Origin of the sequence: Nocardiopsis prasina DSM 43845 (genome assembly GCF_000341265.1) — a bacterium.
Taxonomy (GTDB): domain Bacteria; phylum Actinomycetota; class Actinomycetes; order Streptosporangiales; family Streptosporangiaceae; genus Nocardiopsis; species Nocardiopsis prasina.
Genome location: NZ_ANAE01000133.1, coordinates 1 through 57,671 on the forward strand (window position 1 = coordinate 1; position 57,671 = coordinate 57,671).

Annotated in this window: 51 protein-coding genes and 1 pseudogene (1 of these 52 running past the window's edge); 32 read left to right on the forward strand and 20 right to left on the reverse strand. The window is 71.4% G+C overall.

Annotated features, from left to right (window positions below; translation table 11 throughout):
* Positions 1-808: alpha-lytic protease prodomain-containing protein (locus tag D452_RS0114205; protein ID WP_017544815.1), on the reverse strand; the 808-nt coding region annotated here is incomplete at its 3' end.
* Positions 809-1,362: 554 nt separating this feature from the next.
* The gene (locus tag D452_RS0114210; protein WP_017544816.1) at positions 1,363-2,514 is read right to left on the reverse strand and encodes a S1 family peptidase; all 1,152 of its coding nucleotides are present in this window, start codon (positions 2,512-2,514) and stop codon (positions 1,363-1,365) included.
* A 687-nt stretch (positions 2,515-3,201) separates the two neighbouring features.
* Between D452_RS0114210 and D452_RS0114215 the strand changes: the two genes are divergently transcribed.
* From D452_RS0114215 to D452_RS28305, 6 genes are all read left to right on the forward strand, one after another.
* Positions 3,202-3,402, forward strand: a complete 201-nt coding sequence (locus tag D452_RS0114215; protein WP_017544817.1) for a ubiquitin-like protein Pup — start codon at positions 3,202-3,204, stop codon at positions 3,400-3,402.
* Between the two features lie 173 nt (positions 3,403-3,575).
* Positions 3,576-4,427, forward strand: coding sequence for a proteasome subunit beta (prcB, locus tag D452_RS0114220; RefSeq protein ID WP_017544818.1), 852 nt, complete (start codon positions 3,576-3,578; stop codon positions 4,425-4,427).
* A gap of 55 nt (positions 4,428-4,482) precedes the next feature.
* Entirely contained in the window at positions 4,483-5,208 is a 726-nt protein-coding gene (gene prcA, locus D452_RS0114225) for a proteasome subunit alpha (RefSeq protein WP_017544819.1), read from the forward strand.
* A gap of 108 nt (positions 5,209-5,316) precedes the next feature.
* Positions 5,317-6,675 carry a Pup--protein ligase gene (pafA, locus tag D452_RS0114230; protein ID WP_017544820.1) on the forward strand — a complete coding sequence of 453 codons (1,359 nt, stop codon included), beginning with the start codon at positions 5,317-5,319 and terminating at the stop codon, positions 6,673-6,675.
* A 213-nt stretch (positions 6,676-6,888) separates the two neighbouring features.
* Positions 6,889-7,992 (forward strand): FKBP-type peptidyl-prolyl cis-trans isomerase, encoded by a 1,104-nt coding sequence (locus D452_RS0114235; protein WP_017544821.1) that lies wholly within the window; start codon positions 6,889-6,891, stop codon positions 7,990-7,992.
* A gap of 212 nt (positions 7,993-8,204) precedes the next feature.
* A complete protein-coding gene (locus D452_RS28305; RefSeq protein ID WP_040693823.1) occupies positions 8,205-9,278 on the forward strand; it encodes a methionyl-tRNA formyltransferase in 1,074 nt (357 codons plus the stop codon).
* Here the strand turns inward: D452_RS28305 and D452_RS0114245 are convergent.
* Positions 9,265-10,359 (reverse strand): DUF3866 family protein, encoded by a 1,095-nt coding sequence (locus D452_RS0114245; protein WP_017544823.1) that lies wholly within the window; start codon positions 10,357-10,359, stop codon positions 9,265-9,267. The genes D452_RS28305 and D452_RS0114245 overlap by 14 nt on opposite strands.
* A gap of 108 nt (positions 10,360-10,467) precedes the next feature.
* On the opposite strand from D452_RS0114245, the pseudogene D452_RS28310 reads away from it, so the two are divergent.
* The 11 genes and pseudogenes from D452_RS28310 to D452_RS0114300 all read left to right on the forward strand — a co-directional run bounded on the left by D452_RS28310 (position 10,468) and on the right by D452_RS0114300 (position 22,222).
* A pseudogene (locus D452_RS28310) lies at positions 10,468-12,497 on the forward strand (helix-turn-helix transcriptional regulator).
* A gap of 60 nt (positions 12,498-12,557) precedes the next feature.
* Positions 12,558-12,743: a hypothetical protein gene (locus tag D452_RS29670; RefSeq protein WP_083927523.1), complete on the forward strand. Its 186-nt coding sequence runs from the start codon at positions 12,558-12,560 to the stop codon at positions 12,741-12,743.
* A gap of 66 nt (positions 12,744-12,809) precedes the next feature.
* Positions 12,810-13,154 carry a Sec-independent protein translocase subunit TatA gene (tatA, locus tag D452_RS0114255; RefSeq protein ID WP_017544826.1) on the forward strand — a complete coding sequence of 115 codons (345 nt, stop codon included), beginning with the start codon at positions 12,810-12,812 and terminating at the stop codon, positions 13,152-13,154.
* Between the two features lie 149 nt (positions 13,155-13,303).
* On the forward strand, positions 13,304-14,155 hold the full coding sequence (gene tatC / locus D452_RS0114260; protein ID WP_017544827.1) for a twin-arginine translocase subunit TatC: 852 nt from the start codon (positions 13,304-13,306) through the stop codon (positions 14,153-14,155).
* Positions 14,156-14,305: 150 nt separating this feature from the next.
* Positions 14,306-14,731 carry a DUF397 domain-containing protein gene (locus tag D452_RS0114265; RefSeq protein WP_026129308.1) on the forward strand — a complete coding sequence of 142 codons (426 nt, stop codon included), beginning with the start codon at positions 14,306-14,308 and terminating at the stop codon, positions 14,729-14,731.
* Between the two features lie 95 nt (positions 14,732-14,826).
* Positions 14,827-15,723 carry a diacylglycerol/lipid kinase family protein gene (locus tag D452_RS0114270; protein ID WP_017544829.1) on the forward strand — a complete coding sequence of 299 codons (897 nt, stop codon included), beginning with the start codon at positions 14,827-14,829 and terminating at the stop codon, positions 15,721-15,723.
* 12 nt (positions 15,724-15,735) lie between these two features.
* The gene (locus tag D452_RS0114275) at positions 15,736-18,576 is read left to right on the forward strand and encodes a DEAD/DEAH box helicase (protein WP_017544830.1); all 2,841 of its coding nucleotides are present in this window, start codon (positions 15,736-15,738) and stop codon (positions 18,574-18,576) included.
* 115 nt (positions 18,577-18,691) lie between these two features.
* On the forward strand, positions 18,692-19,096 hold the full coding sequence (gene panD / locus D452_RS0114280; protein WP_017544831.1) for an aspartate 1-decarboxylase: 405 nt from the start codon (positions 18,692-18,694) through the stop codon (positions 19,094-19,096).
* A 163-nt stretch (positions 19,097-19,259) separates the two neighbouring features.
* Positions 19,260-19,499 carry a hypothetical protein gene (locus D452_RS0114285; protein ID WP_086002862.1) on the forward strand — a complete coding sequence of 80 codons (240 nt, stop codon included), beginning with the start codon at positions 19,260-19,262 and terminating at the stop codon, positions 19,497-19,499.
* A gap of 74 nt (positions 19,500-19,573) precedes the next feature.
* The gene (locus tag D452_RS0114290) at positions 19,574-20,899 is read left to right on the forward strand and encodes an MFS transporter (protein WP_152498593.1); all 1,326 of its coding nucleotides are present in this window, start codon (positions 19,574-19,576) and stop codon (positions 20,897-20,899) included.
* Positions 20,900-21,385: 486 nt separating this feature from the next.
* Positions 21,386-22,222: a DUF4352 domain-containing protein gene (locus D452_RS0114300; RefSeq protein WP_017544835.1), complete on the forward strand. Its 837-nt coding sequence runs from the start codon at positions 21,386-21,388 to the stop codon at positions 22,220-22,222.
* 41 nt (positions 22,223-22,263) lie between these two features.
* Here D452_RS0114300 and D452_RS0114305 read toward each other — a convergent pair whose 3' ends face one another.
* From D452_RS0114305 to D452_RS0114330, 5 genes are all read right to left on the reverse strand, one after another.
* Positions 22,264-23,124 (reverse strand): ferric iron reductase, encoded by an 861-nt coding sequence (locus D452_RS0114305; RefSeq protein WP_017544836.1) that lies wholly within the window; start codon positions 23,122-23,124, stop codon positions 22,264-22,266.
* Between the two features lie 209 nt (positions 23,125-23,333).
* Positions 23,334-24,194 (reverse strand): ABC transporter permease, encoded by an 861-nt coding sequence (locus tag D452_RS0114310; protein WP_017544837.1) that lies wholly within the window; start codon positions 24,192-24,194, stop codon positions 23,334-23,336.
* Complete coding sequence (locus D452_RS0114315; RefSeq protein WP_026129309.1) at positions 24,191-25,138, reverse strand: daunorubicin resistance protein DrrA family ABC transporter ATP-binding protein; 948 nt, start codon at positions 25,136-25,138, stop codon at positions 24,191-24,193. The genes D452_RS0114310 and D452_RS0114315 overlap by 4 nt, the downstream gene beginning before the upstream one ends.
* A gap of 151 nt (positions 25,139-25,289) precedes the next feature.
* Positions 25,290-26,504, reverse strand: a complete 1,215-nt coding sequence (locus D452_RS0114320) for a JmjC domain-containing protein (RefSeq protein WP_017544840.1) — start codon at positions 26,502-26,504, stop codon at positions 25,290-25,292.
* 274 nt (positions 26,505-26,778) lie between these two features.
* Positions 26,779-28,965 (reverse strand): prolyl oligopeptidase family serine peptidase, encoded by a 2,187-nt coding sequence (locus D452_RS0114330; protein ID WP_017544842.1) that lies wholly within the window; start codon positions 28,963-28,965, stop codon positions 26,779-26,781.
* 194 nt (positions 28,966-29,159) lie between these two features.
* Between D452_RS0114330 and D452_RS0114335 the strand changes: the two genes are divergently transcribed.
* Positions 29,160-29,657, forward strand: a complete 498-nt coding sequence (locus D452_RS0114335) for a TspO/MBR family protein (RefSeq protein ID WP_017544843.1) — start codon at positions 29,160-29,162, stop codon at positions 29,655-29,657.
* A 135-nt stretch (positions 29,658-29,792) separates the two neighbouring features.
* Here D452_RS0114335 and D452_RS0114340 read toward each other — a convergent pair whose 3' ends face one another.
* Entirely contained in the window at positions 29,793-31,013 is a 1,221-nt protein-coding gene (locus D452_RS0114340) for an ABC transporter ATP-binding protein (RefSeq protein WP_017544844.1), read from the reverse strand.
* 640 nt (positions 31,014-31,653) lie between these two features.
* On the opposite strand from D452_RS0114340, the gene lnt reads away from it, so the two are divergent.
* Positions 31,654-33,297 carry an apolipoprotein N-acyltransferase gene (lnt, locus tag D452_RS0114345; protein ID WP_026129310.1) on the forward strand — a complete coding sequence of 548 codons (1,644 nt, stop codon included), beginning with the start codon at positions 31,654-31,656 and terminating at the stop codon, positions 33,295-33,297.
* Positions 33,298-33,462: 165 nt separating this feature from the next.
* Positions 33,463-34,059 carry an FxsA family protein gene (locus D452_RS0114350; protein WP_017544846.1) on the forward strand — a complete coding sequence of 199 codons (597 nt, stop codon included), beginning with the start codon at positions 33,463-33,465 and terminating at the stop codon, positions 34,057-34,059.
* 6 nt (positions 34,060-34,065) lie between these two features.
* Here the strand turns inward: D452_RS0114350 and D452_RS0114355 are convergent, their stop codons facing one another.
* Positions 34,066-34,770 (reverse strand): potassium channel family protein, encoded by a 705-nt coding sequence (locus D452_RS0114355; protein ID WP_017544847.1) that lies wholly within the window; start codon positions 34,768-34,770, stop codon positions 34,066-34,068.
* A 207-nt stretch (positions 34,771-34,977) separates the two neighbouring features.
* On the opposite strand from D452_RS0114355, the gene D452_RS0114360 reads away from it, so the two are divergent.
* Positions 34,978-35,304, forward strand: a complete 327-nt coding sequence (locus D452_RS0114360) for a nuclear transport factor 2 family protein (protein WP_017544848.1) — start codon at positions 34,978-34,980, stop codon at positions 35,302-35,304.
* A 162-nt stretch (positions 35,305-35,466) separates the two neighbouring features.
* On the opposite strand, the gene D452_RS0114365 is transcribed toward D452_RS0114360, so the two are convergent.
* Positions 35,467-35,955 carry a nucleoside deaminase gene (locus tag D452_RS0114365; protein WP_017544849.1) on the reverse strand — a complete coding sequence of 163 codons (489 nt, stop codon included), beginning with the start codon at positions 35,953-35,955 and terminating at the stop codon, positions 35,467-35,469.
* Between the two features lie 103 nt (positions 35,956-36,058).
* Here D452_RS0114365 and D452_RS0114370 point away from each other — a divergent pair, with 103 nt between their 5' ends.
* A complete protein-coding gene (locus D452_RS0114370) occupies positions 36,059-36,538 on the forward strand; it encodes a GNAT family N-acetyltransferase (protein WP_017544850.1) in 480 nt (159 codons plus the stop codon).
* 4 nt (positions 36,539-36,542) lie between these two features.
* On the opposite strand, the gene D452_RS0114375 is transcribed toward D452_RS0114370, so the two are convergent.
* The 4 genes from D452_RS0114375 to D452_RS0114390 form a co-directional block, all read right to left on the reverse strand.
* Entirely contained in the window at positions 36,543-38,477 is a 1,935-nt protein-coding gene (locus tag D452_RS0114375; RefSeq protein ID WP_017544851.1) for a heavy metal translocating P-type ATPase, read from the reverse strand.
* Entirely contained in the window at positions 38,474-38,845 is a 372-nt protein-coding gene (locus tag D452_RS0114380) for an ArsR/SmtB family transcription factor (RefSeq protein WP_017544852.1), read from the reverse strand. Before D452_RS0114380 ends, D452_RS0114375 begins: the two co-directional genes overlap by 4 nt.
* 59 nt (positions 38,846-38,904) lie before the next feature.
* Entirely contained in the window at positions 38,905-39,495 is a 591-nt protein-coding gene (locus D452_RS0114385) for an NUDIX domain-containing protein (protein WP_017544853.1), read from the reverse strand.
* Between the two features lie 107 nt (positions 39,496-39,602).
* Positions 39,603-42,074, reverse strand: a complete 2,472-nt coding sequence (locus D452_RS0114390) for an HAD-IC family P-type ATPase (protein ID WP_017544854.1) — start codon at positions 42,072-42,074, stop codon at positions 39,603-39,605.
* A 263-nt stretch (positions 42,075-42,337) separates the two neighbouring features.
* Here D452_RS0114390 and D452_RS0114395 point away from each other — a divergent pair, with 263 nt between their 5' ends.
* Positions 42,338-43,123 (forward strand): NRDE family protein, encoded by a 786-nt coding sequence (locus D452_RS0114395; protein WP_026129311.1) that lies wholly within the window; start codon positions 42,338-42,340, stop codon positions 43,121-43,123.
* A 92-nt stretch (positions 43,124-43,215) separates the two neighbouring features.
* Here D452_RS0114395 and D452_RS31705 read toward each other — a convergent pair whose 3' ends face one another.
* Both D452_RS31705 and D452_RS0114405 read right to left on the reverse strand, forming a co-directional pair.
* Positions 43,216-43,344, reverse strand: coding sequence for a hypothetical protein (locus D452_RS31705; protein WP_017544856.1), 129 nt, complete (start codon positions 43,342-43,344; stop codon positions 43,216-43,218).
* Positions 43,345-43,385: 41 nt separating this feature from the next.
* Complete coding sequence (locus tag D452_RS0114405; protein WP_017544857.1) at positions 43,386-44,198, reverse strand: glycoside hydrolase family 16 protein; 813 nt, start codon at positions 44,196-44,198, stop codon at positions 43,386-43,388.
* Positions 44,199-44,439: 241 nt separating this feature from the next.
* Between D452_RS0114405 and D452_RS0114410 the strand changes: the two genes are divergently transcribed.
* The 3 genes from D452_RS0114410 (at position 44,440) to mshC (ending at position 46,446) form a co-directional block, all read left to right on the forward strand.
* Complete coding sequence (locus D452_RS0114410) at positions 44,440-44,742, forward strand: hypothetical protein (RefSeq protein ID WP_017544858.1); 303 nt, start codon at positions 44,440-44,442, stop codon at positions 44,740-44,742.
* Positions 44,743-44,939: 197 nt separating this feature from the next.
* Positions 44,940-45,128, forward strand: a complete 189-nt coding sequence (locus D452_RS0114415) for a hypothetical protein (RefSeq protein WP_017544859.1) — start codon at positions 44,940-44,942, stop codon at positions 45,126-45,128.
* Between the two features lie 94 nt (positions 45,129-45,222).
* Positions 45,223-46,446: a cysteine--1-D-myo-inosityl 2-amino-2-deoxy-alpha-D-glucopyranoside ligase gene (gene mshC / locus D452_RS0114420; RefSeq protein ID WP_083927524.1), complete on the forward strand. Its 1,224-nt coding sequence runs from the start codon at positions 45,223-45,225 to the stop codon at positions 46,444-46,446.
* Positions 46,447-46,526: 80 nt separating this feature from the next.
* Here the strand turns inward: mshC and D452_RS0114425 are convergent, their stop codons facing one another.
* Positions 46,527-47,072 (reverse strand): nitroreductase family deazaflavin-dependent oxidoreductase, encoded by a 546-nt coding sequence (locus D452_RS0114425; protein WP_017544861.1) that lies wholly within the window; start codon positions 47,070-47,072, stop codon positions 46,527-46,529.
* A gap of 105 nt (positions 47,073-47,177) precedes the next feature.
* Here D452_RS0114425 and D452_RS0114430 point away from each other — a divergent pair, with 105 nt between their 5' ends.
* Both D452_RS0114430 and D452_RS0114435 read left to right on the forward strand, forming a co-directional pair.
* Positions 47,178-48,407: a hypothetical protein gene (locus D452_RS0114430; RefSeq protein WP_017544862.1), complete on the forward strand. Its 1,230-nt coding sequence runs from the start codon at positions 47,178-47,180 to the stop codon at positions 48,405-48,407.
* A 191-nt stretch (positions 48,408-48,598) separates the two neighbouring features.
* The gene (locus D452_RS0114435; protein WP_026129312.1) at positions 48,599-49,024 is read left to right on the forward strand and encodes an ABATE domain-containing protein; all 426 of its coding nucleotides are present in this window, start codon (positions 48,599-48,601) and stop codon (positions 49,022-49,024) included.
* Between the two features lie 43 nt (positions 49,025-49,067).
* Here the strand turns inward: D452_RS0114435 and D452_RS0114440 are convergent, their stop codons facing one another.
* Both D452_RS0114440 and D452_RS0114445 read right to left on the reverse strand, forming a co-directional pair.
* A complete protein-coding gene (locus tag D452_RS0114440) occupies positions 49,068-50,264 on the reverse strand; it encodes a glycosyltransferase family 4 protein (protein WP_017544864.1) in 1,197 nt (398 codons plus the stop codon).
* Between the two features lie 227 nt (positions 50,265-50,491).
* Complete coding sequence (locus tag D452_RS0114445) at positions 50,492-51,331, reverse strand: PAC2 family protein (RefSeq protein ID WP_017544865.1); 840 nt, start codon at positions 51,329-51,331, stop codon at positions 50,492-50,494.
* Positions 51,332-51,631: 300 nt separating this feature from the next.
* On the opposite strand from D452_RS0114445, the gene metH reads away from it, so the two are divergent.
* From metH to D452_RS0114465, 4 genes are all read left to right on the forward strand, one after another.
* Complete coding sequence (gene metH / locus D452_RS0114450) at positions 51,632-55,105, forward strand: methionine synthase (RefSeq protein ID WP_083927527.1); 3,474 nt, start codon at positions 51,632-51,634, stop codon at positions 55,103-55,105.
* Positions 55,106-55,196: 91 nt separating this feature from the next.
* Positions 55,197-55,910 carry an HAD family hydrolase gene (locus D452_RS0114455; RefSeq protein WP_040693832.1) on the forward strand — a complete coding sequence of 238 codons (714 nt, stop codon included), beginning with the start codon at positions 55,197-55,199 and terminating at the stop codon, positions 55,908-55,910.
* Between the two features lie 210 nt (positions 55,911-56,120).
* Positions 56,121-56,621: a cellulose synthase gene (locus D452_RS0114460; protein WP_233515704.1), complete on the forward strand. Its 501-nt coding sequence runs from the start codon at positions 56,121-56,123 to the stop codon at positions 56,619-56,621.
* Positions 56,622-57,243: 622 nt separating this feature from the next.
* Positions 57,244-57,671 carry the 5' portion of an ABC transporter permease gene (locus D452_RS0114465; protein WP_017544869.1) on the forward strand. Its footprint extends 604 nt past the window's final position, so the window shows 428 of its 1,032 coding nt (coding positions 1-428); the start codon lies at positions 57,244-57,246; its stop codon lies beyond the right edge, outside the window.

Here is a 57,671-nt window from a genome sequence, read left to right on the forward strand (position 1 = left end):
GGTTGGTCAGCGTGAAGTTGGACGTGCCGCGGACGAAGGCGGCGTCGTTGCCCGGGAAGATGGACTGCTCGAAGACGCCCTGGCCGTTGCCGATGCTCACCTGGGTGCCCACGCGGCCACAGTGACCGGCGGTGACGAATCCGGGCTGACCGGCGGCGTTGGTGGCCGCGAATCCGACCGAACAGCGGCCGCCCATGGTGTAGGCCAGACCGCCGATGATGTCGGCGTAGAGCTCGGGCTGCGCACTGCTGGTCACCTCGACGGCCGAGGCGTCCACGCCGGCGTCGGCGAGCAGGCCGCTCACGTCGGCTCCGGAACCCTCCAGGACCTCCAGGACGACGGTGTCACCCGCCACGTCCGGGTACCAGCCGACCACGCCGGGGACGGCGTCGGCGGCGTTGAGATCCTGGATGATCTCGTCGAGGCCCTCGATGCCGTAGGAGACGAGTTCGGTACCCGCGCCGGTGGCCTCCACAGCCTCGACCGAGGCGGCGTCGGTGACCAGGACGGTCAGTTCCAGGGTCTCGGTGTCGAAGACGGAGCCGCCGTAGGCGTCCCCGGCGGCCGCGGCCGCGGCCTCGTCGACCTCGAAGGCGGTGTCCTGGGCGGCCAGCAGTTCATCGGCCTCAAGCGGGGTCAGGCCGAGGTCGCGCTGGAGCGCCTCCTGCATGGAGACGGCGTCGGCCTCCGGGGTGGGTGACTGGGGGAGCGGTCCGGTGGCCGCGAAGGCTCCCGGGGTGGCGGACAGCACCAGGCCGAAGGCCAGGGCTCCCGTTCCGATGGCGGAGACAACGGGGGAGGGTCGCATGAGGTCCCTACTCTCCAGGGGGGATTAACGGGGGATCGGGGTCGAAATCTCTTCGGCCCCTGTCGTTCACCGAGACATTCGGTAAACAACGCCTAACCATAGGTGCACGTTTTGGTGAGGGAAAGACCGCCAGAACGGTGGAGCATTCAGAACGCGGTGGGGTCAACCGATGATTGGTCGCCAGATCGTCGCAGAACGTGGCGACGCGAGTGGCCACCTCGCGATTGTCGGAGTCGGTGCGCTACCGACCGAATCCGGCCTCATGCCGCAAGGGGGGCATTCTGGCCACATGCGGACACCGGTACCGGGTGCCAAACGTGTCCACTCGGACACACAGGCGTAACACCAGTGGTCACGGCTTCGCTCGCGAGCTCCTGATCGTGCGCACAGCGCACTCTCGTTCGATGGGCGCCGGTCCCGCGTGCCTCGGGTGGGCGACCGGGCGTGACCGCTCGCGGGAGGGTGTAAAGGTCCGTGAACGGCAAACGCCCCCGCCCGCCGAACGGCGGACGAGGGCGCGGTTCGCGCGGGAACCACACGGTTCCCGAACGGGCCTAGCTCGTGACGAGGCTGAGGTTCCAGGTGCTCAGCGCCGGGCCGACCTCCTGGTAGTACGTGGTACCACCGGAGGAGCAGTTGCCGGAGCCGCCCGAGGTCATGCCCTGGGCCTGGTCGTCGGCGATGAACGAACCGCCGGAGTCGCCGGGCTCGGCGCACACGTCGGTACGGGTCATGTCGGTGACGGTGCCCTCCGGGTAGCTCACCGACTGCCCGCGGGCCTCGATGGACCCGCAGTGCCAGCCCGTGGTGGAGCCGGAACGGCAGACGGCCGCGCCGACCGGAGCCTGGCTGGAGCCGCCGACGGTCTGGGTGCCACCCGAGCTGTACATGTTGACCAGGTTGGTGACGGTCCAGTTGGACGTCGAACTGACGAAGGCCGCGTCGTTGCCCGGGAAGATGGACTCCTCGAACACACCGGAGCCGCTGCCGTCCTCGCTGTCGGCGGAGGTGCCGACCGTGCCGCAGTGGCCGGCCGTCACGAATCCGTCGTTGCCGGAACTGTCGGTGACCGCGAAGCCGACCGAGCAGCGCCCGCCGCCCATGTAGTAGGCGTCACCGCCGACGATGTCGGCGTACAGCTGCGGCGCCTCGTCGGTCTGCTCCACCTGGACGGCGGAGGAGTCCACGCCCGCGGCCTCGACGAAGCTCTGGGCCTCGGAGGTGTCGGTGGCCTCGATGACGACGGTGTCGCCGGCGAGGTCCGGGTACCAGCCGACGACACCCGGCTGGGCGCCGGCGGCGTCGAGCTCGTCCATGATCTCCGCCAGGCCCTCGGTGCCGTGCGAGACCAGTTCGGTCCCGGCGCCGGTGGCCTCGACGTCCGACACCGCTCCGGCGTCCGTGAGCAGGACGGTCAGTTCCAGGGTGTCGGTGTCGAACACGGAGCCCGCGTAGGCGTCACCGGCGGCCTTGGCCGCCGCCGTGTCGATCCCGAGGGCGTCCTTCTGGGCTTCGAGCAGGTCTTCGGCCTCGAACGGGGTGAGGCCGAAGTCCCTCTCAAGCGCTTCCTGCATGGTGGCCGCCTCGCCCTGGGGTGCGGGCTCGGCGGGTGCGGTGGCGGCGGAGGCGCCGGGCGCGACCGAGAGCGCGAGCCCGAAGGCCAGTGCTCCCGTGCCGATCGCGGAGATGACGGGGGAGGGTCGCATTGATCCCTACTCTCCTTGGGGAATTGACGGGGGTCGGGGCTCGGCCACACCTGAGGGCGAGGCCGGTCCCCGGGGTGAGTCCTTCGGGCGAGCCGGAGGACTCATGCGTTTGCCGAGACGTTCGGTAAACGAATCCAAACCATAAGTGAACAGCTTGGGCAGCGAAAGCCCATGAAATGGATAATTCACTCAGCTGACAAGAGGATCATCCGATCATTGGACTCAATAGGGGCATCACTCTGCGTCGCGAGGTGTCTGACCTCCTGTTTTGATGACTGGCTGTATCTGGATCACAAACCCGTCAGTAGAACAAGGGGAGTTGGGTGGCCGGATGCGGACACTGGAACCGGGTGCCATCCGTGATGGTGGCGCTACGTAGACGTACACAGCATGGTCAGGGCGTCGCAGAGGGTGAAGATCATGTTCGACAAGTGAACATGTGTGCGCATGCCGCCATTGCGGTGGAAGCGAGGGGTGCGACGTAGTGTCACGGGCGCGGTCCGGGCCGCGCTGGCGCCTCCCGACGAGGACACGCCCGGGGCGGAGCCGCCCCTCGTGCCCGCGCCGCGCGCGCCCCGGCCGGACGATTCGAGGTAACTAGCGAGTATCGGGCCTGTGGAAGACGGTTGAGGCGGGAACCGTTGGGCCAAGATAAGGGCGAGGGCCCCGAACGGGAGGTAACGACAGATGGCGAATGACAACGGCGGCCAGAAGCACTCCTCGCGGCGTGACGAGGAGGTCGAGGAGACCGAGGCGGCGCCCGAGGCGCAGGAGCGCGACGAACAGCTGGACGAGGACGTCGACGACATCCTCGACGAGATCGACGACGTGCTGGAGAGCAACGCCGAGGACTTCGTGCGCCAGTTCGTACAGAAGGGCGGTCAGTGACCAACCGGTTCGCTGACAGCGCACCCGGCCGTCCCCGGCCCCGGGGCGCACGGGACTAGGGTCGGTCCCACCGGCCGGTACCACCCCCGGCCACCACGGGAACGACAGACAGACGGACGACAGGCGCCCCACCCGCCCCCGTGACGGGGTGGGGCGCGAGCGGAGGGAGTCGCGTGTTCGAAGGCTTCGAGGGCGGACGGATGTCGGCCGCTTTCATGAGTGCGGGGACCTCGTCCTTCACCGAGTTTCTTCGGGAGGTCAAGCCCGAGCTGCTGCCCGCCCACCACATCGGATCGGCCGGCGCCCCCGGCTCGGCCGAGCACCTCACCCCGGACGCGACGACCATCGTCGCGCTCACCTTCCCCGGCGGTGTCCTGCTCGCCGGCGACCGGCGCGCCACCCAGGGCAACGTCATCGCCAACCGCGACATGGACAAGCTGTTCCGGACGGACGAGTTCTCCGCGGTGGCCATCGCCGGTTCGGCCGGGATCGGCATCGAGCTCGCCAAGCTCTACCAGGTGGAGCTCGAACACTACGAGAAGCTGGAGGGGCGCTCCCTCTCGCTCGAGGGCAAGGCGAACAAGCTGGCGCAGATGGTGCGCGGCAACCTCGGCATGGCCATGCAGGGCTTCGTCGTGGTCCCCCTCCTGGTCGGGTTCGACGAGAACACCGAACAGGGGCGGGTGTTCAGCTACGACGCCGTGGGCGGCCGCTACGAGGAACAGCGCTACTACTCGGTCGGCTCCGGGTCGGTCTACGCCAAGGGCTCCATCAAGAAGCTCTACCGTGACGACCTGGACGAGACCACGGCGATCAAGGTCGCGCTGGAGGCGCTCTACGACGCCGCCGACGACGACTCCGCCACCGGAGGCCCCGACCTGCACCGCAGGATCTTCCCGCTGGTCGACGTCATCACCGAGGACGGGCACCGGAGGATCGGCGCGGACGACGTGGCCCGCCTGGCGACGGAGGTCGTCGAAGGACGAGCCGCCGACCCCGACGGTCCGAAGGCCCGCCTGAGCTGAGGCCACCCGGGCCTCCACCCCAGACCTCTCCCGACTAGGTAAGGAACGATCCGCGGTGTCGATGCCGTTCTACGTCGCCCCCGAGCAGCAGATGAAGGACAAGGCGGACTACGCGCGCAAGGGCATCGCGCGCGGCCGCAGCGCCGTCGTCCTTCAGTACGAGGGCGGAATCCTGCTGGTGGCGGACAACATGTCCCGCACACTGCACAAGATCAGTGAGCTCTACGACCGCATCGGCTTCGCCGCGGTCGGCCGCTACCCCGAGTTCGAGAACCTGCGCCTGATGGGCGTGCGCTTCGCCGACGTACGCGGGTACCAGTTCGACCGCCGCGACGTCAGCGGCCGTCAGCTCGCCAACATCTACGCCCAGACCCTGGGCACCGTCTTCAGCGAGAGCCTCAAGCCCTGGGAGGTCGAGATCGTGGTCGCCGAGGTCGGCGACACGGCGGCCGAGGACGAGATCTACCGCATCACCTTCGACGGCTCCATCGTGGACGAACAGGGCTTCGTCGCGGTGGGCGGCTCCTCCGAGCACGTGTCCAGCCAGCTCAAGGACCGGTTCGCCGCGGACGCGCCGCTCAGCGCGGCGCTGAACGCGGCCACCCACGCCCTCGCGCACGAGAACGGCGAGGAGCGCGAACTGGAGGCGGCCAACCTGGAGGTCGCCGTCCTGGAGCGCTCCAGGGAGCACCGCAAGTTCCGCCGCATCCACGGTGACCGCCTGACCGCCCTCATCGAGCAGGGCAAGCGGGGCACCACCGGGGACGAGGCCGACGAGTGATCTGACAGCACAACGGTGCGGCGCCACCCGGGCGCCGCACCGGCCGGGCTGGTGTGGGCGACGCGGCCCCGTCGTCCACGCCACGGTGACGGAAGTTGGTGAGGCCGCGTGGAACGACGGATCTTCGGGCTGGAGAACGAGTACGGGGTCACGTGCACCTTCCGGGGGCAGCGCCGCCTGTCGCCGGACGAGGTCGCCCGGTACCTCTTCCGCAGGGTGGTCTCCTGGGGGCGCAGCAGCAACGTGTTCCTGCGCAACGGGGCCCGCCTGTACCTGGACGTGGGCAGCCACCCCGAGTACGCCACCCCCGAGTGCGACAGCCTCGTGGACCTGGTGGCCCACGACAAGGCCGGTGAGCGCATCCTGGAGGGGTTGCAGGTCGACGCCGAGCAGCGCCTCCACGAGGAGGGCATCGCCGGGGACATCTACCTGTTCAAGAACAACACCGACTCGGCGGGCAACTCCTACGGCTGCCACGAGAACTACCTCGTCGGCCGACACGGGGAGTTCGGCCGCCTGGCCGACGTCCTCATCCCCTTCCTGGTCACCCGACAGATCGTCTGCGGCGCGGGCAAGGTGCTCCAGACGCCCCGAGGGGCGCTGTTCTGCGTCAGCCAGCGAGCCGAGCACATCTGGGAGGGCGTCTCCTCCGCGACCACCCGCTCACGCCCCATCATCAACACCCGCGACGAACCCCACGCGGACGCCGAGCGGTTCCGCCGCCTGCACGTGATCGTGGGCGACTCCAACATGAGCGAGACCACCACCCTGCTCAAGCTCGGCTCCACCGACCTCGTGCTGCGGATGATCGAGGCCGGGGTGGTCATGCGCGACTACACCCTGGAGAACCCGATCCGGGCGATCCGCGAGATCAGCCACGACATGACGGGCCGCCGCAAGGTGCGCCTGGCCAACGGGCGCGAGGCCAGCGCCCTGGAGATCCAGCGCGAGTACCTGGAGAAGGTGCAGGGCTACGTCGACCGGCACGGGACCGACGCCGTCGGCAAGCGCGTCCTGGACCTGTGGCAGCGCACCCTGGAGGCGGTGGAGACCCAGAACCTGGAGACGGTCCAGCGCGAGATCGACTGGGTGGCCAAGTACATGCTGCTGGAGCGCTACCGGGAGAAGCACGACCTCACCCTCTCCTCTCCGCGCGTGGCCCAGCTCGACCTCACCTACCACGACATCCACCGCGAGCGCGGCCTGTTCTACCTGATGCAGAAGCGCGGTCAGATGGACCGCGTGGTGGGGGACCTGAAGATCTTCGAGTCCAAGTCGGTGCCCCCGCAGACCACGCGTGCCCGGCTTCGCGGGGAGTTCATCCGGCGGGCGCAGGAGCAGCGGCGCGACTTCACCGTGGACTGGGTGCACCTCAAGCTCAACGACCAGGCGCAGCGCACGGTGCTGTGCAAGGACCCCTTCAAGTCCGTGGACGAACGGGTGGAGAAGCTGATCGCCGGGATGTGAGCCCGGCCGGTGCCCACGGCCCCGGGGCCGGCCGGAGACGGCCACCCCCGGGGCCTTCGGCTGCCCTCCCACCTGCACGTTCGCTTTCGGTGGCCGTCCGCCCCGGTTTCTCGTGGGCCGAAATCAGGAACGGGTTGCTCCCAGGGGCTGGCCACACTCCGACTGTTCGGTAGTGTGACCCTGTCCTGAGCCGGAAATCAGAGGTTGTGACCCATGCACCGACGTGCTGCCGCCCTCGCGGTGCCACTGACCGCCATCGCCTTGGCGGTCTCCAGCTGCTCATCGCTCCCGGAGGACTGGCGTACCCCCGCCTTCCTCCGCATGAACGACGACACGCTCGACTCCCGGTTGCCCCAGGTCACCGGTGACGTCGGCGAGGAGCCCGAGATCGCCTTCCCCGACATCGAGCCTCCGGACGAGGAGATCTCCGGTGTCGTGAGCAAGGGCGCGGGTGAGGACGCCCTGGTCGGCGCGGACGACCTGGTCATCGCCAACGTCGTCCAGTACCAGTGGACCGCTCCGGGCGAGGGCGAGCCGGTCGAGGGCCAGTCCAGCTACGAGAACGGCGCCCCGGACCTGATCCGCATGGACCAGATGCCGGAGTACATCACCGAGACCCTGGTCAGCCAGCCCATCGGCAGCCGCGCGGTCTACGTCTTCCCGGCGCTGACCGAGGAGGAGAAGGCCCAGGCCGAGTCCATGGGGCAGGCCGCTCCCGAGGGCGCGAGCGTCCTGGTGATCGACATGGTCGACCGGTACAGCAAGGGTGCGGTCGTCCCGGGCGAGCAGACCGAAGACGGCGGCGGCGACCTGCCCACGGTGACGCAGGAAGGACACAGCCAGCCCCGGATCGAGGTCCCCGACGCCGAGGCTCCCGACGAACTTGAGGTCACCCCCCTCATCGAGGGCGAGGGCGCCGAGGTCGAGGAGGGCCAGCAGGTCATCGTCCAGTACACGGGCGTGCGCTGGGAGGCCGACGACAACGGCGAGAACGAGGTCTTCGACTCCTCGTGGAACCAGGGCGGCGTCCCCTTCGACACCACCATCGGCGCCGGCGCGGTCATCCAGGGCTGGGACGAGGGCATCGTCGGCCAGAGGGTCGGCAGCCGCGTCATGCTGGTCGTCCCCGGTGACCTGGCGTACGGGGAGTCCGAGGAGGAGGCCATGGGCGCCCCCGCGGGCACCCTGGTGTTCGTGGTCGACGTGCTGGGCGCCTACGACAACCCGCCGCCGCCCGAGCAGGAGGAGTCCGAGGAGGGCGCGGAGGACGCCGGGGGCGACGAGGTCGCCGAAGACCCGGAGGAGTCCGAGGAGTAGTCACCTCCCCGCCGACGAGACGCACCGCCGCCCCCGCGCCCCGAGCCGCGGGGGCGGCGGTGCGTTCGTGTCCGGGCCCGTCCGGTGCCCCCGCCCCGAAGACCGTTCCGGGCAGCGGAGGAGACACGCAGAGCGGGGCCGGGCTGCGGGGGAGCGGCGGCGGGCATGCGTAGAGTCGGTGGCCCACGGTGAGTATGGGGCGAGGGGGAGCCATGCCAGACCAGCGACGGTACTGCTACGTGTCGGGTCTGCGCCTGGGAGTCCCGGCCCTGGAGGAGCTCTGCGCCCAGGGGCGGCCACCGAGCCTGGTGGTGTCCTACCCGGCCGAACTGGCGCACCGCTGCGGATACACGGACTTCGAGGAGCTCACCCGTCGCCACGGCCTGCCGCACCTGCGGGCGGCCGACATCAACACCGACGAGGTACGCGACGCCCTCCACGCCCACCGGATCGACCTCATGGTGGTCGCGGGCTGGTCGCAGCTGGTCCACGAGGAGGTCCTGGCCTCACTGCCGCTGGGCGGGGTGGGCCTGCACCCCTCCCCGCTCCCGGTCGGTCAGGGCCGCGCACCCATCCCGTGGACGATCCTGCGTGACATGCGCTCCAGCGCCGTCAGCCTCTTCCACCTCACACGCGAGGCCTTCTCGGGCGACATCGTCGACCGGATCTGGTTCGACGTGGCCGAGGACGTCACCGCCACCGGCCTCTACGAGCGGACCGGCCAACTCCAGTCCGAACTGCTCGTGCGCAACCTGGACGCCCTCCTGGAGGGACGCGCGCCCCGGCGCCCCCAGGCGGGCCACGGCTCGGTGTGGCCCCGGCGCCGCCCCAGCGACGGGCACCTCGACCTCTCGGCGGCCGGACGGGACGTGGACCGGATGGTGCGCGCCCTGGCCGATCCCTACCCCGGTGCCTTCGCGATGTTCGGCGGAGCGCGCATCACCCTGTGCGGAGGCCGGCTCTCCGGCGAGGCCGTGGGCGGCGACCCGGGGCAGATCGTCTCCGCTGGCCCGGGCCGTGAGTGGGGTGTGACCTGCGGGGACGGAAGCGTGTACGTGCCCGAGTCACTCCGGGTGGACGAGGGCGTGCGCGCGGAACCGACCTCCCTGGCCATGTTCCGGCCCGGGCGGTACTTCGACGTACCCTCCGAACACCTGATGGCCGACACCCGCCGCACTCCGCTCCCAGGTTCGGAACTGTCCTTCCCGGGCCCCCAGTACCGCGGGGACCACGACTCCGACCACCGGGTCGGTCAGGACGAACCGCGCGGCCTCAAGCACCGATGAGCGTCGCGGCATGGCGCCCGGCGGCCGCCGCGCTGAGGAAGGCCGACCGGTCCTCGTCCAGGCCGCGCCCCATCGTGGACACCTTCACCGGAAGCGCGCGCACCTCGTCCTCCAGGCCGCTCACGGACACCTCCACGAGCGTGTGGCGCTCGCCCAGGTGCCAGGCCTGGTCCCGGACGCGCTCGCCGAAGAAGCCCGGCAGCCGGGGCACCACCACGTCGGCCGGGGCCAGAGCCACCCGCCCGTAGGCGGTCAGGCTGTGGTGGGACACCCCCCGGTGCCGCTCCCGGGGGTCGGCCTCGCTGACCCTCAGGCTGGCCACGGGACGACCGCCGAGGACGGCGGCGGCGTTGACCGCCTCGCCGCAGGACACACCGGAGAACCCCCACGGAGTGCCGGTGCCCAGGTTGCCCGGCCCCTGGCAGACCACCGCGACCTCCGCGTCCAGCACGTGCCTGGCCGCCAGCAGCCCCGAGTGCACCGTGACCGCCTCCAGGTCACCGCCGAAGGCCTGACCGGTGGTCACGCACCCGCTGAGCAGACCGTCCTCCCTCAGCGCGCCCACGATCCGCGAGAACGCGGCGGGCAGCGCGCCGCCGTCGAGCATCACGTTGACCACCCGCGTCCCGGGGCGCTCGACGCGCACCCCGGCCAGGACGGCGGGCAGCGCGGAGTGGAGGTCGGCCACGACCACGGGCATCCCGTCGATCCCCTCGGCCGTGCGCAGCGCCTCGTGGTGGGGCGAGCCCTGCTCGTCCGCGCCCAGGACGGTGGCCTGGAGGGGCGTGTAGCGGGCCTTCACCAGGTGTCCGGGGCCCTCACGGTCGGCGGGCAGGCGGTCCGGGACCGCCACCACCAGGGCGTATCCGCCCGTGCCCAGACCCAGGTCCAGGGCTCCGGTGTTGAGCAGGACCCGGTCCCCCACCTCGGGGGCTCCCACGAGGTCGGTGTAGGCCAGGGCCGTGCAGGTCGCGGTCTCTTCGGCTCCGTCCCCTCTGACCGGAACCGAGACCGCGCACACGCGGACCCCGGGCCAGGAGGGCAGGACCTGTAGGACTTCACCGCGGCGCCACCGGATCATGCTGGGCACGGTACCGTCGGACCTGAACCGAAGGTGGGAGGACGCGCCCTCGCGGCCCCGCCCGGTCCACCACAGCGGGCAACACAGCGGGCAAGGGGAGTGCGGACGATGTCGCGCAGGAAGACCGAACGGCAACTGAACCTGGTCATCTGCCTGTTGTCCACGCGGCGCCACCTGACCGCCCAGGAGATCAGGGCGACGGTCCAGGGGTACGCCGAGGCCGACACCGAGTCGGCGTTCAAGCGCATGTTCGAGCGGGACAAGCGGGAACTGCGCGACAGCGGCATCCCCATCCAGGTCGGTACCGGGGACGCCTTCAGCGGCGAGGAGGGCTACCGGATCTCCCGCTCCGACTACGAGCTGCCCGAGATCGAGCTCCTGCCCGACGAGGCGGTCGTGCTGGGCCTGGCCGCCCGCGCCTGGCGCCACGCCTCCCTGGGTGAGGCCGCCGCCAACGCCCTGTTCAAGCTCCGCTCGGCCGGGGTACCGGTGGACACGGAGGCCGCCCCGGGGCTGACCCCCGCGATGCGCACGGACGAGCCCGCCTTCGGTCCCGTGTGGCAGGCCATCCGGGACCGCCGTGCCATCTCCTTCGACTACCGCAAGCCCGGCGAGAACGGGGCCCAGCGGCGCGAGGTCGAGCCGTGGGGCATCGTCAACCTGCGCGGCCACTGGTACGTGGTCGGCCACGACCGGCTGCGCGACGCACGCCGGGTGTTCCGTCTGGGGCGGATGCGGGGCGGGGTCACCGTGGACCGTACCGGCCCGGACGTGGTCGTTCCCGAGGGCGTGGACCTGCGCTCGGTGGTCTCCCAGCAGAGCGCCGTGCCCGAGCGCACCGCGACCCTGCGGGTGCGTACCGAGGCCGCCCACGACCTGCGCCGCCTCGCGCTGCGCGTGGTCCCGGGTGAGCGGGACAGCACCGGAGACGGCTGGGACACCCTCACCCTGCCCTACACCAGCACCACGGGGCTGGTGCGGAAGGTGGCCTCGCACGGCTCGCGCGCGGTGGTGGTGGAACCCGAGCCGGTCCGCGCGGCGATGGCGGACCACCTGGCCGGGGTGGTCGAGGGCACCATCGCGGCGGAGGAGGCCGACACCGCCGAGGGGCCGGACGCCGCCGACACCCCGGCGCGCGGTCCCCGCTCCGCCGACCAGCTGCGCCGACTCCTGATGCTGGTGCCGTACGCGCTCGGCCGCGACGTGCGCGTGCCCGAGGTGGCCCGGCACTTCGGACTCAGCGAGAAGCAGGTCGTCTCCGACCTGAGCCTGCTGTGGATGTGCGGTCTGCCCGGGTACACCCCCGGCGACCTGATCGACGTGGACCTCGACGCCGCCCGCGAGACCGGCGAGATCATCATCGCCAACGCCGACACCCTGGCCCAGCCGCTGCGGCTGANGTCGTGGGCCTGTCCCTCCTGGAGGCGCTGCCCGAGGCGCAGGGGATCGAGGGCGGTGCGCTCAAGCGGGTGGCGGAGAAGCTGCGCACGGCCGCCGGCTCGGCTGTGAGCGACCTGGCCGACGCCGTGCAGGTGCGGGTCGAGGTGGACGAGCAGGTGGCCCTGACCCAGCGGCGCTGCGCCGACGCCCTCAGCGGCGGCCAGCGCCTCCACCTGCGGTACCTGTCCGGGTACCTGGACCAGGTGACCGAACGTGACGTCGATCCCATGGGCCTGGTGGTCCAGGACGGCCAGACCTTCCTGGAGGGCTATTGCCACCTGCGCGGGGACGTGCGGCTGTTCCGTCTGGACCGGGTCCTGGAACTGACCGTGCTGCCCTTCGCCGCCCAGGTGCCGGAGGGGGTGGTCCGCCGCGACCTGTCCGCCGGGGTGCTCCAGCGCTCCGAGCGCGACGCCCTGGTGACGCTGGCACTGGAGCCCTCCGCACGCTGGGTGACCGAGGACTACGTGTGCGAGTCGGTGACCGAGATGACCGACGGGGAGGCCCGGGCCACCCTGCGCACCCCGGCGCCCGCGTGGGTGGCCCGACTGGCGTTGTCCCTGGGACGGGAGGGGCGAGTGGTGTCACCGGCAGCCCTCGCCAAGGACGTCCGTGCCGAGGCGGAGCGGGCTCTGGAGCACTACCGTACTGTTCGAAACCGAACCGCATTGGTCGAGACCACTTCGTCTCCGGAGTGACGCGTAGCCGTTCACCGGGGGGTGGGGTACAGGTCATGACGGAAGGGATATGGTGAACCCGTGATCGCCTTCGCTGTCCTCTGCGGCGTGTTCTGCGCAGGAGTGCTCGTCGTCGGCGCCCTCGGACTGAGGGTGCGCCGCGCGGCCTCCGCGCTTTCCGAAGGGGTGACACGGGCGACGGGCGGGTACCAGGCGAGCAGCGCTGACCTGCGTGAGCGCGTCCGCCATGGCGGTGCTGGGACATGACGGCCCCGCGGACGAACGCGCGTACCATCAGAGGCGCTTGGTCGCGCCCCACAGAGAGGTAGAACCATGGGACCGTTCAACGGACCTACCATTGCCATCCTGGTGATCCTGGCCATCCTGCTGTTCGGAGCCAAGAAGCTTCCGGACCTGGCCCGTTCCCTGGGGCGCAGCGCTCGCATCCTCAAGGCCGAGAGCAAGGGCCTGGTCGACGAGGAGAACAACGAGTCCGAGGGGCAGCAGGGCGAGCAGGCCCAGCAGAACCAGCAGCAGGCGCAGCAGCAGGCCCAGCAGAACCCGGCTCCGCAGCAGAACCAGCAGCAGCCGCAGCAGCAGGGCTACCCGCAGCTGCCCCCCGGTCAGCGCATCGTCAACGAGTCCGGTGAGCCGACCAACCAGACCTACAACAACTAGACCCTTCCGGTGGACCGGCGTGGTACCGGAGGGTGCCGCGCCGGTCGGCTGTCGTCCGCGGGGAGCGCCCGCCCCCGCGGCGGGCCCAAGGAGAAGAGAGTGACCGAAAGATGAGGTCCCGAAGCCGGTCGGCGAACCCGGACGCCCGGATGCCGCTCATGGACCACCTGCGCGAGCTGCGCAACAGGCTGGCCAAGGCGCTGCTCATCCTGTGCCTGGGTGCTGTGGTCGGCTTCGTCTTCTACGACCAGATCTGGGACTTCCTCACCAGGCCCTACTGTTCGCTTCCCGCCTCGCAGGTGGTCGACGGCGGCGGCTGCTCCCTGATCGTCACCGGCCCCTTCGACGCCTTCTTCGTCGCCTTCAAGGTCTGGATCTTCGTCGGGGCCCTGGTCACGGCCCCGCTCTGGCTCTACCAGCTGTGGGCCTTCGTGGCCCCGGCCCTGCACGGCAGCGAGAAGAAGTACGCCTACATCTTCGCCCCGTTGGCCGGGATCCTCTTCGTCTCCGGCGCGGCCCTGGCGTACTCGATCACCGCGCTCGCGCTCCAGATGCTCTTCGGGTTCCTGCCCGACGACGCCGACCCCTACCTCACGATCGGCGAGTACCTCAGCTACATGCTCATCATGATGAGCATGTTCGGCCTGGGCTTCGTCATGCCGCTGCTGGTGGTCCTGCTCAACATCGTCGGCATCGTCACCCACGAGGCCATCGCCAAGTGGCGCCGGGTCATCATCTTCTGCGCCTTCCTGGTCGCCGCGGTCATCACCCCGGCCGAGCCGATCTCCATGCTCGCCCTGGCCGTCCCCCTCGTGATCCTCTTCGAGATCGCCGAGGTGTTCTGCTACTTCAACGACCGTCGCAAGAAGCGCCGCGACCCCACCAGCGAGCTGGACGACGACGAGATCTCCGAGCTGGACGACCAGCTCTCGGAGCTGGACCACACCCCCGCCCCGCTCGAGGAGACCGACTCCGACGGCGGTTCCGGCAAGCGTTCCTGAGCAGCTCGGTGACGCGCTAGGGTTCGGCCGGGGGCCGTCGGCCGCCTCCCGGGCCGGGCGCGGCCGTCCGCCGGTCCGACACCGACCCGTCTCACCGCTGGGACACCAAGGAGCCTTCCCCCGAACGGGCTCCCGGACTAGGAAGTGCTGATGAGCGAGCAGACTGAGGCCAAGAGGGACCTGCCGCCCGAGGCCATGGGCAACGAGAAGTGGCACGACACCACGCACGCCGTGTGGTTGCGCTCCTCCCTGTCCAAGGAGGAGTCCGAGGCGGTCGTGGAGGTCGCCGAGTTCGACGACGGCTTCCGCGCGGTGCGCGACGGCAAGTCCCCGGAGAAGGGCACCCTGTTCTTCACGCCCGCCGAGTGGGAGGCGTTCGTCCTGGGCGCCCGTGACGGTGAGTTCGACATCCCGGAGGAGTACCTCACCGAGGAGGAGATCGCGATCCAGCGCGGCGAGACCGAGGTCGAGGCGACCTGGGTTCCCTCCCCACTGAACACGCCGGAGGCGATGGAGGAGTACCATCGCCGCCAACGTGAGGAATCCGAGCGGAAGTCCACGACCGAGGACGACTGACCGGAGCACCCACACCCGGGCGCGCGGGTGTACGGGCTCCTCACCTGACCCCGTACACCCTTCGTTCCCAAATGTGGGTAGCTAAGGACCGGCATATGTCCCCTCATATCGCCCTTCTGGTCAACCCGGCCTCCGGCCGACGCCGCGCCGCCGTCATCGCGGTGAGGCTGAAGGAGGCCCTGCGCGCCCAGGGCGCGCGCGTTCACGTCTACACCGGCCGTTCGGCCGCGGACAGCCGCAGGCTGGCCAGGTTGGCCGCCGCGGACCGCCCCGACGCACTGGTCGCGGTGGGCGGTGACGGCCTGGTACACCAGGTTCTTCAGGGCGTCGTCGGCAGCGGCGTCCCCCTCGCGGTCATCCCGGCGGGCAGCGGCAACGACGTGGCCCGCGCCTTCGGAGTCCCCAAGGGTTCGCCCGATCAGATCGCCGAGGCGATCCTGGCCGGACGCACCCGCGCCAGCGACGTCGTCCGCCTGACCACCGCGGACGGCCGACAGCGGTACTACATGAGCGTTCTGGCCTGCGGTTTCGACGCCCGGGTCAACGAACGGGTGAACAACTTCCGGTTCGGGATGGGCCGGTTCGGCTACCTCATCGGGATCGTCGCCGAACTCCGTTCGTTCAGGCCCATCGACTTCGAGGTCGACGTCGACGACGAGCGGATCGCCGAACCCGGCATGCTCGTGGCGGTCGGCAACACCAGTGCCTACGGCGGCGGCATGCACGTGTGCGCCGACGCCGTCCCCGACGACGGGCTGCTCGACGTGGTCTTCGTGAAGCACGGGTCGCTCGGCCGCTTCCTGCGCCTGTTCCCCCGGGTCTTCGCCGGCAGCCACCTGGGACTGGACGAGGTGGTCTTCCGGCGGGGGCGCTCCGTCACCATCCGGGGTGAGGCGGGGACCGCCTACGCCGACGGGGAACCGACGGGCGCACCGACACTCGTGTGCGAGGTGGTGCCGAAGTCGGTCGAGATGTTGGACCTGACCTCATAGGCTGGCAATCCTATGAGTAGTCACTCCGAGCGTTACGCCGCCTTCCGCAGGCGCCAGAGCGCCTCCAGCGCCGCGATCGAGGCCTTCCAGGGGCTGTACGGGTTCGAGTTCGACCCCTTCCAGATCAGGGCCTGCAAGGCCCTGGAGAGCGGACACGGGGTGCTGGTCGCCGCGCCGACCGGTTCCGGCAAGACCGTGGTCGGCGAGTTCGCCGTGCACCAGGCCCTCAACGAGGGCACCAAGTGCTTCTACACCACGCCGATCAAGGCCCTGTCCAACCAGAAGTACAACGACCTGGTCAGGCGCTACGGCGCCGACCAGGTCGGTCTGCTCACCGGTGACAACAGCGTCAACGGCGAGGCGCCCGTGGTCGTCATGACCACCGAGGTGCTGCGCAACATGCTGTACGAGGGTTCGTCCACCCTGGGCGGGCTGGCCTACGTGGTCATGGACGAGGTGCACTACCTCGCCGACCGCTTCCGGGGCGCGGTCTGGGAGGAGGTGATCATCCACCTCCCCGAGTCGGTGCGGATGGTCGCGCTGTCCGCGACCGTCAGCAACGCCGAGGAGTTCGGCGAGTGGCTCCAGCAGGTGCGCGGCGACACCACGGTGATCGTCGACGAGAAGCGGCCCGTCCCGCTGTGGCAGCACGTGATGGTGGGCAGGCGCATCCACGACCTGTTCGTCGACGAGCAGCCGGAGGAGACCGGCGTGGACGAGGAGGAGGGCGGAGGCAGGAGCAGGCGAAGGCGCGAACGCCGCAGGGCCCAGCACCAGCGTCCACGCGAGATCCAGGTGGGCGGGCGCAAGCTGCTCATCAACCCGTACCTGACCCGCACCGCCGAGGACGACGCCCGCACCACCCAGCTGGCCAACCGGCGCAGGCACCCGCAGACCCGTGCCCGGGGCAACGTGCGTCCGCGCACCCGCTTCGCCCCGCCGTCACGGCCGATGATCATCGAGGAGCTGGACGCGGAGGGCCTGCTCCCCGCGATCACCTTCATCTTCAGCCGGGCCGGATGCGACGACGCCGTGCGCCAGTGCGTGGCCTCCGGGCTGGTGCTCACCACCCCGGACGAGGCGGCGTACATCCGCGAGTACGCGGAGTCGCGGTGCGCGGACATCCCGCGCGCGGACCTGACCGTGCTCGGATTCGACTCCTGGCTGCGCGCCCTGGAGGCGGGCATCTCCGCGCACCACGCGGGGATGCTGCCCACCTTCAAGGAGATCGTCGAGCACCTGTTCTCGCGCGGGCTGATCCGGGCGGTCTTCGCCACCGAGACCCTGGCCCTGGGCATCAACATGCCCGCGCGCACGGTCGTGATCGAGAAGCTCGACAAGTGGAACGGCGAGACGCACGCCTCGCTCACCCCCGGCGAGTACACCCAGCTCACCGGGCGTGCCGGTCGACGGGGTATCGACGTCGAGGGGCACGCGGTCGTCGTGTGGCAGGCGGGGACCGACCCCGAGTCGGTGGCCAGCCTCGCGGGCACCCGCACCTACCCGCTCAACTCCAGCTTCCAGCCCTCCTACAACATGGCGGTGAACCTGGTCGGCCAGGTCGGCCGCCAGCGCAGCCGGAACATGCTGGAGGCCTCCTTCGCCCAGTTCCAGGCCGACCGCGCCGTGGTGGGCCTGGTCAAGCAACTGCGCAAGCACGAGGAGGCCCTGGAGGGCTACGCCGAGGCGGCGGAGTGCCACCTGGGTGACTTCATGGAGTACGCGGCCCTGCGGCGGGCCCTGAGCGACCGCGAGACCATGCTGGCCAGGAACCGTTCGGCCGAGCGCCGCGACGAGGCCCTGGAGAGCCTGGAGCGACTGCGCCCGGGCGACATCATCCGCATCCCGGCCGGACGCTACTCCGGACACGCCGTCGTCCTGGACCCGGGCCTGCGCCACGATCTGCCCGCGCCCCTGGTGCTCACCGTCGACAAGCAGGTCAAGCGGGTCAACTCCAGCGACTTCCCGGTTCCGGTGCACCCCTCGGGGCGCATGCGCATCCCCAAGTCGTTCTCCGCGCGCTCGCCGCGTTCACGCACGGACCTGGCCTCCACCCTGCGCAACAAGCTCAAGGAGCGGGGGACCGACCCGTCCTTCGAGCGGGGCGGGCGCCGGGGCGCCCAGGAGGACCCGGAGATCCAGCGGCTGCGCGCGGACCTCAAGGAACACCCGTGCCACGGCTGCTCCGACCGCGAGGACCACGCCCGCTGGGCGGAGCGGTACTTCCGCCTCCAGAAGGAGACCGACGCGCTGCGCCGCCGCGTGGAGGGCCGTTCGCACGTCATCTCCCGCACCTTCGACCGGGTGTGCGGTGTGCTGGAGGACCTGGAGTACCTCTCCGGCGACGACGTCTCCGCGGACGGCGGCAAGCTCGCCAAGATCTACTCCGAGCTCGACCTGCTGGTCGCCGAGTGCCTGCGCCGGGGTGTGTGGGACGAACTGAACCCGGTGGAACTGGCGTCCTGCGCGGCCGCACTGGTCTACGAGGCCCGGCGGGGTGACGACGCCTACCCGAGGCTGCCCGAGGGGAAGGTCGAGGAGGCCCTGACCGAGATGACGCGGCTGTGGGGCCAGCTCAACGAGGTCGAGTCCCGGCACCGGGTGTCGTTCCTGCGCCAGCCCGACCTCGGATTCGTGTGGACCGCGCACCGCTGGGCGCGCGGCGACCGGCTCGACGCGATCCTGCGCCAGTCCGACATGACCGCGGGCGACTTCGTGCGCACCGCGAAGATGCTCGTGGACATGCTCAGCCAGATCGCGGGGGCCGCCGCCGACCCGCATGTGCGCGGCAACGCCCGCAGGGCCGCCGACCTCGTCCGGCGCGGAGTGGTGGCCTACTCCTCCTTCAACTAGGCGTCGGGGCGCCCCGGTGGTCAAACCGGGTCATACGGGGCGCCATCATGGGATACGCACGGGACCCCTCCGGGGGCCTGTAGTCCGCGACACATCCTGAAACGAGGCTTCGTCCATGCTGCGCACCCTCATGAACGGCAAGATCCACCGCGCGACGGTCACCCAGGCCGACCTGCACTACGTGGGGTCGGTCACCATCGACGCCGACCTGATGGACGCCGCCGACATCGTCGACGGCGAGCAGGTCCACATCGTCGACATCGACAACGGTGCCCGCCTGGTCACCTACGCCCTGGTCGGTGAGCGGGGGAGTGGAGTCATCGGGATCAACGGCGCCGCCGCGCGCCTGGTGAGCCCCGGCGACCTGGTCATCATCATCGGCTACGCCCAGGTGGACGAGCGGGAGAGGGCCGACCACGTCCAGCACGTCGTGCACGTGGACGGTGAGAACCGGATCGTCGCGCTGGGCAACGACCCCGCCGAGCCGGTCCCGGGCAGCGACACCATCGCTGGTCGCTGACCGACACGCACCACACGACGCCCGTGTCAGCGCACGGGCGTCGTTTGTGCGTCGGGGTGCGGATCGGGCCGTCGGAACGGTGGTGAAACGCGCGGAAAGACCCTCAGAATGGCCGGTTCCGGCCTGATCGGACATGCGGGTCCCGGGTATGTCCAGGGGCGCCATGGACGAACGGGACGAGGAGCGGCGCCGGGTCGCCGAACACATCGAGTGGCAGAAGCAGGGTGCTTGGGTCGTCCTCTGGGGTCCCTACACCCGGCGTTTCTGGGCGTTCGCCTGCTGGCCGGTCATCCCCGCGGGCGGGGTGGTGGTACACGCCGACGGCCCCGACCTGCTCTACGCGGAGATGCGCTACGTCGAACGCGAGCACGACTTCCTGCGGTGGCGCTACGGGCGGGGCTGAGTCAACGCTGGCCGAATGTGACCGGCGATCTGGCCCGAACCGGAGCCGAGGACTACGATTCATCCGTTGGCCGGATGAATCGGAGAATCCACCTCGTGTCCACACAAACCAGCCGGAACGGGGAGCCCCTCACCGAGTCGGCACGGTCCCGCCTGCAACAACGCACCGTCCTGGTGCTCATGCTCGCCCAGGTCGTCGGCAGCATCGGGATGGGCGCCATGCTGGCCGTGGGCGCGCTCATCGCCCTCGACCTCAGCGGTTCGGACGCGTGGTCGGGGATGGCCACCACCATGATCACCCTGGGCGCGGCCGCGTTCGCCCTGCCCCTGGCCTCACTGGCCGCCCGGAGCGGTCGCCGTCCCGGCCTGGCCCTGGGCTGGTTCTTCGGAGCGCTGGGCGGGACCGTGGTCATCGCCGCCACGCTCCTGGACCTCTTCGCCCTCTTCCTGCTCGGCATGCTCCTGATCGGTGCCGGGACCGCCACCAACCTCCAGGCCCGGCACGCCGCCGCCGACCTGGCCACCGAACGTACCCGGGGCCGCGACCTGTCCGTGGTGGTGTGGGCGACCACCGTGGGTTCGGTGGTGGGCCCCAACCTCATCGGCCCGACCGGAGGCCTGGCCGTCCTCCTGGGCCTGCCGGACCTTCTGGGGCCGGTGCTGCTCACCACGGCCGGGTTCCTCGGCGGGGCAGTGGTCATCGTGATCCTGCTGCGCCCCGACCCGCTGCTGACCGCGGCCGCCGAGGCGGCCCGGGACGACGCCGACCAGGGGAGGGCGCGCAGGGGCGGGGTCGGGCTGGCCGACGCGCTGCGGGCCATCGGCCGTACCCCCTCGGCGCTCCTCGCGGTGGTGGGGGTCGTGGCCAGTCACACGGTGATGGTCTCGGTGATGACCATGACACCGGTGCACCTGACGCACCACGGCGCGGAACTCACCGTGATCGGACTGACCATCTCCCTGCACATCGCCGGGATGTACGGCCTCTCCCCGTTGGTGGGCTGGCTCGCGGACCGCTTCGGCCGCACGCCCACGCTCCTGGCCGGACAGGTGATCCTGCTGGTGGCCGCCGCCGTCGCCGGAACGGCCGGACACAGTGAGGCCCTGGTGACCACCGGACTCGTCCTGCTCGGGGTGGGCTGGTCCTTCGGGCTGGTCTCGGCCAGCGCGCTGTTGGCCGAGTCACTGCCCGCCGAGGTCCGCCCCCGCGCGCAGGGATTCAGCGACCTGGCGATGAACCTGGGGGCCGCCTCGGCCGCCGCCGTGTCCGGCGTGGTCCTGGCGACGGTGGGGTTCGGGGGACTGAACCTGTTCGCCGCCCTGTTCACCGTCCCGGTGTTCCTGCTCGCGCTCCGGGCTCGGGGCAAACACTTCCGGACCTTTACCGGAAACGCCCGGTGAGCTCCGCTCCGGCCCTCCTTCGCACGGTTACGGTGCGGTTCTGAAGTGCCCGCTGGTTCGTTCGGCGGGACCGTGCCGCTGGACGAAGGGGTGTTCTGGGTGAGTGATCGGGAGCCCGAGGAGGGTGCCGGTGAGCGGCCGGACCAGGATCCGGTCAACCACCACCCACCGGAGGAGTGGCGCCCGGGGGACCCCGGCGATCCGATCGAGGGCGGGCCGCAGCCGCCCGGGGAACCCCGGCACGGACCCGCTCCCGGCGGAGCGCACCGGCAGGGTACCCCGTGGTGGGGACAGCCGTCCCACACGCCCCCTCCCGTGGGGCCGTATCCGGGTGGGGCGCTGCACGGCGGACCACCTCCGTCCGGGGGCCCACCTCCGTCCGAGGGCGCGACTCCGCTCGGGGGACCGCTTCCGCCCGGGGGACCGCTTCCGGGCGATCACCCACCCGGTGCCCCTCGCTTCGATGCGCCCTCGGGAGGACAGCCCGTGTGGTGGCAACCTCCGGGCGGCCAGTCCCCCAACGGCCACGCCTCGGAGGCCCAGTGGGGTGAGGGTCCCCCCTACGGTCCGCCACCGGGCGAGCCGCGACCGTCCGGGGGCGAACCGGACCCGGCGAGCCCCGGTGAGTACTCCCAGGGGCCCAGCGGCCCGGGAAGCGCGGGGTACGAGCGCGAGGGGTTCGCGCCCGGCTACGGCGGCTACCCGAACGAACCGGTCAACTACGGTGCCCAGGGCGGCTACGGGCCGCCCGGGGGCTATCCCCCCGGCGGTTACGGACCTCCGGGCCAGGGCGGTTACGGGCCGCCGCCATCGAAACCGACTCCCTGGGGCAAGATCATCGGGATCGGCTGCGGTGTCCTGCTCCTCCTGCTCCTCGCACTGGGCGGCTGTGCGGCGGTGGCGCTGGTGCTGGCGGACCGCGGCGCGCCCAGCGGCGGCGGTGATCCGGGGGTCGAACGAACGGAGGACGGAGAGCCCGGCGGGGAGGTGCCCTCGGAGGCGGATCTGACCGCCACCGCCACCGAGTTCGAGCCCAGCTCGCTCTACGTGGAGGGCGAGTTCACCAGCGTCGAGGTGACCGTCGCCAACACCGGCTCGGACGCCCTGGACGTCAATCCGCTCTACTTCGTGGTGGTGGACACCGAGGGGACGGAGCACAGTCCGGGCGACGCGATCGCGATGGACGCCAACGAACTCGGCGTGCAGACCCTGGACCCCGGTCAGACCGCCAACGGCTCGATCACCGTCGTCGGTGACATCGAGCCGGAACGGGTCCTCTTCGAGCCCTACTTCACCGGTCCGGTGGAAGTTCCGGTGACCTGAGCGGCGGCGCGCCACGGGTACGCGGTGAAGGAGAAGTCCTGTCAGGGGGCGAGCGCGGGGTCGCGCAGCCACTCGGACAGGGCCTCCTTGCGTTCGCTGTCGCACTTGAGCGGGCAGGTGGTGCAGAAGCCGTGCTCGGGGTCGCCCTTGTAGTCGAAGCAGCAGGTGCCGCGGACCGCCCAGGTGCCCCGGGGGTGGTCGGGAGCGAACGGGAACAGGCGCGGACGCTTGCGGGTGACGGCCCCCGCCTCGACCACCGCGTCGCCGAGCCGGGTAGCCAGATCCCAGGCCTGTTCGGCGTCCTGGCCGAGGTAGCGGGCCGGGTTGAGCATGTAGAAGTGCATGGTGTCCAGGACCCAGCCCCACAGGGTGCGCTTGCCCGCGCGTGAGTGCGCGTGCAGGGCCTCGACCAGGGGTTCGACGGTGGCGAAGAGGGCCTCGGCGACCAGGCGCAGCTGTTCGTCCTCGTCGCGGGCGATCACGGTGTCGGGGTGGTCGGCCGCGGGGTCGTCCGGCAGGACCACGGTGCGCGGGTCCACCACGGTGGGCGTGCCGAACCTGCTCCGGGCGGTGTCCCAGGGCAGGTGGAGGGTGTCGGGGGTGAGCAGCGGGCCGCGTCCGGTGAGGTAGAGGCAGGCGGCCACCAGGAAGACGGGTTCGCGCAGGGTGACCCGCAGGAAGTTGGTGGCGGCGGGGAGCCGGTGACCGGGACCGTGCTCGGTCCGGAGCTTGTCGAACAGGACGGGCAGCCAGCCGTACCCGGTCATCGAGGCGACACTGTGGAACTGGACGCCGTCCACCGGTCGGCCGTGGAGCTGCTCGGAGTCCGTGAACTCGGGCAGCGGCGCGAACTTCAGCCGCGCGCGGACGCCGAGGAGGGCGTCGAGCGGATCTGGAGTCACCTGGAAACCCTTCGTCGCGGAGCGGAACCGACAGGTCCGGGGCGTGCGGCCGCAGCGGCCGCCGGACGGGGTCGGGTTCACTTGCGCCTGTGAAGTGAGGCTATCCTAACCAGCCCGGCGGTGGCAATGCGTCAGCCTGGACGTTTGCCGAATCCTGGACACCGAGTGCCCCGGGCCATGACCGCACCACGGGTGCGGGGCCCGCGCTTTCACAGACTCAGGGCACGGAAGCGGCGCAGTGACAGCGGGACGCACACGGCCACCAGCAGCGCGGGCACGGCCAGGGCCAGGAAGAGCGCGTTCTGCGCCGCCCAGGTGTCCGAGGGCAGCACCTGGTTGCCGAACAGTTCCCGGGTGGCGGTGACCACGGCGGACAACGGGTTCCACTCCGCGATCGGGGCCAGCCACGACGGCATCGCGGTCGACGGCAGGAAGCTCGTGGAGAGCATGCTCAGCGGGAACGCCAGCGGGTAGACGAGCATGCTCGCCGTGTCCGGGTTGGCCGCGTACAGGCCGACCAGGACCCCGACCCACACCAGGGCGAACCGGAAGAACAGGAGCAGGACCAGGGCGGCCAGCGCACCACCGGGGCCGTCCTCGAAGCGCCAGCCGATCAGGGCGCCGCAGCCCAGGAGCAGCACGATCTCCAGCACGGCGCGCAGCATGTCGGTGAGTGTGCGGGCCCCGAGGATCGCCATCGGTGCCATGGGCATGGAACGGAAGCGGCTCATGACGTCGCGCGCGGTGTCGCGGGCGATCCCGGCCGAGGTCCCGGCGATCCCGTAGAGCATGACCATCGCCAGCATGGCGGGCACCAGGAACGTGCGGTAGTCCTCGGCTCCGGTATCCGACATGACGTCGCCGAACACGTACCCGAACAGCAGGACCATCAGCAGCGGCATGCTGATCGCGATGGCGAGCTCGAAGGGGTCGCGGACCATGTGCCGCAGGTTGCGCTGGCTCAGGACCAGGACGTCGCTCCAGACCTTGCCGCGTGGGCCGGTGGCCTGGTGGGGTCGACGCGTCGCGCTCCGCGTGGTCCGGGTCGGAGAGGTGGTGCTCGCGGTCATCGGGAGGCCTCCTTGGCGGTGGTCACGGTCTCGGTCCCGGTCAGGCCCAGGAAGACCTCGTCGAGGCTGGGCCGGCGCACCCCGAGGTCGGTGATCCGCAGGTCGGAGCCGTCCAGAGTGCGCACGGCCCCGGTCAGTGCGGCCATCCGGTCCTCGACGGGCACGCTGACCCGCCGCTCGCCGGAATGGACCCGGGCGGGCGCGGACAGCGCCGCACCGAGCAGGTCGGCGACGGAGGACAGGTCGGCCGGGTCGTGCACGTGGACGTCCAGGCGGTCCCCGCCCACCTGGGACTTCAGGGAGTCCGGGGTGCCCTCGGCGATCACCCGGCCGTGGTCGATGACGGCGACGCGGTCGGCGAGCTGGTCGGCCTCCTCCAGATACTGCGTGGTGAGCAGCACGGTGGCTCCCCCGGCGACGAGCTCGCGCACCGCCTCCCACACCTGGATGCGGCTGCGCGGGTCCAGTCCGGTGGTGGGTTCGTCCAGGAACAGGATGCGGGGCTCCTGGATCAGGCTGACCGCCAGGTCGAGGCGGCGGCGCATCCCGCCGGAGTAGCCGCTGGCGGGGCGGTCGGCGGCGTCGACGAGGGCGAACCGCTCCAGGAGTTCCCGAGCGCGTTCACGGGCGCCGGTCCGGTCGAACCCGTACAGGCGGGAGAACATCACGAGGTTCTCGCGGGCCGTGAGGATCTCGTCGACGGACGCGTACTGGCCGGTCAGGCCGATGACGGACCGGACCAGCTCCGGTTTCTCGAGCACGTCGTGGCCGCCGACGGTGGCGGTGCCCGCGTCCGGCCGCAGGAGTGTGGACAGGGCGCGCACGGCGGTGGTCTTGCCCGCTCCGTTGGGCCCGAGCAGGCCGAGGACGGTGCCGGGGGCGACGGTGAGGTCGAGCCCGTCCAGGGCCCGCGTGTGGATCCGCCCGGCTACTCCGAGGACCAGGGGCCGCTGGGCGGCCTCGACTTCGCCATCCAGCGCATCCTCGACGGGGTCGAGGCCTACGTGGGGTCCGGCCGAAAGGACGCAACGGAGGACCGGGACCCCGGTCGGTCCTGACGGGCCGAGGGGCGGGACGCACCCGCCCCTCCCGTGCTCAGCGCACCAGCACCAGGTGGTGACGGGCCAGCGCGGCCACGACCTGGGCGCACACCGGCGCCTCCACACCCGCGCGCTCGGCCAGCCCCGCCACGGACAGCTCCCGGTGTTCGGCGAGCGCCTCCAGGACCGGCTCCGCCACCACGGGGAGCCGGTACCGCTTCCCGGCGACGGTGACCACGACCCGGGCGTCCCCGCCCTCACCCTCCCGCTCCACCGGGGGCGGCAGGATCGGGACGAACTCCACCCGCGCGTGCTCCGGTGGCACACCGTCCTCCACCGGCCAGGGCAGGGAGAACGACGTGCGCCGGGGGAACCGGGCGTCCCGCTCGGCGAGGAAGGTGTCCAGGTCCAGGCTCTCGGCCAGCTCCGTGATCCGGGCGACCAGCTCGTGCCGGTGCTTACGGCGCGAGTCCGGGTCGGCGAAGCGGGGCAGGTCCCGGCGGAACGCCTCCTCCGCGAACAGCCCGCGCACCAGCGCGTCGGCCCAGTCGATCCCGGTCGCCCGGGTGAAACCGAAGGTGAGGTGCATGCTCACCTCACCGGTACCGGTCACCGTGTGCCACCAACCGCGCGGCACGTGGATCACCTGACCCGGCCGCAGCACCCCCTCCCACACCAGGTGCAGCTCGCCGTCGGCGTCGCGGGGCGGGGTGTGCGCGTGGTCGGTGTCGTTCTTCATCGGGTACGGGCGCGAACCGGGACCGTGCACCTGCCAGTGCTTCGTCCCCTCCACCTGCACGATCACCGTGTCGTGGTCGTCCCAGTGGGTGTCGAATCCCCGGGACTCACCCCAGATCAGGTACAGGTTGGTCTGCGCGCGCTCCCGGGTCAGACGCATGAGGTCGTCGGCGGCGGCGCCGACCGGCGGGTGCATCCGGTCGATGCCGTCCAGCACCAGGCTCGCCCCGGCGCGCAGCTCCCGGTACAGCGACTCCGGGCGCACGATCCGGCGTTCGGTCCGCGAGACCCTGGCGCGATCGGTGTAGCGGTCCAGCGGTACCGGCGATCCGTCCTTGTGCAGCCGTAGCCGGGGCGGTTCCGGGGCGCTCTCGGCCAACAGGCCGTTGAGGTCGTCGAAGGTCAGGAGCGAACGCACGGCGTCCGCGCCCAGGTCGGCGAAGACGAACTCCTCCGACAAGCGGGTGGTGAGTGCGTCGCGGCCCACGACGTCGCACAGGGTTCGGGTGAACAGGCTGCCGGGATCGGTCACGGCTGTCCCCTTTCCGGGGGTCGGACGTTGCGGTTCGTGCGGGCGCGCGGAGGGTGGAGGGGCCCGCCCGGACCACGCCGTGGCGGCGCGGCCCGGGCGGGCACGGATCAGATGAAGTCCGAGCTGGAGTCGGTGCCGTCGTTGTCGCCGCCCGCGGTGGTGTCGCGGGAGGTCACCTCCGCCAGATCCTCGACCTCAACCTCGATGGGGTCCATACCGCACCTCGCTTTCTGTGTGCCGTCGATCCTCTTGGCCAGGGCCGGTCCGGACGCCGTCAGCGTCCGGTGAGCCCCGTCTTGTGGGCCGCGAACGCGTGTGCGTCCGCGGCCAGTCCCACGGCCCGGCTCACCGCGCGCGGGCCGTGCCCGACGTCGCGTTCGTAGCGCAGCAGGGCGGCCGGGCGGTCCCCCTCCTCACCCGCTGCCGCCAGCAGCGCCGCGCACATCTTGCGCGGGTGGGCGGCGTCGGTCCGGGTGTCGCCGTCGAACCCGGTGAGCAGGACGCTGGGATGCCGCAGCCCCGGTGTGCGCAGGGCGGAGTCCAACGCGCGGTGGTAGGGGGAGTAGGACACCAGGGCGGCGAAGTCGTCGGGGTCGGCCGCGGTGCCGAACTCACGGGTCCACATGCGGCCCAGCCCGAGGCTCTCGAACCGCACCATGTCCGCGAGCGGGGCCGAGGCGATCACGGCCGCGCACAGGTCGGGGCGGGCCGTGGCGGCGGCCAGCACGAGCAGACCCCCGGCCGAACCGCCCGAGAGGCACAGTTCGGAGCGCGAGCACCAGCCGGCGGTCACCAGGGCGTCGGCGGCGGCGACCAGGTCCCGCACCGCGCGCGGCTTGTGGCGGCCCGACCCCTCCAGGTGCCACCGGCGCCCGGCGTCACCCCCGCCCCGGACGTGTGCCACGGCGTAGCGGCCGCCGGACAGCAGCCAGGCCAGCACGGTCGCGCTGAACCCGAACTGCCGAGGGCGTCCGAAGCCCCCGTACGCGTGCAGGAGGGTCGGCCCGGCCCCGTCGCCGCCGGAAGCGTCGAAGACGGTGACCGGAACGCGGGTGCCGTCGGAGGACCGGCACCACACGACGGTGCGGACCACGGAGGGTGAGCCCTTGGAACCGGTACGCGTACCGCTGCGTGCCTGGGGTTCGGGACTGGCGGAGAGGGGCCAGGGCCCGGGCGCGGCCTCGCCCGGAGCGAGTCGCAGGACCCTCTGCTGGGTGGCCACGTCCGCGTAGCCGAGGAACACGGTGCCGTCCGGGGCCGCGACGGGCCCCGAGACCATGCCCTCACCCGGCAGTTCCACGGTGTGCGAGCGGGCACCGGTGACGGCGTCGTACTCGGAGGCCTCGCTGATGCCCAGCCGTGTGCGGACCACCAGAAGCGCGGTCGTCCCACCGGGCGCTCGGTGCGGGCAGAAGGCGTCCAGGGTCGCCCCCGGGTCCTCGGGAACGACCTCCCGCCAGTGCTCGGGCGAGAGCCGTTCGGCGGGGGCACCGGGCTCCACCGCGCACACGCGGCGTCGGGGAGCGTCCAGGGTGGTGCGCAGGTACAGCAGGCCGTCGGGGCCCGGGCGCACCTCGGTCTCGGCGTCGTGGTCCACCTGGAGGGGCCGGAACCGGGGCCGCTCGGCCGGGCCCGCGGCCAGGTCGGCCAGCCACAGGTCGGTGCGGTGCCCGGTGCCGTGGCTCTCGGTGACCAGCAGCCAGCGGTCGTCCAGCACACGCACGCCCGGCACGGTGCCCGGGCCGGTGCAGGGGTACACGAGGGTCTCGGCGCCGTCCACGACCCGGCGCAGCCACACGCCGCGCACGCCTCGGGCGCCGTCGCGGCGCACGTAGTAGAAGGCCCGTCGCCCGCCTGGCAGCCAGGCGACGTGCGAGTAACGCACACCGGACACGGTGGGGCCCACGGCGGAGCCCGTGTCGGTCCGGACCACGCGCAGACCTCCGCGCTCCACCCCTCCCGAGGAGGTCTGGAGGGCCACCAGGCGGCCGTCCGGGCTCGGCTCCCAGGAGTCCAGGGTGGTCCTCCCGGTGGGGTCGTCCACGCAGGGGTCGTAGACGGTCAGCGGACCGGTGTCCGAGGTGACGGGGGAGGACCCTCCCGTGTCGGTGTCCGCGCTGGCGGAGCCGCTCGGGTCCCGGGGCCACACCACGAGGCGGGGGTGTTCGCTCCCCGCGTGGCGAACCGTGCAGAACAGTGCTCCGGAGCGGAGAACCGGCGGAGACCACAGGTCGGTGGCCAGCAGGGCCCGGATGCGCTCGGCCAGCGGTTCGCGCAGGGGCCAGGTGGCCGCCTCGCGCTCGTACTCCCGCCCGCGTTCGGACAGCCAGCGCAGGGTCGCGGGGGAGTCGGACGCCTCCAGCCAGCGGTAGGGGTCGGGGACGGGGTGGCCGTGCAGGGTGTCGACGACCGACACGGGGTCGGTGACCGGGGCGGTTCCGGGGGCTCGGTTGCGCACCATCACATGGTTCAAGCGGCCCGACGCGACGGTCAAGGAAGAGATACCTGGCTCTGGGGGACGCGACTGTGTCCCTGAGGGAAGGTTTGTGGGGTGGGCCAGCCAGGACCGCCGGGGTGGTCGAGCGCGGGACCGGGTACGTCTCCGTCAAGGGGCGGTCCCCGTCCCTCGGAGACCGCTGGAGTGGGGAGTGAACCGTGGAGAACACCGACCGCAGGACCCCCGGGCCGCGCCGTTCGCTGGGAGCGGCGGTGTGCTTCGCTGCGGCGGTCCTGGCGACGGCACTGGTCGGCGGTTCTGCGGCCGCTGGCTCCGGTGCCGTCTACGCGAGCCTCGACCTGCCGGTGTGGGCCCCGCCCGCCTCGTTGTTCGGTCCGGTCTGGACCGTCCTGTACGTGCTCATCGCGGTCGCGGGCTGGCTGGTGTGGCGCTCGGCGGGGATCCAGGGGGCCGCGGTCTTCCTGGGTGTCTACGTCCTCCAACTGCTGCTGAACGCCGCCTGGACACCGCTGTTCTTCGGCGCCGGGCTCTACGGTCTCGCGCTGGTGGACATCCTGCTCCTGGTCGTGGCGGTGGCGGGCACGCTGTTCCTGGCCCGTCCGCACAGCAGGCTGGCGGCCCTGCTCCTCGTCCCCTACCTGCTGTGGGTCGCCTTCGCGGCCGCGCTCAACGCCGCGATCTGGCTGGCCAACTGACGGTCCCGCACGACGCCCGAACCGCGGCCGGGGGCGCACCGGGCCGGAACAACGGGGGCGGGCGGCGCCCCGGGGGATGGGGCGCCGCCCGCCCGTCCGGTCCGGGGAGGTGTGGACCGGACCTGGGAGGGTCAGTCAGACGTTGTCGGGGTGGCCGATCGCCAGGCCGCTCTCCTGGTCGAAGAAGTGCAGCTGGCTGACGTCCACCGCCAGGCTGATGGTGCTGCCCGGGCGCACGCTGCTGCGGGGGCTCACGCGGGCGGTGAACTGCGAGCGGTTGTCGCCCAGCGGCAGGGCTGCCTCCGCGCTCTCCTCGTCGTCGCCGGCGGCGTCCTTGGCCAGGGCGGCCGCGTCCTCGTGGCGCACGGGCGGGGCGTCGACGCCGAAGATCACGTTGATCTCGGTGCCCAGCTCCTCGGTCACGTCGGCGGTGACCTCGATGCGGGTGTCACCGCTGCCGTCGAGCTCGGCGTCGCTGAAGTCCGAGGGGCGGATGCCCAGGATCACCGAGCGGCCCACGTACTCGCCCAGGCCCGTGCGCTCCTTGAGGATCGCGGCCGGGACCGGGAGCTCGTGCCCGGCGAACCTCAGCACGGCGCCGTCACCGGAGCGGGAGAGGTCGGCGTCGACGAAGTTCATCGCCGGGGAACCGATGAACCCGGCCACGAACAGGTTGACGGGGGAGTCGAACAGTCGCTTGGGGGTGTCGACCTGCTGGAGGCGGCCGTCGCGCAGGACCGCGACCCGGTCGCCGAGGGTCATGGCCTCGATCTGGTCGTGGGTGACGTAGACGGTGGTGACGCCCAGGCGCTCGTGGAGCTGGTTCAGGGAGGCGCGCATCTGCACGCGGAGCTTGGCGTCCAGGTTGGACAGCGGCTCGTCCATGAGGAAGGCCTGCGGCTCGCGCACGATGGCGCGGCCCATCGCCACACGCTGGCGCTGACCGCCGGAGAGCGCGCCCGGCTTGCGCTTGAGGTAGGGCTCCAGACCGAGCATGTCGGCGGCCTCGCCGACGCGGCGGGCGATCTCGGCCTTGGGGACCTTGCGCAGCTTCAGGCCGAAGGCGAGGTTCTGCTCGACGGTCATGTGGGGGTAGAGCGCGTAGTTCTGGAAGACCATCGCGATGTCGCGGTCCTTCGGCGGACGGTCGTTGACGATCTCGTCGCCGATCAGCAGCGTGCCCGCGGAGATCTCCTCCAGGCCGGCGATCATGCGCAGCGCGGTGGACTTGCCACAACCGGACGGGCCGACGAGCACCATGAACTCGCCGTCGTTGATCCGGAGGTTGAGGTCGTCGACGGCCTTGACGTCGCCGCCGTAGATCTTGTCGACGCCCTCAAGGACGATCTCCGCCATGGCTGTCAGCTCCCGCGTTGGCTCGGTGGTGTGGCGTATCCGATGGTGGGCGGAGGTTTCCGGAGCACGTGGACCCCCTCGAGAACCCCTCCACCCGAACCCGATGTTCGAAGTTGATCGAAACGGGCTGAATTCTTGATCACATCAGACATGATCGCGATCAAAATGTCCAGAGCGCATTTGGTTTCGATCCGATTGCGGTCATGCGCAAACCGCCCCCGGTCAGCTGGCGTGCGCGGCTCAGGTGCGTTAGCCTGTCGCACGGTTCATCACGTTCTCCCCTCCCACCACTTGGGCCGGTGGCCACGACACGGCGGCCGGGTTGAGACAAGGGGTCGGGGAGTCTGGGTAACCTAACGACCAGTCCAGCACTGGACGGACCGGTTGTGCGGCCCCCACTCGTCCGATTGGACGCTGCATCACGCGCCAGGTGCAGCTGGGATCGGGTGAGGAGCGGAGTACCGCGACCGGGCGGGGGGTTGGACCCGGAAAAGGCCCGAACATCCAGTAGACAACGGTCTTCCGAGCTCGCCGCCGACGGGACGGAGCCGGTCCGAAGGGTGGCTCGGGCCTTTTCCGCGTCCCCCCAATATGCTGACCGCGAGGACCCTCAGTACCCAGCGGAAAGCGAGCATCCCACGTGGTTGCCGAGCAGAAGGGGTCGGAGCCAGCTCCGAGCCCCGAAAGACCCTCGCCGAACACCACGGCGCCGGAGTCCGAGGCGCGGGCCACGATGTGGTCCCCCCTGGCCCCGGGGCACCGCTGGGGACGCCTCGACCTCCTCTGGCGCACCCTGGCCGCCGCCGGAGCCGGCCTGGCCCAGCTCTTCGCGCTCCCGCCGTACGGCCTGTGGTGGCTCGGCCCTCTCAGTGCGGCCCTGCTCCTCCTGGCCGTGAGCGGGACGCGCATGCGGCGCGCCGCGTGGCTGGGCGCCCTGTCCGGCGCCACGCTCATGGTTCCGCTGGTCCACTGGCAGGACATCTTCGGCGTCGACGTGTGGCTGGCCGTCGCCGCCCTCGAGACCGCCTACTTCCTTCCGATGGCCATGGGGCTGTCCCTGGTCGCGCGGTTGCCCTACTGGCCGGTGTGGACCGCGGCCCTGTGGGTGGCCCAGGAGGCCGTGCGCGCCCGCTGGCCGCTCGGGGGGTTCTCCTGGGGCAAACTCGCCTTCGCCCAGCCGGACACCCCCTTCGTGGGCTACGCGGCCCTGGGGTCCTCCGCGTTGGTGTCCTTCGTCGTGGCCCTGACCGGGGCCATGCTGGTGTGGACGGTCCTGCGCGCCGTGACGGCCCGGGGGCGCGCCCGGGTGCTCCTTCCGGCCGTGGGCCTGGCCACCGGCGCGGCGATCGTCCTGGGCGGCCTCGTGGTCCCCGCGATCGGCCGCCCCGCCCCGCAGGAGACCGTCACCGTGGGCATGGTCCAGGGCAACGTGCCCAACGTCGGGGAGATCTCCATCCTCGGCGAACGCGCCCAGGTCCTCCACAACCACGCCGACGGCGTATCGGAACTGGCCGGGGCGGTCCGGGAGGGTGAGTACCCCCAGCCCGACCTCGTGCTCCTGCCCGAGAACGCCAGCGACATCGACCCCTTCCGCGACCCCGAGGCCGCGCGGATCATCGACGGCGCCGCCCAGGACGTGGGAGCGCCCCTGCTGTGGGGGCTGAGCCGGTTCAACGACGACGGCACACGCCACGTGCAGAGCCTCGTGTGGGACCCCGAGACCGGTCCGGGTGACGCCTACGACAAACGCCACCTCGTCCCGTTCGGCGAATACGTCCCCCACCGTGAGTTCTTCACCCGGTTCGTCTCCCGCCTGGGCCAGGTCAGCTCGGACGCCATTCCCGGAACCGACCCCGGCGCCCTGGAGATCGGCGGCACCACACTGGCCGTGGGCATCTGCTTCGACGTGGCCTTCGACTCGCCCGTGCGCGAGTCCGTGGCCGCGGGCGGCCAGATCATCGTGATCCCCACCAACAACGCCAACTACAACTTCACCGGGCAGACCCAGCAGCAGCTGGCCATCACCCAGCTGCGCGCCGTCGAGCACGGCCGGCCGGCCGTGGTGGTCTCCACCAGCGGTGTCAGCGCCGTCGTCGAGCCGAACGGCAGGGTGGCCTACGAGTCACCGGAGGCCGAGCGCGACATCAACGTCGCCGAGCTCACGGCCATGGAGGGCCCCACGGTCGCCACGCGGCTGGGCCCGGTCCCCGAGGCCCTGCTGGCGGCGCTCGGTCTGGGCGCGGTGGCCGCCTCGGTCATCGCCGCGCGCAGGGCCCGGGCCTGAACCCACGGCCCCGCCCGCCCGCCGGCCCGCTCCCCGTCGCGGGCCGGACCGGTGGCGTCCGACGCGGGTGGGAGCGCCCGGACCGGGAACCATTCACACAACAGGTACGTTCCTTCCAACAAGAGGAGACCCGACTCCGGCCCACGACACTGAGGATGATTCGCGATGCCGCTGCTGATGGTGCTGGCGCTGATGGCACTGCCCTTCCTTGAGGTGGGCCTGATGATCTGGGTCGGCGGACAGATCGGCGTGCCGTGGACGCTGGCCGCGCTGGTCTCGCTGATGGTCCTGGGCGTGGCCGTCCTGCGCCACACCGGCCGGGCCTTCCGCGAGGTCGTCCAGGAGGCCGACGAGGCCATGCGCACCGGTGAACAGCCGCGCAAGGGCCTGCTCGACCCCCTGATGCTCATGGCGGGCGGCATCCTGCTCGTCATCCCCGGCTTCCTCACCGCCGCGGTCGGTCTGCTGCTGGCCACCCCGGTCACCCGGCCGGCCCTGCGGTGGGTGTTCGCCGGTTGGGCGGCCCGCCGGATGAAGAAGATGCAGGAGCGCGTGAACGAGGAGTTCGCCGCCCGTGGCGCCACCATCCCGAACCAGGCCCCCTTCGGCCCCGGCGGCCCCGCGGGTTCCGGCACGCCCGGAAACCCGTTCGGCACCGCCCCCGGAAGCACCCCCGGCGCGGACGGCGGCGACCGCTCCGCCCCCAACCGCGGCCGCGTCATCCAGGGCCAGTTCGAGCCCGAGGACGACGACCGCCACTGACGCCCGTCAGGGACGCCCGGTGCCCGGTTCGGTCCCGGGCCCTTGGGTGACGGTCACGTAGGCGCCGACGATGCGGGCGATCACCGTGGTGAGGAACAGGGTCCCCGCCACCGCCTCGGCGGTGGCCAGCGACCGTGCCCACGGGGTGACCGGAACCAGGTCGCCGTAGCCCAGCGTGACCAGGGTGACGAAGCTCAGGTAGGTCAGGTCCTGCCAGTCCACCGCCGTTCCCGAGGACAGGGAGTCCTCGAAGGAGCCCGGCCACAGCGCCTCCACGATGCCGAACAGCGCCGCGAACACCCCGCCCAGCAGCAGGTAGGCGCAGACCGCCGCCATGATCAGCTGCGGGCCCGTCTCGCCCCTGTGCCGCCGCCGGTACGTGAACACGAACACGAGCAGCTTCAGGATCAGGTAGCCCTGGAACAGCACCACGGCGCAGAACAGCCCGAGACGTGCGGTGGGGACCGCGGGGTGCAGGGCCGCCCAGAACCCGGCGGCCAGGAACACCACGGACAGCACGGCCACGGGGACCAGGCGATGGCCCTCGTCCCGCACCACGCGCACGCCCAGGAAGACCACCGCCGGGTACAGCAGGACGTACAGCATCTCCCAGAGCTGTCCGCGCAACGTCAGCGGATACGCGAAGTGCAGCAGCGCCGAGGCGGCCAGGAACGCCGCCAGGGGGTGTGAGAGCCCCGGCCGACCACGCATGCACGCCCCTCCCCGTCCGCACCGACAGCGCCCCGGACGACGCCACCGGTCGCCGGGAGGCTAGCCCGGGCACCCGCGGGACAGTGTGAGGCGCGGGAGGTGTTTGCCCGACCTTTGAGCGCCGTCGGTACTCGGCAGACCCCTCGGCTGCGAGCATCCTCAGGGAGCGGGACCACCAGGGCCCGCAACCGAACACGGAGGAGCACCATGAGCACGAGCATCCCCGAGCCGGTCGCGTCGTTCATCGACAGGGTCAACGGCCACGACGAGCAGGGGTTCCTGGACGCCTTCACCCCGGACGGGGTGGTGGACGACTGGGGACGCGAGTTCCGGGGGCGCGAGGCCATCAAGCGGTGGAGCGACGTGGAGTTCATCGGTGCCCGGGGTGTGCTGGACGTGCGCTCGGCCGAAGCCACCGGGGACGGCGTCACCGTGGTCGGTGACTGGCGGTCCCAGCACGCCAACGGACTCAGTTCCTTCGCGTTCTCCGTCGAGGGTGACCGGATCGCCCGGATGACCATCCGGGAGGGGTGAGGGCGACACCTCGACCCTCAGAGGGCGGGATCGGGCCCCGCCACCGGCGCGTCCGGGGGCATATCGGACGACTCGATGGTCGGCGCACCGACACTGATCGTTTCGATCACTTTCGATCAGTGGAGGGTGCGACCGGCTTGCCGCCCCCGGACCGGGCCCGGTTCACAGGTCCGTCGCACGCCCGTGCAGCCGGGCGTGCAGCCCCCGGACCTCCTCGCTCAGGGAGTCCACCGGGCCCTCCACCGGAACCCCCGGAGCCACCTCGTCGACCGACAGCGCCCGCACCGGACCGGCGGGGACACCCCACTCCGCCAGCCAGGATTCCAACTGCTCCGACGAGCTGGCGTACACGATCCGCCCGAGTCCCACCCAGGCGTGGGCGGCGGAGCACATCGGACAGTGCTCACCCGAGGTGTAGACGGTCGCCGACGCGCGTGCGGCGGGGGACAGGTGTTCGGCGGCCCAGCGGGCGATCGCGAACTCCGGGTGCCGGGTGGAGTCACCCCCGGCCACGTGGTTGTGGTCCTCGAACAGCACCGTGCCGTCCGAGCCCACCAGCACGGAACCGAACGGCTCGTCGCCCGCGTCCAGCGCCTCAGCGGCCAGGTCGACCGCGCGCCGCAGGTGACGCAGGTCGGTCTCGTCCACCATCACGGGCTCCTTCGCTCGGGTTCGGCGCCACCGTATCGCGGGTCTCCGCCCGGCCGGAGAAACCACTGGCCGCCCCGGAGCGCGTGTGGCTACGCTGCGACCCATGCAGATCAGGATCCGGCCCTACGAACCCGGTGACCGCGAGACCGTGGTGGACATCGCCCTGCGCGCCTGGGAACCGGCCCACCGGTCCCTGGAACGGACCCTGGGCACGCGGCTCCACCGACAGGTCGTCGGTGACTGGCGCCGGGCGTACGCGCGCGACGTCCGGGCGGACCTGGACTCGGAGGAGGCGCACGCGTGGGTGGCGGTGGACGACCACGTGAGCGGGTTCGTGACCGTCCGGCTCGACCGCGAGGGCGGCACGGGTCTGGTCCACCTGCTGGGGGTCGACCCCGACCAGCAGGGGCGGGGCACGGGCACGGCGCTCACCGAGTTCGCCGTGGACCGTATCCGGGAGGAGGGTATGGCCGTCGCCGTGATCCGGACCGGCGGCGACGAGGCCCACGCCCCGGCACGGGCCGTCTACGAGAAGGCCGGGTTCGTGGCCTCGCCGGTGGTGCACTACTACCGGAGCCTGTGAGCCGTCACCGCCTGAGCGTGCGGGGTCGGCGTCCGGCGCGCATGCCGTTGGCGATGACCACCACCTCCGCCACCTCGTGCACCAGGACCACCGCCGCGAGGCCCAACACTCCGAACAGGGCCAGCGGCATCAGGACGACGATGATCGCCAACGACAGCCCGATGCTCTGCCACATGACGGTCCGGCAACGGCGGGCGTGGGCCAGTACCACGGGCAGGTGGCGCAGGTCCTCACCCATCAGGGCGACGTCCGCGGTCTCCACGGCCACGTCGGTGCCCATCGCCCCCATGGCCACGCCGAGGTCGGCACCGGCCAGGGCTGGCGCGTCGTTGACCCCGTCGCCGACCATCGCCACCGGCCCCCCGGCCCGCAGCTCACCGACCACCCGCGCCTTGTCCTCGGGCAGCAGACCGGCGTGCACCTGGTCCGGGTCGATCCCGACCTCGGCGGCCAGCGCCCGTGCAGTGACGGGGTGGTCCCCGGTCAGCATCGCCACCCGGTGGCCGGAACGCCGCAGCTCCGCGACCACCTCGGCGGCCTCGGGCCGTGGTTCGTCCCGGACCGCGAGGGCACCCGCCACGGCGCCGTCCTCCTCCACCACGACCACGGTGGCCCCCGCGTCCAGCAGCCGCTCGACCTCGCCAGCGAGGGGACCCGGGGTCACCCAGCCGGGACGGCCCAGACGTACCTCCGCGCCCTCCACCCGGCCGGTCAACCCGTGGCCGGGCACCGCACGGACGTCGTCCGCCGGAGGAGGCGCGGGGTGCGCGGCCAGCACGGCGCGGGCCAGCGGGTGCTCGCTGCGCGCCTCCAGCGCCGACGCCAGGGCCAGGACCCGCTCCCGCGTGTGCCCGGGGGCGGGTGCCACCTCCACCACAGCTGGCGCGTTCCGGGTGAGGGTGCCGGTCTTGTCCAGGGCGACCACCCGGACCCCGCCCATCGCCTCCAAGGCGGCACCGCCCTTGACCAGCGCGCCCTGGCGTGAGGCCGCGCCGACGGCGGCCACCACGGTCACCGGTACGGAGATGGCCAGCGCGCAGGGTGAGGCCGCCACCAGCACGACCAGAGCGCGTTCGATCCAGGTCAGGGGGTCGCCCATGAGTGACCCGAGCACCGCCACCAAGGCGGCCACGACCATCACCCCGGGGACCAGGGGGCGGGCGACCCGGTCGGCCAGCCGCTGCCCCTGACCCTTGCGGGCCTGTTCGGCCTCCACGACGCGCACCACGCGTGCCAGGGAGTTGTCCTCGGCATCGGCGGTCACGGTGATCTCCAGCGGGCCCGTTCCGTTGACCGATCCGGCGTACACGGCGTCGCCGGGACCCGCCTCCACGGGCACGGACTCCCCGGTGATGGCCGAGGTGTCCAGGCTGGTGTGTCCGGAGTCGATCACGCCGTCGGTGGCCAGTCGCTCGCCCGGACGAAGGACGAGGGTCTGCCCGGGCCGGAGTTGGTCGGGGGAGACCGTGTGTTCGACCCCGTCGCGCAGGACGGTCGCCCGCGCGGGCACCAGGTCCAGCAGGGCGCGAAGGCCGCGTCGGGTACGGGCGACGGCGTACCCCTCCAGGCCTTCGGCGATGGTGAAGAGCACAGCCAGCATCGCCGCCTCTCCGACCTCGCCCAGGGCCACGGCCCCGAAGGCGGCCAGGGTCATGAGGGTGCCCACGCCGATCCGGTTCCGGAGCGGCCCCGGCCCGAACAGGCGGCGCAGGGTGGCGGGGACGAAGGTCCAGCCCGCGACCACCAGGGCCGCGGACTTCAGGAGGAGGGGGAGTGCGTCGGGGGCCCCGGACCAGCCCGCGGCGTACCCGGCGAGGAGCAGGGGCGCGGCGACGGCGGCGAAGCGGATCTCGGAGACCTGCCGGAGCCGGGTGGGCTCCCCGGGTTCGGTCGTCCGCTCGGGAGCGGCCGGGGCGTCGCCGCAGCAGGTGTCACTCACCGTGCACCGTCGCCGCTGTCGGTTCCGTAGGTGGGGCACAGGGCGACGGCGTTGCCCGTCGCTGCCAGGAGCGTCTCGGCCGCCGCGAGCAGGTTGATCAGTTCGGGGCGGCTGAGCGAGTAGAACACCTGGCGTCCCTGGGGGCGGCCGTCGACCAGTCCGCAGTCCCGCAGGCACGACACGTGCTTGGAGACCGTGGACTGGGCCAGGCCCAGCTGGTCCACGAGGTCGGTCACACGTGCCTCGCCCCGCGCCAGGCGCTGCACGATCGCCAGGCGGGTCCCGTCGGAGAGGCTGTGGAAGAGGGCCTCGGCCGCGTCCAGTCCGGAGCCCGCGCAGGCCCCCTCCACGTCTTCATTGATCGTCATTCGACGATCATATTCGATTTTGGCGATGAATCAACAGGGTCTCTTCCGCGGTCCCGCGGTCACACGCGCTCGGCCGCCGCTCTCGAAGCGGCCAGTGTCTGGGAGATCTTCGCCGCCAACCGAGCCGAGGGCACGTCCGTGTGGGGCCGCCACGCGAGCGCGTCGGAGGCCCCGCCCCTCGCGGGCACGGTGGCGGCCGTCGCCCGGTACAGGTACAGGAACGTGAAGTGCACGTGTTCGGGCTCCCCCCGGTCCGGGTCCTCCGGTACACGGTGGACGTCCAGGTCCAACGGGAGCGCGTGCGCGTCCGACCCCGCCCGTGTGACCTCGATCCGCTCGGGGGCCAGGCCCGTGGACTCCGTCAGGCGCCCCAGCGACGCCTCGTCCAGCGCACCGTCCTCGGTGGTCAGGTGCCCGCCCGGCAGGAACCAGGGGCCCTGTTCCCCCTCCCGGACCATCAGCACCCGCCAACACGGGTCGAGCACGACGGCCCCGGCGGTCACGTGTCCCACGCGGAACTCCTTGGGAGAGGACAGCTCGTGCCCGCCGTCCAGGGCCCGCACCAGGGGGCCGGCCGCGTCGACTTCCTTGGGGAAGCGCTCCAGATAGCCGTCCAGCACGGCGCGGATGTGCGTGTTGGGGATGCTCAATGTGGCTCCTGTCGATCCGGACACGTGGCGCACCCAGGATCGCGGCTCGGCACCGGCCCTGAACAGTTCCCACGCTGACCGGCCCCGAGGTGGTACCCGAACCCCCGCTAGGCGGCGGCGCGGCTCGTCATCCGGTCGTCCACGACACGGATCACCGTGATCACCGCGATCGCCACCCCCGCCACCGCCAGCCCGGTCAGGACCTTGGTCGGATCGCTCACGTCGAGGTCGAAGAACCAGCGGCCCCACGGTGTCACCATGGCCAGGGTCAGCAGACCCACCATGGTGCCGACCAGCGCCACCTTCCACCACACGTACGGCTTGGCCACCAACAGCAGCACCCACAGCGTGGTCGCGCACAGGGTGATGACCACCGCCGTGCGGTCCGCCGGGTCCGGGACCGTGCGCCCACCGAGCACCAGCAGGTAGGTCGTCACCGCGGCCAGCCCCGCCACCAGCCCCGAGGGGATCGCCAGCCGCAACGTGCGCAGGACGAACCCCGGCCGGGCGATGTCGGTGTTGGGCGCCAGGGCCAGGAAGAACGAGGGGATGCCGAAGGTGACCGCGTTGATCAGCGTGGCGTGTCGAGGGAAGAACGGGTAGGCCACCGCCAACAGGCCCACGATGATCGCCAGCGTCATCGTGTACACGGTCTTGGTCAGGAACAGGCTGGCCACTCGCTCGATGTTGCCGATCACCCGGCGGCCCTCGGCCACCACTCTGGGCAGGACGGCGAAGCGGTTGTCCAACAGGACCAGCTGGGCGACCGAACGCGAGGCGGGGCTGCCCGAACCCATCGCCACGCCGATGTCGGCCTCCTTCAGGGCCAGCACGTCGTTGACGCCGTCACCGGTCATCGCCACCGTGTGCCCGCGGTCGCGCAGGCCGCGGACCATGTCGCGCTTGCGTTCGGGGGTGACCCGGCCGAACGCCGAGCGGCGCTCCACCTCCCGCGCCATCCGCTCCGGCTCCTCGGGCAGGTCCCGGGCGTCCATGGGACGGTCGGCCCCGGGCAGCCCCAGCTCGCGGCCGACCGCGCCCACGGAGGCGGCGTGGTCGCCGGAGACGATCTTGACGTCCACGCCCTGGTCGGCGAAGTAGTCCAGGGTCGGCCGGGCGTCCTCGCGCACCCGCTGGTCCAGCACCACCAGCGACACCGGCTCCACCGTCCCCGGAGCGAACTCGTCGTCCACCCGGACCGAGGCCCGCGCCAGCAGCAGGACCCGCAGCCCCTGGGCACCCAGACGGGCCGCCTCCGCGGCGGCGGGTGAGTCCGGTTCGGCCAGGACGTCGGCGGCACCGAGCACCCAGTGCCCCTCACCCGACGGAGTCAGCAGGCTCGCCCCGCTCCACTTGCGAGCGGAGGAGAAGGGGGCCAGCGCGGTCACGGTCCAGTCCGGGGCCTCCCGCCCGCCGGCCGCGCACCCCTCGGCGATCGCGGCCATGCTCGGGTTCGGGTCCGGGTCGCTCGCGGCCAGCGCGGCCAGCACCAGGGTGGGGGACTCCGACGAACCGCCCAGATCACGGATCTCCGCGAGCTTCATGCCGACCTCGGTCAGCGTGCCGGTCTTGTCCGTGCACACCACGTCCACCCGAGCCAGGCCCTCGATCGCGGGCAGCTCCTGCACCAGGCAACGGTGGCGACCCAGCCGGATCACCCCCACCGCGAAGGCGATGCTCGTGAGCAGGATGAGGCCCTCGGGGATCATCGACACCAACGCCGCCACCATGCCGCGCAGGGCGTCGGCCAGCGGCCCCGGGACACCCCCGGAATCCGCCTGGTCCAACGCGACCTGACCGTTCATGAACAGCTGGCTGTAGACCAGCAGGGCGCCGATCGGGAAAAGGGCGTAGGTGATCCAGGTGAGGATCGTGTTGATCCCCGACCTCAGCTCCGACCGCACCAGCGAGAACCGGCTCGCCTCCTCGGCCAGCCGTGCCGCGTACGCGTGCCGTCCCACCTTCGTCGCCCGGAAGCGCCCGGCCCCGGCCACCACGAAGCTGCCCGACATCACCGTGTCACCGGGCTGCTTGAGCACCGGGTCGGCCTCTCCGGTGAGCAGCGACTCGTCGACCTCCAGGCCCCCGGCCCAGGTCACGACGCCGTCCACCACCACCTGGTCGCCGACTCCGACCTCCAGGACCTCGTCCAGGACGATCTCCTGGGTGGCCACCCGCACCGTGGCGCCGTCGCGCACCACCCGGGGGCGCGCGGCGTTGACGATCGCGAGCTTGTCCAGGGTGCGCTTGGCACGCAGCTCCTGGACGATGCCGATCAGCGTGTTGATCACGATGACCAGTGCGAAGAGGCCGTCCTGCACGGGCCCGATCACCGCGATGACCGAGAACAGGACGGCGATCATCGCATTGATGCGGGTGAAGACGTTCCCTCGGATGATCTGTCCGACACTGCGGCTCGCCCGGACGGGGACGTCGTTGGTCCGCCCGCCCGCGACGCGCTCGGCGACGTCCTCACTGGACAACCCCTTCTCCGGGGGCGGACCCAGGAGGACGGACCGGCCCGACACGGGCTCGGCCGGGAGCGGACCCAGTGGGGACCGGTCGGTTTCTTCGGGCACGGAGGGCTCCTGGTTGGCGAAGGAGGGCGAAGGGGGACCGGAACGGCGAAACCCCCGCTCAAACGGCCCCGGCGTCAACGCACACAAGACTAGGGAGCCCCCAGAGTAGAAGAGCACACCCCGGCCGCGCCGTAGTGCCCGGCCGACTCCTCGCCCTGGGGCCAGCACCACCCTGACCAGGGATCGTGTCCCCAGGGGGCGCGCACGGGGCTTCGCGTCGTAGAGTCCTTGGCAAGGGACCCGAACGCGTGGGAGACAACGAGATGTGCACGGTGATCGTCGGTTTCGATCCGGACGCCAGGACACCGCTGGTCGTCGCCGCACTGAGGGACGAGATGCGCTCACGCCCGTGGTCCTGGCCCGCGCCGCACTGGCCCCAGCGCCCCCACCTCGTCGGCGGTCGGGACCAGCTCGCCGGAGGAACCTGGCTGGCCGTGGATCCCCACAAGCGACGGATGGCCGCCCTGCTCAACGGCTGGCCGTGGGACGGGACGATGCCGTGGGAGGGCACCTACCCCGCGAGCAGGGGTGACCTGCCGCTCAGGGCCCTGTCCACCCAGCGCGATCCCCTCGCTGGCGAGGACCCCACCCGCTACGCGCCCTTCCACCTGCTCGACGCCGACGCGCACAGCGCGACCCTGTACAGCTGGGACGGGCGGTGTATGGACATCCGCTCCCTTCCCCGAGGCGTGACCACTCTGGTCAACACGGGCCTGGACCCCGCAGATCCCCGCGCCGCCCGGCACACCCCGGAGTTCGCCCGCACCCGTCCCGACCCGGACCTGCCCGAGGCGACCACCCCGGAGGAGATCTGGGGCGAGTGGCCCGCGCTCATCGCCAAGGCGGCCCACGAGCGGCCCCGGTCGGCGGGCACCACTCCCGGAGGGGACCCCACGGGCCTGATCGCCCACGCGGACCTGGGTGACGGCCAGGTGTGGGCCACCGGCTCCGTCACCCTGGTCGCCCTGGACCGCGACACGGTGCGCTACGCCTTCACCGACACCCCCGCCGCCCCCGAACCGTGGAAGATGATCGACGTCCCGGAGTGAGCGGGGGACCCCGTGGTGCGGGTGTCCCGGGCCGACACGAAAGTCGTACGACCCCGCCCAGGGGGGCGGGGCCGCACGCGTGGAGCCGGGTGTCAGGCCATCAGGAACGCCAGCAGCGCGAGGAGCGTCACCGAGGTGAAGGCGGTCAGTGCGACGAGGGCGTCGCCGCGGAAGCGCTCGGCGTCGCCGGAGGTGAGGGGGCCGGGATCGGTCTGGTTCACGGTCCCCTCCTGGCGTGCCCTCGGCCGGGTCTCCGAAGAACCTAGTCCAGGGAGTACACGCGGACGTAGTCCACGCGCATCTCCTGGGGGAGCTGGGTCGTTCCGTCCGGGTAACCGGGCCAGTCGCCGCCCACGGCCACGTTGAGGATCATGAAGAACGGCTGGTCGAACACCCACGGGTTCCCCCCGGTGTCCGCCGCTGTGTAGGTCTGGTAGGCGACGCCGTTCACCGACCACGTGATCGAGCCCGGCCGCCAGTCCACGGCGAACGTGTGGAAGGTGTCGGCGAACGACCACCCCTGCGGGTGCATGTAGGAGCCGGTCAGCGGGTTGCCGCCGAAGTAGCCGGGCCCGTGCAGGCTGCCGTGCACCAGGTGCGGTTCGCGGCCGATGTTCTCCATGATGTCGATCTCGCCCGAGTCCGGCCACGGTGTGTTCGGGAAGTTCGAGCCCAGCATCCAGAAGGCGGGCCAGATGCCCTGGCCGCGCGGGATCTGGATGCGCGCCTCGACCCGGCCGTACTGGGGCTGGACCTTGTTCTGGGTGGTCAGGCGGGCGGACGCGTAACCGCCGTGGGCCTCCTGGCGGGCCGTGATCACGAGGTGGCCGTTACCGTCGAGGGCGGAGTTGGCACGGCTGTCGGTGTAGTTCTGGAGCTCGTTGTTGCCCCAGCCGTGGTCACCTGTCTCGTGGTTCCAGTTCGCGGGGTTGGGGGCGCTTCCGGCGGCGCCGTTGAACTCGTCGGACCACACGAGCGTGGCCCGCATGTCGGACTCCGTGGTGGACGCTGAGGCGGTGGTGGGGGAGAGCAGGGCCGCGGCGGTGATGACCGCCATGAACAGGGCGCGGTGCATGGGCTACTCCGGGGGGAAGCCCCACAGGGGCGGTGGAGTACCGGGTCCGACACGCGTGTCGCGACCCAGTGTGGTCACCTTGTGACCATTGGTGTTGAAAAGTTACTGTACGTTTAGTGGTTCGGAAGCACAAGACCGGGTTCTCGGGGTTTTCCCAGAAGTTTTTCGAAAGCGCGTCATAGGCGCCGTGGTGGATCGTCTCCTCCAGGAAAGACGTTCGACGATCCACCGAGGAACCCACATGCTGAGCGCCCACGCCATCCCCTCGCCCCTGTTCGACCCCGCTGACCTGGTGGGGCAGTGGGTCCGGGTGAAGGAGGACGGCACCGTCGGGCTGCTGACCTCCGCCGACCACGCCGGCTGGTCGCTGCGTACGCCGACCGGCGTCCTCTCCGGCCGCGGGCGTCTGGCCGCCGAGCCGGTGACCCGCCGGGCCGAGGCCGGACCGGTCCGCCGCCGCCTGCGCGCGGTCATGGACGACCCCGCCTTCCCGGGCGTCGCTGACCTGGACCTTCTCGACCTCCAGCTGGCCGCCCACCCGTGATGGCCGGTGCGTCGTGCGCCCTCGGTCAGCCGTCGTCTGTCTAGGGTGGAGGAGCGAGGTCGAGGGCACACCGCGGCGTGAGCCATGACCTAAGGAATGCGTAAACCCCCTGCGTGATCGCGGCGTCTCTCTGAGAGACGGCGCATTCGCCGTCGGACACGCGTGGAACGCACGCGTACACGGCAGGGGGCACCACCATGGGCCGAAGCGGCAACCTCATCGAATCCGGAGCGTACTGGCTGCTCTACATCGTCTCCTTCAGTGGCGCCCTCCTGCACTGGCGTCTGGGCAACGAACTCCTCGCGACCCTGTGCGGAGGGACCGCCCTCCTCAGCGTCCTGCTCATCGGACGGGTCAGGATCTTCGCCGCGCCACAGGAGCGGTGACCGGTATTCCCGCCCCACCTGGGGAAATCATCACCTCCCACCCCACCCGCTATCTGTGCGTTTGTCGCGTGCACGTGCGGATAGGCTTCCCGGTATGCGTTCATGGTCTGCGCCTGACATCGTCCCCCTGCCGGGTTCCGGCGGCCCTCTCCGTATCCACGACACCGCCACCGGACGGATAAGGACGACCACGCCGGGCTCCACCGCGGGTATGTACGCCTGCGGCATCACCCCCTACGACGCCGCCCACCTGGGGCACGCCTTCACCTACCTGACCTTCGACCTGGTCAACCGCGTGTGGCGGGACGCCGGGCACGACGTCAACTACGTCCAGAACACCACCGACATCGACGACCCCCTGCTGGAGCGGGCCGAGGCGACCGGCGTCGACTGGCGCGACCTCGCCCACCGGGAAATCGACGTCTTCCGTGAGGACATGGCGGCCCTGTCGATCCTCCCGCCCACGTCGTACGTGGGCGTCGTGGAGTCCGTCGACCTCATCAGCGAGCTCGCCGTCCGCATCCGCGAGACCGGCGCCGCGTACGAGGTGGACGGCGACCTCTACTTCTCCGTCGAGGCGGCGTCGAAGTTCGGCGAGATCAGCAACCTCAGCCGCGAGGAGATGCTCGACCTCTTCGGCCAGCGTGGCGGTGACCCGACGCGCGCGGACAAGAAGGACCCCCTCGACTGGCTGCTGTGGCGCGCCGAGCGCCCCGGCGAACCCGCGTGGGACAGCCCTCTCGGGCGCGGCCGTCCCGGCTGGCACATCGAGTGCAGCGCCATCGCCCTGGACCGGCTCGGCCCCTCGTTCGACATCAACGGCGGCGGCAGCGACCTCATCTTCCCGCACCACGAGATGGGCGCGGCCGAGACCCGTTGTGCCACCGGTCAGCCCAACGCCCACAACCACCTGCACGTGGGCATGGTCGGTCTGAACGGCGAGAAGATGTCGAAGTCGCTGGGCAACCTGGTCTTCGTGTCCAAGCTGCGCCAGGAGGGTGTGGACCCGGCCGTCATCCGGCTGGCCATGCTCGACCACCACTACCGCGCCCCGTGGGAGTGGACCGACGCCGAGCTGCCCGCCGCGACCGAGCGCGCCGGGCGCTGGCGTGCGGCGGTGGCCCTCGGCGCGGGTCCGGACGCGGCCCCCGTGCTGGCCGCTGTGCGTGCCGCGCTCGCCGAGGACCTGGACTCCCCGTCGGCGCTCGCGGCCGTGGACGCCTGGGCGACCACCGCGCTGACCCAGGGCGGCACCGACACCTCCGCCCCCGGTCTGGTGCGCACCACCGTGGACACCCTGCTCGGCGTCGTGCTCTAGGCGACCGCCGCCCACGGTATCCTCACACCTCCGTGCCCGTTCCCGTCCGGTTCGTCAGGGACGGGCACGGAGCCTCTTTCTCAGCCCCTGGGCCGCGGCACCCCCGGCCCCGTGGGGGCGGTGAAGTCGGGGAACCGGACCGTCTCCGCGTCCGGGAGCAGCCGCACCACCGGGACGCCGTTGACGGGGTCGGACCCGATCCGCTCGTAGGCCTCGGAACCCTCCACGTCGTGACCGAGACCGCGCATCAGTTCGGCGGCCGCGACCGGGTGCTGTTGCGCGTAGTGGGCGAGCACCCGCCCCGACTCCCCCGGGGGGAGCGGTTCGGCGACACCCCTGCGGCGCTGGTTGCCGACCTGGAACAGGACCCGCGGTTCCGCCCGGATGTTGCGGAACCACTGGGACCGGTCCCCGTAGCCTGAGGCCACCAGCATCGCCCCGGTGGCGTCGTTGCGGCCCACCACCTCGAGGACCGCCTGGCGTGCCCGGCCGGTGGTGCGCCCCCGGTGCGTGAGCAGGACGAAGCGCTCGCCCAGGAGCGCGCCCAGGCCCAGCCGGTAGATCCAGATCGGGGCGCGGTACAGCGCGCGCCCGAGTGGGTCGCGCGGGGGTTGGGTGAACGTCATGGCGGCCTCCTGACCTGGGGTTCCAGCGCCCGAGTGTAGTGATCCGCCCGGCACCGGGGCTGGGACGCCACGCCAACGGTCGGTGCCCGCTGCCAGGATGCGGCCATGGACACCAGAGCTGACACCCTCCGCTCGACCGACTGGTCGAGGACCTTCCACGCCCACGGTCAGGCCACCGACGCACCGGAGGTCCTCGCTGGTCTGCTCTCCGCAAAGGGGGAAGAGCGGGCGGAGGCGCTGGCCTATCTGAACGGTGTGATCCTGCACCAGGGGACCGTCTACCCGGCGACCCCGCCCGCGGCCCTGTTCGTCGCCGGCCTCCTGGCGGACCCCGTGGGAGACCTCCCGGTGTCGGATCCGCTGGGTGGGGCCGCCGGTGCTCCCTCCGACCCGCTCCGTCCGCACTTGCTCGGGTTCCTCGCCGACGTGGCCCGCGCGGTCACGGAGGTGTCCGCCGGGCGGTCGCTCGCCCACATGATCGAACTCGCGGACCCGGGGGAGCAGCGGGACGAACTCGACGCGCTCCTGACCCGGATGGCCCGAGGCGACACGGAGGGGGACGAGGGTCTGTGGGAGGACCCGCTCCTGGACACCGTGTTCCACGCCGCCCTCCGGGACCTGCACCTGGCCGCGCCCGCGCTGCTCGGAGCGGTGCGGCCGCTGCTCACGCACGCGGACGGCCGGGTGCGTCAACAGGCGGTGACGGCCAGCGGCGCGCTGAGCCGTCTGGGGGAGGGGCCGGAGGTGGACCTGTCCGGCGCCGCCGACCTCGCCGAGAACCGGGACCAGGGGGCGGCGATCGTCCTCGCCCTGGTGGAGGGCGGCCGGGACACCTCCGCCTTCCTCACCCACCCCGACCAGGCCATTCGAGCCTGCGCCGCGCTCTCGGAGCACCTGGAGGATGATCCCGTCGCCCTCGGAGAGCTCCGGACGGCGCTGGCCGATCCGAGCGCCGCCGACTCCTGGTTCCAGGACCGCCCCGGCTTCTTCCCCGGCCACGTACGGTCCTCCCTGGTCGACGCCCTGGTGGCCCGCTCCGGCCCCGGGGACGCGGCCGACCTCCTCCCGGTCTTTCGGGCCCTGGCGGGTGTGGCCAGCGTGTTCACCTCCGAGTCCGACCTGGCCGGTCTGCTCCGCCTGGCCATGGGTGTCACGGAGGAGACGACCGTGCCCGGCGTCGTGAGCCCCACCGACCTCCAACGCGCCTACCTCCGGGCGGTGGCCGACAACGACCGCCTCTGGAGTACCGGCGTCGCCAGCCTCTCCCCCGTCCTCCACGGACTCGGCCTTCCCTCGGACCGCGAGGCGTTGGCCGCGCTCGCCGCGAACCCCTGACCGCCCGTCCGGGAGGGCCCGCGTCGCACCCGTCGGGACGTCCGTCTGCTGGGGGTGGGAGAGGGGGCGGAGAGGTGCATGGTGCGCTTGTCCGACAACATCCGTTTCGGTGGAGATCGTGGTGACCACCTGTGGCCACGACATCGCCGAATCGACACCACCGTCGGGCGGGCCGTGATGGGATGGCGGCCATGACCACGACCACGACCAGTACCCCCACCCGGCCCAGCGCGGCGGCGGAACTCATCGCCGACTTCGTCTCGACCGGCGGCAGCCTCACCGATCGCGCCGACCTGGCCCGCTTCCTGAGGGAGCACCGACTCGTCACCGAGGGCGCCATCCCCATCACCCTCGCCGACCTGGACGAGGCCATCACGCTGCGCGACGGGATCCGTGCCCTGCTCGACCGGGGGACCGCCCCCGACCCCGAGACCCTGGGACGCGCCCAGAAGGTCCTGGACGGGCTGCGCGTCACCGTGCGGTTGGAGCCCGCAGAACAGGCCGAGTCCCCGCTGGCGCCCGCCGTCGTCGACGAGGTCCGTCGCGGACTGGCCCGGATCGCCGGGGCGTGGGCCGCCGTCCTCGCCACGGGGGAGTGGCGCCGCCTGCGCCTGTGAACCCCGACCGCCCCGGCCACGCCCGGCCGGGGCGGTCCCCGGCTCAGCTGAACAGCGCGGCCAGCGGCCCCCTCCGAGGACGCCGCTCCCGACGCTGCTCCAGGAAGGCCTCCCACTGCGCGGTCACGTCCTCCAACCCGTAGTCGGAGGCCGAAGCCAGCGCCTGGGCGCCCATGCGGTGGCGTTCCTCCCGGTCCGCCACCAGGCGGTTGAGCGCCGCCCCCAGTGCCTCGGTGTCCTGGGGCGGCACCAGGAGGCCGTTACGGCCGTGGTCGATGATCTCCCTGGGGCCGTGGGGGCAGTCGAAGCTCACCGCGGGGACCCCCACGGAGAACGCCTCGATGATGGTCATCCCGAACCCCTCCACCCGCGAGCTCACCGCCAGCATCGAGGCCTTGGACAGCTCGCCGAGCATGTCGGTGGTCCGGCCCATGATGCCGACGTTGTTCTCCAGGCCGAGCCGCCGCACCGTCTCACGCAGCTCCTCGTCCCGGTCGCCGCCGCCGTGGATGTGCAGCCGCCACTCAGGATGCTCCGCCGCCACGTGGGCGAACGCCTCGACCAGCAGCGGGTACTGCTTGACCGGGGAGAACCGTCCGGCGGCCGCGATGATCGGCTCGTCCAGGGTGGCCCGGGGCGGCTCGCCCGGCTCCAGTGCGTTGGGCAGCGCGGTCAGCCATTCCTCGGGCGAGCCGAGCAGCTCCGCGTAGGCGGCGCGGTCGGTCTCGGTGAGCACGCTCAGCCCGCCGAGCTTCGGGTACACCTTGGTGATGGCCGTGCGCACCTTGGCGTTGTGCTCGCCCAGGTTGAGGTGCTCCTGTCCGATGGTCAGGACACGCGCCGGAGCCCACTCCGCCAGGAGCAGGTTGATCCCGGGGCGGGTCCCGATCACCACGTCCGCCTTGGTGGTGCGCAGGTAGCGCCGCAGCCCGGTGACCGCCTCCGGGGTGTAGTTCTTGTTCCGGCGCCGCTCGGGTTCGGGCACGATCCGCTCGGCCTGCTGGTGCCAGTGGTCCATGACCCGTTTTCTGGGAAGTCTGATCCGCGACTCGTCCGTGTCGTCGCTCAGTGGAACCAGGCGCACGTTCTCGTCGGGCGTGAAGAACGGTCTCCGGCGTTTGCGGACCAGGCTCACGATCTCGACCTCATGGTGTGCCGACAACCCCCGTGCCAGGTTGTGCACGGTCCGGACCGTTCCACCCATGGCGTAGCCGTTGGCGATGACGAAGGCGATCCTCACAAGTAGCCCCAGACCCCACCCCGCGCGGTCGGGACGGGCACTTGTCCCAGGCCTCGGAGGACGGCGACCCCACCCGGTCCCGGAGAGCGCGTACCCCCGTAACACGCACTCCGGGCCACTGGCCCAGTTCCCCCGATCCGCGAGCCATCATTCGCAAGATAGCTATATCGGCATAAAGGCGCGGTAACAGAAAAGCTGGACTTCCAGACGGTTCGGGGTCCCCGGAGTCAGCTGTCGTCGCGACGGCGCAGGTAGCGCTCGAACTCCTGGGCGATGGCGTCACCGGTGGCCTCGGGGAGATCCACCGTGTCCTTGGCCTCCTCCAGCCCGCGAACGTAGGAGGCGATGTCCTCGTCCTCGGCGGTGAGGTCGTTGACGCTCGCCTCCCAGGACACGGACTCCTCGGGCAGGTCGCCCAGGGGGACCTCGGTCTCCGCGAAGTCCTGGACCCAGCCCAGGAGGGCCAGTGTCGCCTTCGGGCAGGGAGGCTGCGCCACGTAGTGCGGGATGGCCGCCCACAGCGACACCGTCTCCACGCCGACGGCACTGAACGTCTCGTGCACGGCGCCGACGATTCCGGTCGGCCCGGAGTAGGTGGCGGCCTCCAGGCCGTAGCGGGTGCCCAGCTCCGGCGGCGAGCACATCCCCGTCACCGGGATGGGGCGGGTGTGCGGTGCGTCGGCGAGCAGCGAGCCCAGGATCACGGCGCGCCGGACCCCCAGCTCACGCGCGATGGCCAGCAGGTCAGCCGTGTAGGAGCGCCAGCGCATGTTCGGTTCGGGCCCGCTGACCAGAACGACGTCGCGGCGCGCACCCGGGGGGCGCACCACCCGCACACGGGTGGTGGGCCACTCCATCTCGGTCAGCGTGCCCTCGGTCACCGTCATCCTCGGCCGGGTGACCTGGAAGTCGTAGTAGTCGTCCGGGGCCAGGGCGCACAGCTCCGGGGCGTCCCACTGTTCGGACAGGTGCGACACGGCGAGGCTCGCGGCCTCCCCGGCGTCGTTCCATCCCTCGAACGCCGCCACCATGACAGGCTCGACGAGCTCGCGGTCGAGCTGGATCATGGACGGCCCCTTCCTGGACGCGGACCACACCACCCTATGGGGTGCCGAGGTGAGCGAGAAACCGTTGTCCGGGGACGGTGAACGCTGGCCCCACGCGCAACTTTGGGACGCCTGTCTCACGTGGCGAAACGCCGATGAGGTAGCCTCGCGACCAGCGACTGACCGGGACACCGCCGTCCCCAGACGCCGACCCCGCCCCGCCTCGCGCCGCGGGTCCGCCCAGAGCCGCAGGTCCCCGTGCCAAGCATCACCGGGATCGAGCTGGGCTCCCGCGGGGCCCCGAGACTAGAGTTGCTGAACATGAGAGATCGACGGACGTTCCGTGAAGCACTGTCCCAGCGAGTAATCGTCGCGGACGGGGCGATGGGCACCATGTTGCAGGCGCACGATCTCGACCTCGACCAGTTCGAGGGCCACGAGGGCCTCAACGACATCCTCAACCTGACCCGGCCCGACATCGTCCGGGACACCCACGCCGCCTTCTTCGAGGCCGGTTCCGACTGTGTGGAGACCAACACCTTCTCCGCCAACTACGGCGGCCTCTACGAGTACGGCATCGAGGACCGCACCTACGAGATCGCCGAGGCCGGGGCGCGCATCGCCCGCGAGACCGCCGACGCCCACTCCACGCCCGACCAGCCCCGTTACGTCCTGGGCTCGGTCGGTCCCGGAACCCGGCTGCCCACCCTGGGCCACGCCCCCTACTCGTTCCTGCGCGACTACTACGAGCGGGCCGCGCACGGACTCATCGACGGCGGCTCCGACGCCATCCTCATCGAGACCTGCCAGGACCTGCTCCAGGTCAAGGCCGCCGTGGTCGGCGCCAGGCGGGCCCGCGCGTCCCTGGGCCGGGACGTGCCGATCATCGCCCAGGTCAGCATCGAGACCAACGGCACCATGCTCATGGGATCGGAGATCGGCGCCGCCCTCACCGCCCTGGCCCCGCTGGACATCGACGTCATCGGCCTGAACTGCTCCACGGGGCCCGCCGAGATGAGCGAGCACCTGCGCTACCTGTCGCACCACTCGCCCATCCCCATCTCCGTGATGCCCAACGCGGGCCTGCCCGAGCTGGGTCCCAACGGGGCGGTCTACAACCTCACCCCGGCGGAACTGGCTGACGCCCACGACACCTTCACCGCGGAGTTCGGGCTCAGCCTGGTCGGCGGCTGCTGCGGGACCACCCCCGAGCACCTGCGCCAGGTCGTCGAACGGGTCCAGGGCCGGGGTCGGAAGACCCGCAGGCCGCTGGTCGAGGCGGCCGCGTCCTCCCTGTACCAGAGCGTTCCCTTCCGCCAGGACTCCAGTTACCTGGCGGTCGGCGAGCGGACCAACGCCAACGGCTCCAAGAAGTTCCGCGAGGCCATGCTGGCCGAGGACTGGGACGCCTGCGTGGAGATCGCCCGCGACCAGATCCGCGACGGCGCCCACGTGCTGGACCTCAACATCGACTACGTGGGCCGTGACGGCGTGCGCGACATGCGCGAGCTCGCCTCGCGCCTGGCCACCGCCTCCACCCTGCCGCTCATGCTCGACTCCACCGAGCCCGACGTCCTGGAGGCCGGGCTGGAGGCCCTGGGCGGGCGCGCGGTGGTCAACTCGGTCAACTACGAGGACGGCGACGGCCCCGACTCCCGCTTCACCCGCATCATGCGGCTGGTCCAGGAGCACGGCGCGGCCGTGGTCGGCCTGTGCATCGACGAGGAGGGCCAGGCCCGCACCGCCGAATGGAAGGTCCGGGTGGCCAGCCGCCTGATCGACGAGATCACCGGCGACTGGGGCCTGAACACCGGCGACATCGTCATCGACTGCCTCACCTTCCCCATCACCACCGGGCAGGAGGAGACGCGGCGCGACGGCATCGAGACCCTGAACGCCATCCGCGAGCTCAAGGCCCGCTACCCGGAGGTGCAGACCACCCTGGGTCTGTCCAACCTGTCCTTCGGCGTCAACCCGGCCGCACGGATCGTGCTCAACTCGGTGTTCCTGCACGAGGCCGTCCAGGCGGGCCTGGACTCCGCGATCGTGCACGCCTCCAAGATCGTGCCGATCAACCAGATCCCCGAGGACCAGCGCAAGGTGGCGCTCGACCTCGTCTTCGACCGGCGCGAGGGCGACTACGACCCCCTGTCGGAGTTCATCGACATGTTCCAGGGCGTCGACGCCAAGGCGATGAAGGCCTCCCGCGCCGAGGAACTGGCCGCCCTCCCGCTGTGGGAGCGCCTGGAGCGCCGGATCATCGACGGTGAGCTCACCGGGATCGAGGCCGACCTCGACGAGGCGCTCGCCGAGCGCCCCGCCCTGGCCATCGTCAACGACACCCTCCTGGAGGGCATGAAGACCGTCGGCGAGCTGTTCGGCTCCGGCCAGATGCAGCTGCCCTTCGTCCTCAAGTCCGCGGAGGTCATGAAGAACGCGGTCGCCTACCTCGAACCGCACATGGAGAAGAGCGACGACGACGGCAAGGGCCGCATCGTGCTCGCCACCGTCAAGGGCGACGTCCACGACATCGGCAAGAACCTCGTGGACATCATCCTCTCCAACAACGGCTACGAGGTGGTCAACCTCGGTATCAAGCAGCCGGTGTCGGCGATCCTGGAGGCTGCCGAGGAGAAGCGGGCCGACGTGATCGGCATGTCCGGACTCCTGGTCAAGTCCACCGTGATCATGAAGGAGAACCTGGAGGAGATGAACTCCCGGGGCATCTCCGAGCGCTTCCCGGTGCTCCTGGGCGGCGCCGCGCTCACCCGCTCCTACGTGGAGCAGGACCTGGCCGACATGTTCGGCGGCGAGGTGCGCTACGCCAAGGACGCCTTCGAGGGCCTGCGCCTGATGGACACCTTCATGGCGGTCAAGCGCGGCGAGGAGGGCGCCAAGCTCCCCGAACTGCGCCAGCGCCGGGTCCGACGCGGGGCCACCCTCAAGGTCACCGAACCCGAGGAGATGCCCGCCCGCAGCGACGTGTCCACCACCAACCGGGTGCCCACCCCGCCGTTCTGGGGAGACCGGATCAGCAAGGGCATCCCGCTGGCCGACTACGCCGCCTTCCTCGACGAGCGCGCCACGTTCATGGGGCAGTGGGGACTCAAGGCGTCCCGTGGCGGCAACGGCCCCAGCTACGAGGAGCTGGTGGAGACCGAGGGCCGTCCGCGCATGCGGATGTGGCTGGACCGCATCCAGACCGAGGGCCTGCTGGAGGCGGCGGTCGTGCACGGCCACTTCCCCTGCTACAGCGAGGGCGACGACCTGGTCGTGCTGGACGAGGACGGGTCCACCGAACGCACCCGCTTCACGTTCCCGCGCCAGCGCCGGGACCGGCACCTGTGCCTGTCCGACTTCTTCCGGCCCAAGGAGTCCGGTGAGCTGGACGTGGTCTCCTTCCAGGTGGTGACGGTGGGCGCCGCGATCAGCCGGGCCACCGCGGAGCTCTTCGAGAAGAACGCCTACCGCGACTACCTGGAGCTGCACGGGCTGTCGGTGCAGCTCACCGAGGCCCTGGCCGAGTACTGGCACACCCGGGTCCGTGCCGAGCTGGGCTTCGCGGGGGAGGACCCCGCCGAGCTGGACGCGTTCTTCAAGCTTGGCTACCGGGGCGCCCGCTTCTCGCTGGGGTACGGCGCCTGCCCGGACCTGGAGGACCGGGCCAAGATCGTGCGGCTGCTGGCACCCGAGCGGGTGGGGGTGTCGTTGTCCGAGGAGTTCCAGCTCGTTCCCGAACAGGCCACCGACGCGATCGTCATCCACCACCCAGAGGCGACATACTTCAACGTCTGACCAGCCGAGGCGTGGGCCCCGCCGGTGTCCGACACCGGCGGGGCCCTCCCCATGGGGGTCAGCACCACCGGCCACCACGCCACGAGTCGAGATGAGCGAATTGAGCACAGTGAGTTCCGAACTGACCGAGACCGACGCCCCGGTGGAACGCCGTCTCCAGGCCGTCCTGCTGGACATGGACGGCACCCTCATCGAGAGCGAGCACCTGTGGGGTGAGGCGGAGGCCGAGCTGGTCGCCGAACTGGGCGGCGAGTGGACCGAGGTCGACCACGAGGCCAACGTGGGCAACGCCGCCGAACCGGTGGGCCGCTACATCATCGAGCTGACCGGGGCGGACCACCTCACGCCCCGCCAGGTGGCGGACATGCTCTACGACCGCTTCCGCACCAAGTTGGAGGGCGGGGCCGATCTGCGACCCGGCGCCAAGGAACTGGTGACGATGCTCGCCGACGCCGGTGTCCCGGCGGTCCTGGTCACCTCCACCGAGCGCACCCTGATCGAGACGGCCATCGGCGGTATCGGCCTGGAGAGCTTCGTGGACTCGGTCGCGGGGGACGAGGTGGACGCCAACAAGCCCCACCCCGACCCGTACCTGAGGGCCGCCCGCCGCCTGGGCGTGGACCCGAGGCGCTGTGTGGCCGTGGAGGACTCGGTCGTGGGGGTGACCTCGGCCGCCGACGCCGGGTGCGTCACCGTCGCGATCCCCAACCACGTGGAGATCGCGCCTCGTGAGGGCGTGGTCTTCAGGGACAGCCTGGTCGGGGTCGACCTGGCGTGGCTGGAGTCGTTGGTCTCCGAAGCCTGAGCCCGGGGCAGGCCCGCGGACCCCCGTCCTCCCCGTGGCGCCCGCCGCCTCGCGGGCGCCCGATCCCTTGGTGACCCGCTCGGGGATGGGTAGCGTGGGGGAGAGGTGCCGGGCGGTACGGCCCCGACCGCCGTCCTCCGTACTCCGTCGGCGGACGCCCTAGGGGATCGGCCGGATGTGCGTTGGGACGCGGGATGGGAGACTGGTCGCATGCCTGAGACTTTGAGTGAGAACGTCGGTATGGGGCTGGGGGCGGCCCTGACGGCGGTCGGTTTCGTCATCTCCTACTTCGTGTGGCGGAGGAAGGGCGCGGCCTACGGCCTGCGCGGCGTCGCCTGGTCGCTGTTGCCCGTGATCGCGGGCCTCCTCCTGCTGATGGACGTGGTGTTGCAGTTCGTCCTCGGTGTGCTCGGCATCCTGCTGACCATGGCCTTCAAACTCCAGTCGTGGGTCGGCCTCGGGCTCGCCGTGCTGATGGTGGTCCTGTACGTGGTCTCGGGCTTCATGAAGTCCAAGGGCATCGGGGTCAAGCCCGGTGCGCGGCCCGAGGACAGGGCGCGGGCCAGGACCGAGGGCGGTGACGCCCCCGCGGCGGGTGCCGCGCCGCCTCCGGCGGGCCAGGTCGGTGCCCCGAAGCAGGCCAAGGCACCCGCGGCCGACGACGACTTCGATGACATCGAGGCGCTGCTGCGCAAGCGCGGCATCGAGTAGCCCACCCCCTTCTCCGACGACGAGGGCGGTCCCGCGAAGGCGGGGCCGCCCTCGTTTCTGTGTGCGGAGGAGGAGTGACGCGGGCTCCTGTGTCGCAGGACTCACTCCACGGTGGCCTGGTTCACTTTGGGGAATCCCGTGGATACTCACGGTTTCATAGCACTTGCCATAGAACCCCGGTATCGGCGAGGTTTGCGCTGTTTTGGTCGTATCGTTGGCGGGGCGTGGTTCTGGTCTTGTGCCTGCTCAGCCCTGGTCGTCCGATGAATGCGTGGTTTGCGGTCTTTAGTGGCCATATGGGTTGTTTGTTAGCGTTTGTTACGTTTTGGCTACACAGGCGGACTTTGGACGACGTGCACTCAAAGGGCGAGTAAATTGGTCGTTGTGTAACATCCCGGGCGGAAAGGTCCGTGTTGTGCCCAACCTCTCAACGGTTCGGCGCGTCACGTGCCAGTACCGACGAGACGGGCCATCCTCTCGCCCCGTCGGTCCAACGCCCACGCCAGCCAGAGTCGAGAACCGGCAGGCCCCACCGTGAGACCCCAAGGGTCACCCCCTGAGCGGCTCACGCGTGGGATCAGTCCCCTCGGCCAGAAGCGTATGAGTGGAGAGTGGTGGCCTGATGAGCGCGCCCTCGCATGCCCCTGAGACGACCGAACCGGTCGACTCGGAACCCGGCGCGTCGGCCTCGGGTCGCAGCGACGCCGACAATCGGTCCCTGAGGCAGATCGCCTGGCAACGACTGCGCCGTGACAAGGTCGCCATGGTCTCCGGCCTGGTCGTGGTCCTGCTCATCCTGGCCGCGATCTTCGCGCCCTTCCTGGTCAAGCTGTTCGGGCACCCGCCCACCCAGTTCCACCAGGACCTGATCGACCCGAGCCGTCGCGTCCCCTACCTCGACCCCGAGAACCCGGACGCGGGCATCGACCGCTGGGGCGGGATCAGCTCCGACCACCTGCTGGGCGTCGAGCCCACCACCGGTCGCGACCTCTTCAGCCGTATCCTCTACGGCGCCCAGATCTCCCTGCTGGTCGCCTTCCTGGCCACGCT

Coding starts and splice junctions, on each gene's coding strand:
- D452_RS0114365 (WP_017544849.1), bottom strand. CDS start 35,955: ATGGTGGACGAGACCGACCTGCGTCACCTGCGGCGCGCGGTCGACCTG.
- D452_RS0114265 (WP_026129308.1), top strand. CDS start 14,306: ATGAGCGAGCAGACTGAGGCCAAGAGGGACCTGCCGCCCGAGGCCATG.
- D452_RS0114410 (WP_017544858.1), top strand. CDS start 44,440: ATGCTGAGCGCCCACGCCATCCCCTCGCCCCTGTTCGACCCCGCTGAC.
- D452_RS0114445 (WP_017544865.1), bottom strand. CDS start 51,331: ATGATCCAGCTCGACCGCGAGCTCGTCGAGCCTGTCATGGTGGCGGCG.
- tatA (WP_017544826.1), top strand. CDS start 12,810: ATGGGACCGTTCAACGGACCTACCATTGCCATCCTGGTGATCCTGGCC.
- D452_RS0114310 (WP_017544837.1), bottom strand. CDS start 24,194: ATGACCGCGAGCACCACCTCTCCGACCCGGACCACGCGGAGCGCGACG.
- D452_RS0114215 (WP_017544817.1), top strand. CDS start 3,202: ATGGCGAATGACAACGGCGGCCAGAAGCACTCCTCGCGGCGTGACGAG.
- D452_RS0114435 (WP_026129312.1), top strand. CDS start 48,599: ATGACCACGACCACGACCAGTACCCCCACCCGGCCCAGCGCGGCGGCG.
- D452_RS0114415 (WP_017544859.1), top strand. CDS start 44,940: ATGGGCCGAAGCGGCAACCTCATCGAATCCGGAGCGTACTGGCTGCTC.
- D452_RS0114210 (WP_017544816.1), bottom strand. CDS start 2,514: ATGCGACCCTCCCCCGTCATCTCCGCGATCGGCACGGGAGCACTGGCC.
- D452_RS0114275 (WP_017544830.1), top strand. CDS start 15,736: ATGAGTAGTCACTCCGAGCGTTACGCCGCCTTCCGCAGGCGCCAGAGC.
- D452_RS0114360 (WP_017544848.1), top strand. CDS start 34,978: ATGAGCACGAGCATCCCCGAGCCGGTCGCGTCGTTCATCGACAGGGTC.
- D452_RS0114330 (WP_017544842.1), bottom strand. CDS start 28,965: ATGGTGCGCAACCGAGCCCCCGGAACCGCCCCGGTCACCGACCCCGTG.
- D452_RS0114285 (WP_086002862.1), top strand. CDS start 19,260: ATGGACGAACGGGACGAGGAGCGGCGCCGGGTCGCCGAACACATCGAG.
- panD (WP_017544831.1), top strand. CDS start 18,692: ATGCTGCGCACCCTCATGAACGGCAAGATCCACCGCGCGACGGTCACC.
- D452_RS0114425 (WP_017544861.1), bottom strand. CDS start 47,072: ATGACGTTCACCCAACCCCCGCGCGACCCACTCGGGCGCGCGCTGTAC.
- D452_RS0114430 (WP_017544862.1), top strand. CDS start 47,178: ATGGACACCAGAGCTGACACCCTCCGCTCGACCGACTGGTCGAGGACC.
- D452_RS0114370 (WP_017544850.1), top strand. CDS start 36,059: ATGCAGATCAGGATCCGGCCCTACGAACCCGGTGACCGCGAGACCGTG.
- D452_RS0114460 (WP_233515704.1), top strand. CDS start 56,121: ATGCCTGAGACTTTGAGTGAGAACGTCGGTATGGGGCTGGGGGCGGCC.
- D452_RS0114455 (WP_040693832.1), top strand. CDS start 55,197: ATGAGCGAATTGAGCACAGTGAGTTCCGAACTGACCGAGACCGACGCC.
- mshC (WP_083927524.1), top strand. CDS start 45,223: ATGCGTTCATGGTCTGCGCCTGACATCGTCCCCCTGCCGGGTTCCGGC.
- tatC (WP_017544827.1), top strand. CDS start 13,304: ATGCCGCTCATGGACCACCTGCGCGAGCTGCGCAACAGGCTGGCCAAG.
- D452_RS0114245 (WP_017544823.1), bottom strand. CDS start 10,359: ATGATCCGGTGGCGCCGCGGTGAAGTCCTACAGGTCCTGCCCTCCTGG.
- D452_RS28305 (WP_040693823.1), top strand. CDS start 8,205: ATGCCAGACCAGCGACGGTACTGCTACGTGTCGGGTCTGCGCCTGGGA.
- D452_RS0114395 (WP_026129311.1), top strand. CDS start 42,338: ATGTGCACGGTGATCGTCGGTTTCGATCCGGACGCCAGGACACCGCTG.
- D452_RS0114290 (WP_152498593.1), top strand. CDS start 19,574: ATGAATCGGAGAATCCACCTCGTGTCCACACAAACCAGCCGGAACGGG.
- D452_RS0114340 (WP_017544844.1), bottom strand. CDS start 31,013: ATGGCGGAGATCGTCCTTGAGGGCGTCGACAAGATCTACGGCGGCGAC.
- D452_RS0114270 (WP_017544829.1), top strand. CDS start 14,827: ATGTCCCCTCATATCGCCCTTCTGGTCAACCCGGCCTCCGGCCGACGC.
- metH (WP_083927527.1), top strand. CDS start 51,632: ATGAGAGATCGACGGACGTTCCGTGAAGCACTGTCCCAGCGAGTAATC.
- D452_RS0114380 (WP_017544852.1), bottom strand. CDS start 38,845: ATGACGATCAATGAAGACGTGGAGGGGGCCTGCGCGGGCTCCGGACTG.
- D452_RS0114235 (WP_017544821.1), top strand. CDS start 6,889: ATGCACCGACGTGCTGCCGCCCTCGCGGTGCCACTGACCGCCATCGCC.
- D452_RS0114405 (WP_017544857.1), bottom strand. CDS start 44,198: ATGCACCGCGCCCTGTTCATGGCGGTCATCACCGCCGCGGCCCTGCTC.
- D452_RS0114350 (WP_017544846.1), top strand. CDS start 33,463: ATGCCGCTGCTGATGGTGCTGGCGCTGATGGCACTGCCCTTCCTTGAG.
- D452_RS0114355 (WP_017544847.1), bottom strand. CDS start 34,770: ATGCGTGGTCGGCCGGGGCTCTCACACCCCCTGGCGGCGTTCCTGGCC.